At 38.8% G+C, this 57671-nt stretch carries 48 protein-coding genes, 1 tRNA gene and 1 pseudogene (1 of these 50 only partly in view); 29 read left to right on the plus strand and 21 right to left on the minus strand.

Features of this window, described 5'->3' with window-relative positions:
• From KYH19_RS04110 to KYH19_RS04120, 3 genes are all read left to right on the plus strand, one after another.
• Positions 1 to 903, plus strand: coding sequence for a right-handed parallel beta-helix repeat-containing protein (locus KYH19_RS04110; RefSeq protein WP_219077658.1), 903 nt, complete (start codon positions 1 to 3; stop codon positions 901 to 903).
• Between the two features lie 1149 nt (positions 904 to 2052).
• Positions 2053 to 2325, plus strand: a complete 273-nt coding sequence (locus KYH19_RS04115) for a hypothetical protein (protein WP_219077659.1) — start codon at positions 2053 to 2055, stop codon at positions 2323 to 2325.
• 49 nt (positions 2326 to 2374) lie between these two features.
• Complete coding sequence (locus tag KYH19_RS04120; RefSeq protein WP_219077660.1) at positions 2375 to 3139, plus strand: MBL fold metallo-hydrolase; 765 nt, start codon at positions 2375 to 2377, stop codon at positions 3137 to 3139.
• 30 nt (positions 3140 to 3169) lie between these two features.
• On the opposite strand, the gene KYH19_RS04125 is transcribed toward KYH19_RS04120, so the two are convergent.
• Positions 3170 to 3808, minus strand: coding sequence for a DUF6266 family protein (locus KYH19_RS04125; protein ID WP_219077661.1), 639 nt, complete (start codon positions 3806 to 3808; stop codon positions 3170 to 3172).
• Between the two features lie 349 nt (positions 3809 to 4157).
• Here KYH19_RS04125 and KYH19_RS04130 point away from each other — a divergent pair.
• Positions 4158 to 4241: transfer RNA gene (locus KYH19_RS04130), tRNA-Leu, on the plus strand.
• 696 nt (positions 4242 to 4937) lie between these two features.
• Positions 4938 to 7244: a hypothetical protein gene (locus tag KYH19_RS04135; protein WP_219077662.1), complete on the plus strand. Its 2307-nt coding sequence runs from the start codon at positions 4938 to 4940 to the stop codon at positions 7242 to 7244.
• A gap of 1245 nt (positions 7245 to 8489) precedes the next feature.
• On the opposite strand, the gene KYH19_RS04140 is transcribed toward KYH19_RS04135, so the two are convergent.
• From KYH19_RS04140 to KYH19_RS04155, 4 genes are all read right to left on the minus strand, one after another.
• Entirely contained in the window at positions 8490 to 10475 is a 1986-nt protein-coding gene (locus KYH19_RS04140) for a PEP/pyruvate-binding domain-containing protein (protein ID WP_219077663.1), read from the minus strand.
• Positions 10472 to 11701, minus strand: a complete 1230-nt coding sequence (locus KYH19_RS04145) for a phosphomethylpyrimidine synthase ThiC (RefSeq protein WP_219077664.1) — start codon at positions 11699 to 11701, stop codon at positions 10472 to 10474. The genes KYH19_RS04140 and KYH19_RS04145 overlap by 4 nt, the downstream gene beginning before the upstream one ends.
• 1 nt (position 11702) lies before the next feature.
• Positions 11703 to 14897 carry an NB-ARC domain-containing protein gene (locus KYH19_RS04150; protein WP_219077665.1) on the minus strand — a complete coding sequence of 1065 codons (3195 nt, stop codon included), beginning with the start codon at positions 14895 to 14897 and terminating at the stop codon, positions 11703 to 11705.
• A 578-nt stretch (positions 14898 to 15475) separates the two neighbouring features.
• Positions 15476 to 16909 (minus strand): DNA/RNA non-specific endonuclease, encoded by a 1434-nt coding sequence (locus tag KYH19_RS04155; RefSeq protein WP_219077666.1) that lies wholly within the window; start codon positions 16907 to 16909, stop codon positions 15476 to 15478.
• Between the two features lie 492 nt (positions 16910 to 17401).
• On the opposite strand from KYH19_RS04155, the gene KYH19_RS04160 reads away from it, so the two are divergent.
• The 3 genes from KYH19_RS04160 to KYH19_RS04170 all read left to right on the plus strand — a co-directional run bounded on the left by KYH19_RS04160 (position 17402) and on the right by KYH19_RS04170 (position 23807).
• Complete coding sequence (locus KYH19_RS04160; RefSeq protein WP_219077667.1) at positions 17402 to 18871, plus strand: metallophosphoesterase; 1470 nt, start codon at positions 17402 to 17404, stop codon at positions 18869 to 18871.
• A gap of 8 nt (positions 18872 to 18879) precedes the next feature.
• Positions 18880 to 21183 carry an ATP-binding protein gene (locus KYH19_RS04165; RefSeq protein ID WP_219077668.1) on the plus strand — a complete coding sequence of 768 codons (2304 nt, stop codon included), beginning with the start codon at positions 18880 to 18882 and terminating at the stop codon, positions 21181 to 21183.
• A 281-nt stretch (positions 21184 to 21464) separates the two neighbouring features.
• The gene (locus KYH19_RS04170; protein WP_219077669.1) at positions 21465 to 23807 is read left to right on the plus strand and encodes a hypothetical protein; all 2343 of its coding nucleotides are present in this window, start codon (positions 21465 to 21467) and stop codon (positions 23805 to 23807) included.
• 292 nt (positions 23808 to 24099) lie between these two features.
• Here the strand turns inward: KYH19_RS04170 and KYH19_RS04175 are convergent, their stop codons facing one another.
• Positions 24100 to 24831 (minus strand): class I SAM-dependent methyltransferase, encoded by a 732-nt coding sequence (locus KYH19_RS04175; protein WP_219077670.1) that lies wholly within the window; start codon positions 24829 to 24831, stop codon positions 24100 to 24102.
• A 260-nt stretch (positions 24832 to 25091) separates the two neighbouring features.
• On the minus strand, positions 25092 to 25730 hold the full coding sequence (locus tag KYH19_RS04180; RefSeq protein ID WP_219077671.1) for a hypothetical protein: 639 nt from the start codon (positions 25728 to 25730) through the stop codon (positions 25092 to 25094).
• Positions 25731 to 26225: 495 nt separating this feature from the next.
• Between KYH19_RS04180 and KYH19_RS04185 the strand changes: the two genes are divergently transcribed.
• The 9 genes from KYH19_RS04185 to KYH19_RS04225 all read left to right on the plus strand — a co-directional run bounded on the left by KYH19_RS04185 (position 26226) and on the right by KYH19_RS04225 (position 33107).
• Positions 26226 to 26903, plus strand: coding sequence for a response regulator transcription factor (locus KYH19_RS04185; protein WP_219077672.1), 678 nt, complete (start codon positions 26226 to 26228; stop codon positions 26901 to 26903).
• Positions 26900 to 28156 (plus strand): HAMP domain-containing sensor histidine kinase, encoded by a 1257-nt coding sequence (locus KYH19_RS04190; RefSeq protein WP_219077673.1) that lies wholly within the window; start codon positions 26900 to 26902, stop codon positions 28154 to 28156. The genes KYH19_RS04185 and KYH19_RS04190 overlap by 4 nt, the downstream gene beginning before the upstream one ends.
• A gap of 5 nt (positions 28157 to 28161) precedes the next feature.
• Positions 28162 to 28830, plus strand: a complete 669-nt coding sequence (locus tag KYH19_RS04195; protein ID WP_219077674.1) for a cytochrome b/b6 domain-containing protein — start codon at positions 28162 to 28164, stop codon at positions 28828 to 28830.
• Between the two features lie 36 nt (positions 28831 to 28866).
• Entirely contained in the window at positions 28867 to 29559 is a 693-nt protein-coding gene (locus KYH19_RS04200; protein ID WP_219077675.1) for a VIT1/CCC1 transporter family protein, read from the plus strand.
• Between the two features lie 290 nt (positions 29560 to 29849).
• Positions 29850 to 30275 carry a ubiquinol-cytochrome c reductase iron-sulfur subunit gene (locus KYH19_RS04205; protein ID WP_219077676.1) on the plus strand — a complete coding sequence of 142 codons (426 nt, stop codon included), beginning with the start codon at positions 29850 to 29852 and terminating at the stop codon, positions 30273 to 30275.
• A gap of 3 nt (positions 30276 to 30278) precedes the next feature.
• On the plus strand, positions 30279 to 30710 hold the full coding sequence (locus KYH19_RS04210) for a thioredoxin family protein (protein WP_255562544.1): 432 nt from the start codon (positions 30279 to 30281) through the stop codon (positions 30708 to 30710).
• 7 nt (positions 30711 to 30717) lie between these two features.
• On the plus strand, positions 30718 to 31650 hold the full coding sequence (locus KYH19_RS04215) for an FAD:protein FMN transferase (protein WP_219077677.1): 933 nt from the start codon (positions 30718 to 30720) through the stop codon (positions 31648 to 31650).
• Positions 31651 to 31652: 2 nt separating this feature from the next.
• On the plus strand, positions 31653 to 31883 hold the full coding sequence (locus KYH19_RS04220; protein WP_219077678.1) for a DUF4266 domain-containing protein: 231 nt from the start codon (positions 31653 to 31655) through the stop codon (positions 31881 to 31883).
• Between the two features lie 12 nt (positions 31884 to 31895).
• Positions 31896 to 33107 carry a DUF3570 domain-containing protein gene (locus tag KYH19_RS04225; protein ID WP_219077679.1) on the plus strand — a complete coding sequence of 404 codons (1212 nt, stop codon included), beginning with the start codon at positions 31896 to 31898 and terminating at the stop codon, positions 33105 to 33107.
• A gap of 124 nt (positions 33108 to 33231) precedes the next feature.
• Here the strand turns inward: KYH19_RS04225 and KYH19_RS04230 are convergent, their stop codons facing one another.
• Positions 33232 to 34110 carry an SDR family oxidoreductase gene (locus KYH19_RS04230; RefSeq protein WP_219077680.1) on the minus strand — a complete coding sequence of 293 codons (879 nt, stop codon included), beginning with the start codon at positions 34108 to 34110 and terminating at the stop codon, positions 33232 to 33234.
• Positions 34111 to 34132: 22 nt separating this feature from the next.
• Positions 34133 to 34501, minus strand: a complete 369-nt coding sequence (locus KYH19_RS04235) for a DoxX family protein (RefSeq protein ID WP_219077681.1) — start codon at positions 34499 to 34501, stop codon at positions 34133 to 34135.
• Between the two features lie 108 nt (positions 34502 to 34609).
• On the opposite strand from KYH19_RS04235, the gene KYH19_RS04240 reads away from it, so the two are divergent.
• Entirely contained in the window at positions 34610 to 34972 is a 363-nt protein-coding gene (locus tag KYH19_RS04240; RefSeq protein WP_138822958.1) for a helix-turn-helix domain-containing protein, read from the plus strand.
• A 514-nt stretch (positions 34973 to 35486) separates the two neighbouring features.
• On the opposite strand, the gene KYH19_RS04245 is transcribed toward KYH19_RS04240, so the two are convergent.
• Both KYH19_RS04245 and KYH19_RS04250 read right to left on the minus strand, forming a co-directional pair.
• A complete protein-coding gene (locus tag KYH19_RS04245) occupies positions 35487 to 36113 on the minus strand; it encodes a hypothetical protein (RefSeq protein ID WP_219077682.1) in 627 nt (208 codons plus the stop codon).
• Positions 36110 to 36508, minus strand: a complete 399-nt coding sequence (locus tag KYH19_RS04250; RefSeq protein ID WP_219077683.1) for a hypothetical protein — start codon at positions 36506 to 36508, stop codon at positions 36110 to 36112. The genes KYH19_RS04245 and KYH19_RS04250 overlap by 4 nt, the downstream gene beginning before the upstream one ends.
• A 405-nt stretch (positions 36509 to 36913) precedes the next feature.
• On the opposite strand from KYH19_RS04250, the pseudogene KYH19_RS04255 reads away from it, so the two are divergent.
• The 4 genes and pseudogenes from KYH19_RS04255 (at position 36914) to KYH19_RS04270 (ending at position 39414) form a co-directional block, all read left to right on the plus strand.
• Positions 36914 to 37720: pseudogene (locus tag KYH19_RS04255) on the plus strand (SDR family oxidoreductase).
• A gap of 67 nt (positions 37721 to 37787) precedes the next feature.
• Entirely contained in the window at positions 37788 to 38699 is a 912-nt protein-coding gene (locus KYH19_RS04260; protein ID WP_219077684.1) for an AraC family transcriptional regulator, read from the plus strand.
• A gap of 44 nt (positions 38700 to 38743) precedes the next feature.
• The gene (locus tag KYH19_RS04265; RefSeq protein ID WP_219077685.1) at positions 38744 to 39082 is read left to right on the plus strand and encodes a nuclear transport factor 2 family protein; all 339 of its coding nucleotides are present in this window, start codon (positions 38744 to 38746) and stop codon (positions 39080 to 39082) included.
• 11 nt (positions 39083 to 39093) lie between these two features.
• Positions 39094 to 39414: a MazG-like protein gene (locus KYH19_RS04270; RefSeq protein ID WP_219077686.1), complete on the plus strand. Its 321-nt coding sequence runs from the start codon at positions 39094 to 39096 to the stop codon at positions 39412 to 39414.
• Positions 39415 to 40113: 699 nt separating this feature from the next.
• On the opposite strand, the gene KYH19_RS04275 is transcribed toward KYH19_RS04270, so the two are convergent.
• Both KYH19_RS04275 and KYH19_RS04280 read right to left on the minus strand, forming a co-directional pair.
• Positions 40114 to 40437 carry a nuclear transport factor 2 family protein gene (locus KYH19_RS04275; protein WP_219077687.1) on the minus strand — a complete coding sequence of 108 codons (324 nt, stop codon included), beginning with the start codon at positions 40435 to 40437 and terminating at the stop codon, positions 40114 to 40116.
• An 18-nt stretch (positions 40438 to 40455) separates the two neighbouring features.
• Positions 40456 to 41250 carry an SDR family oxidoreductase gene (locus KYH19_RS04280; RefSeq protein WP_219077688.1) on the minus strand — a complete coding sequence of 265 codons (795 nt, stop codon included), beginning with the start codon at positions 41248 to 41250 and terminating at the stop codon, positions 40456 to 40458.
• Positions 41251 to 41469: 219 nt separating this feature from the next.
• On the opposite strand from KYH19_RS04280, the gene KYH19_RS04285 reads away from it, so the two are divergent.
• Positions 41470 to 42372 (plus strand): AraC family transcriptional regulator, encoded by a 903-nt coding sequence (locus tag KYH19_RS04285; RefSeq protein ID WP_219077689.1) that lies wholly within the window; start codon positions 41470 to 41472, stop codon positions 42370 to 42372.
• Between the two features lie 442 nt (positions 42373 to 42814).
• On the opposite strand, the gene KYH19_RS24330 is transcribed toward KYH19_RS04285, so the two are convergent.
• Together KYH19_RS24330 and KYH19_RS24335 are read right to left on the minus strand one after the other, a co-directional pair.
• Positions 42815 to 43003, minus strand: a complete 189-nt coding sequence (locus KYH19_RS24330; protein WP_219077690.1) for a DUF559 domain-containing protein — start codon at positions 43001 to 43003, stop codon at positions 42815 to 42817.
• A 399-nt stretch (positions 43004 to 43402) separates the two neighbouring features.
• Positions 43403 to 43750 (minus strand): DUF559 domain-containing protein, encoded by a 348-nt coding sequence (locus tag KYH19_RS24335; RefSeq protein WP_227256361.1) that lies wholly within the window; start codon positions 43748 to 43750, stop codon positions 43403 to 43405.
• A 441-nt stretch (positions 43751 to 44191) separates the two neighbouring features.
• On the opposite strand from KYH19_RS24335, the gene KYH19_RS04300 reads away from it, so the two are divergent.
• The 3 genes from KYH19_RS04300 to KYH19_RS04310 all read left to right on the plus strand — a co-directional run bounded on the left by KYH19_RS04300 (position 44192) and on the right by KYH19_RS04310 (position 46467).
• Positions 44192 to 44773 (plus strand): Crp/Fnr family transcriptional regulator, encoded by a 582-nt coding sequence (locus KYH19_RS04300; protein WP_132403314.1) that lies wholly within the window; start codon positions 44192 to 44194, stop codon positions 44771 to 44773.
• 345 nt (positions 44774 to 45118) lie between these two features.
• Complete coding sequence (locus tag KYH19_RS04305) at positions 45119 to 46009, plus strand: MBL fold metallo-hydrolase (RefSeq protein WP_219077692.1); 891 nt, start codon at positions 45119 to 45121, stop codon at positions 46007 to 46009.
• 68 nt (positions 46010 to 46077) lie between these two features.
• A complete protein-coding gene (locus KYH19_RS04310) occupies positions 46078 to 46467 on the plus strand; it encodes a nuclear transport factor 2 family protein (protein ID WP_219077693.1) in 390 nt (129 codons plus the stop codon).
• A 195-nt stretch (positions 46468 to 46662) separates the two neighbouring features.
• Here the strand turns inward: KYH19_RS04310 and KYH19_RS04315 are convergent, their stop codons facing one another.
• The 5 genes from KYH19_RS04315 to KYH19_RS24340 form a co-directional block, all read right to left on the minus strand.
• On the minus strand, positions 46663 to 47115 hold the full coding sequence (locus KYH19_RS04315) for a nuclear transport factor 2 family protein (protein ID WP_219077694.1): 453 nt from the start codon (positions 47113 to 47115) through the stop codon (positions 46663 to 46665).
• 71 nt (positions 47116 to 47186) lie between these two features.
• A complete protein-coding gene (locus tag KYH19_RS04320; RefSeq protein WP_219077695.1) occupies positions 47187 to 48809 on the minus strand; it encodes a serine hydrolase in 1623 nt (540 codons plus the stop codon).
• Between the two features lie 82 nt (positions 48810 to 48891).
• Complete coding sequence (locus KYH19_RS04325) at positions 48892 to 49698, minus strand: helix-turn-helix transcriptional regulator (protein WP_219077696.1); 807 nt, start codon at positions 49696 to 49698, stop codon at positions 48892 to 48894.
• A 244-nt stretch (positions 49699 to 49942) separates the two neighbouring features.
• Positions 49943 to 50335, minus strand: coding sequence for an endonuclease domain-containing protein (locus KYH19_RS04330; RefSeq protein ID WP_255562545.1), 393 nt, complete (start codon positions 50333 to 50335; stop codon positions 49943 to 49945).
• 270 nt (positions 50336 to 50605) lie between these two features.
• Entirely contained in the window at positions 50606 to 50794 is a 189-nt protein-coding gene (locus KYH19_RS24340; protein ID WP_219077697.1) for a DUF559 domain-containing protein, read from the minus strand.
• 213 nt (positions 50795 to 51007) lie between these two features.
• Between KYH19_RS24340 and KYH19_RS04340 the strand changes: the two genes are divergently transcribed.
• The 3 genes from KYH19_RS04340 to KYH19_RS04350 all read left to right on the plus strand — a co-directional run bounded on the left by KYH19_RS04340 (position 51008) and on the right by KYH19_RS04350 (position 55309).
• Positions 51008 to 52108, plus strand: coding sequence for a serine hydrolase (locus KYH19_RS04340; protein ID WP_219077698.1), 1101 nt, complete (start codon positions 51008 to 51010; stop codon positions 52106 to 52108).
• 735 nt (positions 52109 to 52843) lie between these two features.
• On the plus strand, positions 52844 to 54229 hold the full coding sequence (locus KYH19_RS04345) for a DUF6055 domain-containing protein (protein ID WP_219077699.1): 1386 nt from the start codon (positions 52844 to 52846) through the stop codon (positions 54227 to 54229).
• Positions 54230 to 54589: 360 nt separating this feature from the next.
• Complete coding sequence (locus KYH19_RS04350) at positions 54590 to 55309, plus strand: hypothetical protein (RefSeq protein WP_219077700.1); 720 nt, start codon at positions 54590 to 54592, stop codon at positions 55307 to 55309.
• Positions 55310 to 56024: 715 nt separating this feature from the next.
• Here the strand turns inward: KYH19_RS04350 and KYH19_RS04355 are convergent.
• On the minus strand, positions 56025 to 57671 hold the 3' portion of the coding sequence (locus tag KYH19_RS04355; RefSeq protein ID WP_255562546.1) for a zinc-dependent metalloprotease. 840 nt of this gene lie beyond the right edge of the window; only the last 1647 of its 2487 coding nucleotides appear in the window; the start codon falls outside the window, past its right edge — the gene reads right to left on this strand; it ends in the stop codon at positions 56025 to 56027.

The raw sequence follows: 57671 nt of genomic DNA on the forward strand, positions 1-57671 counted from the left end.
ATGAAAAAAAAATCAGGTATTCTCGTACTCGGGATGGCTATTGCATTGTTCGGATGCAAGAAAGACAACACTACAATCGCTGATGCTGCAGGTGGTCAATCCATCGTTCAGCCAAACAAACTAGGACTGGTAGCTGCGGCCGTAAGTGCTACTGTAACTACTGAAGCTGCTTTAAAAGCTGCCATATCAAACGCGCAACCAGGTGATGTAATCACCGTGAGCGGTACCATTTACCTCACCAGCACCCTTCAGTTACTTAAAAGCGGTACATCCGGTTCTAAAATTAATTTTACCGGTGGTATATTGGATTGTTCAGGTATTTCTGGCGCCAACTGGGGGGTAAAAGTAAATGGAAGTTACTGGAATATTACCAATATGACCATCAGAAATGCACCCGACTGCGGGATTGTTTTCCAGACAGGTGGCTACAATTATGTGAATAAGGTAACCACGCATGGAAATAAAGACTCCGGACTTCAGATCTATAACGGCGGTCACCACAACAGCATCAATAATTCTACTTCTTATGATAATTATGATGTGGCCAATGGTGGTGAAAATGCGGATGGATATGCCTGTAAATTATCTGCTGGTGCAGGTAATAGTTTTAACTCGTGCAATGCTTACCACAATTCTGATGATGGCTGGGATTTATACGGACAACCTTCTACCGTGGTGATTAACAATTGCACCGCTACCAATAACGGTTATGGTTCAAACGGCGATGGAAATGGTTTCAAACTGGGTAGTGCCGGACAAAATGTTCCGCATACCGTTACCAATTGCAAATCCAATAACAACAAAGGAAGCGGTTACGACGGTAATGGAAACGCCGGCCACATCACTACCACTGGCAGCGGTGGCTCCGGTAATGTAAAAGGGCTTTTTAACCGAATTAATTAAGATTGGTTCTCCCCGTAAAAAGGTTCAGTTGGAAACAGCTGAACCTTTTTTGTTTTTAATGACATCCTATTCATTTTATCAACTAAGGTGTTCTAAGGTGGTTGGAAAAATGAGGATGGTAAAAAATAACCACCTACACTATTTGTTGAAGATAATAGTTAGCTAAGGTGCACTTACATGTCTTAGGTGGTGAAAAATCGGAGTATTATTTTTACCATGTAAGTCACCTAAGGCCATCTAAGTTTTTAGGTGCCCTATTGTGTTAATGATTAACTAATTGCACTTACATGTCTTAGGTTGGTGAAAAATTCGTAGTATTATTTTTACCATGTAAGTCACCTGAGGCCATCTAAGTGTTACGCACCCTATTGTTAATAATTAACTAATTGCCCTTACATGTCTTAGGTGGTGAAAAATTCGGGGTATTATTTTTACCATGTAAGTCACCTAAGGCCATCTAAGTTTTTAGGTGCCCTATTGTGTTAATGATTAACTAATTGCACTTACATGTCTTAGGTGGTGAAAAATTCGGAGTATTATTTTTACCATGTAAGTCACCTAAGGCCATCTAAGTTTTTAGGTGCCCTATTGTGTTAATGATTAACTAATTGCACTTACATGTCTTAGGTTGGTGAAAAATCGGAGTATTATTTTTACCATGTAAGTCACCTAAGGCCATCTAAGTTTTTAGGTGCCCTATTGTGTTAATGATTAACTAATCGCACTTACATGTCTTAGGTGGTGAAAAATTCGGAGTATTATTTTTATCATGTAAGTCACCTAAGGCCATCTAAGTTTTTAGGTGCCCTATTATGTTAATGACTAACTAATTGCACTTACATGTCTTAGGGGGTGAAAAATTCGTAGTATTATTTTTACCATGTAAGTCACCTAAGGCCATCTAAGTTTTTAGGTGCCCTATTGATTAACTAATTGCACTTATATGTCTTAGGTGGTGAAAAAATCAGTGTATTAATCTTACCGCCTTAGCCACTTGAGGTCATTTAAAGTTTATACACCTTGCATTCGATTAAGCTTTATTGATTAGCTAAGATCTTTGTTGCATCTCGGGCGGTGAAAACTATAACACAACATTTTTTTACTGCGGTATTTATGAATGCTGCGCAGATTTATCTAAGTTTGTTTCCAATGTCATTGCCACTAACAAACCATACTTTAGAGAAATTAGAAGCCCTGCTTTTTGCTATGGGTTATAAGGTACGTTATGAGAAAGGGAACTTTAAAACGGGTTCTTGTCTGCTCGAACACAATAAGGTTGTTGTAGTAAATAAGTTTTCAAATCTGGAAGGAAAAATTGCCGCATTAGTTACATTGGTAAAACAGACCAATGCCGACGAAAACCTGTTAGACGAAAAACAAAGACAATTTTATCAATCTTTACAACAAACCGAATTGTTTTAATGGAAATACAAAGCAAGGATTACGTATTTAGAAAGGAAAGTTTAAGCAGATGAAAGTTACTTTTTTAGGTACCGGCACATCACAAGGCGTTCCGGTAATTGCTTGTAATTGCGAAGTTTGCAGGTCTTCAGATCATAGAGACAACCGTTTAAGAACATCTGTTTTAATAGAAACAGATGATAAAACCATTGTGGTAGATAGCGGACCTGATTTCCGTTACCAGCTTTTGCGCGAAAAGGTAAAAGACCTGGATGCCGTACTGTTTACACACGAACACAAAGACCATATTGCAGGTTTAGATGATATCAGGCCGTTTAATTACCTGCTCCATAAGGTAATTGATGTTTATGCTACCGAAAGGGTACAAACAGCATTAAAAAGAGAGTTTTATTATATTTTTGCCGAAACCAAATACCATGGTTTACCGCAGATTAATTTGCATACCGTAACCAATGGCGAAGATTTTAAAATTGGCGAAACTACCATCATTCCATTTGAGGTAATGCACCATTTATTGCCGATTACCGGCTACCGGATTGGCGACTTTACCTACATTACCGATGCCAAAACGATATCAGAGCAAAGTTTTGAAAAAATAAAGGGAACAAAAATATTGGTGCTTAATGCTTTGCAGAAAGAACCACATATTTCGCATTTTACCCTGGGCGAGGCCATTGCCTTTGCCAAAAGGGTAGGGGCTGAAACCACCTATTTTACACACATTAGCCATACTTTGGGTAAACATGCCGATGTTGAAAAAGACTTGCCAGCGAACATCAGGCTGGCTTACGATGGGTTTAGTTTCGAGTGTTAACGTTATTTAACGTAAAAGCTTCATTCGTGATTAAAAAACGAAACTGCCGCAATAGGTACTCGCAGATATCCCCATTCTGTCGTCTGCAATGAAAGCCATCCAGGTATGAAATGTCTTTCCTTTATAAAAGGACGGAATTTCCAGGCTTTCCCTTTCTTTTAACCGCTTAGCACCACTTGTTTCATAGATGGCCGTTTTATTGTCCACATCATAAACCATTAACATCACCTGGTCATGTTGCCTGGTGTAATCGCCGTTAGCATTATCCGTCCAGCTGAAATGTACACCCGCATCATCGTGTTCCAGCTTAACATCCTCCGCACCGCTGAGGTTTCCAAAGCTTAAACGCACAGCGGTATAGTCGATTTCGCCGGCGGCATTTTGGGCATTCAGCATATTATAGGATTTGGCAACATTATGGGCGGTCATCATGCGTTTTTTCGACTCGAGGTTAAAACCAATCCGGATAAAAGCAACAATCGGACTTAAGAAGGTCTGCATTATGGTAAAACGGGATCTGCAGGCCTTTTGATCAGCACTACCGGTTTTGTTTTTTATGGATTTTCTGCGTTTGCTCCTGATGACCCATTTTCCGTTCAGGTAATAACCTGTCACGGTGCCCACCGTTCCGGTGAAGCCGCCGTTAATTCCGTTTTCTATTTTTCCCATGATTGCATTAGTTTAGGTAATACAATATAGTAAATTGTTGATTGATAAACAAATAAGTTGTATTTGCTTCTGACTTAAGTCGGTATTTATTCGGGTATAATTGTCAGAAGTCCGACGAAACCCCGTCTTAAGTGCGTCGAAAGTCCATCGTAACCGTAAGGCTTTTATGCCTGTCTTATAGGAATAAGCTTAACAATACAAAGTGGTGTTTGCTATTTATTTAGATTTGATTTTGGTGTTACTGTCTGGTTTACAATCTTAAGAACTGCTTTCCGGAATTTTAGTTCAAAAAATATTTTGTGAATGTTGCAGTGCACTATGGTTAATTTATATATTTGCAATTCTTCAAACCCAGGTGGCGAAATTGGTAGACGCACCAGCTTGAGGGGCTGGCGCCTGTATGGGTGTGGGAGTTCGAATCTCCTCTTGGGTACAGTTCTAAGTATTCATACTTAGTATAAAACCGGTACTTTGAACAATTCAAAATACCGGTTTTTAGTATTAAATCGGCGTATAAAGCTATTTCAGCTATGTTTAAAATATTCCTGCTAAAGGTTTTTACGATTAAGGGGGATTAGCAGATTATATTTGAACTCTTTTGACCGAAAGGTATATTGTGGAGAATATTGCATTTTAAACATTTTTTTCTTAAATTTTTATAAATCAAAAACTTGTGAAATTCACTATCTGATACTAAGTCAGAAGTCAGTCACGTATTTTAGTAATATTGAGAGAAATGCTTTACTAAAGTTTCGGATCACTTTACATTTCTTTACTTTTTTAATCTATGTGTTCTGACTGGTAATTAAGGCGCTAATAGAAGACAAGCTGGGTAATTTTTCAAAGTTAACCGACCGCTAGCTATCATCCCGATTTGAAGGGATCTGTCAAGACGAATCTCGTTAGCGAGGTGTTGTAATTGATATAGCTGAGCAAATGCAAATTATTGTGTACATGGCTCACAAGGTTTTGAAGCGCTTTGAATTGGGTAGGTTGACGAAGTATTGATGTTTTTTATATAGTTGTATTTAAATGGATTTAATTATATCTTAGAGTGGTAAAGTGCTAATAATCTGATTATAAAATTGATACAGATTGTTCCTTGCAAGAAACTATAACGCTCAAAAAAATGAAAAAATTTCTCGTAATTCTATGCTGCGTCGCCATATCAATCAGCATAAAAGCGCAGCAAATGGTGACCGCATTACCATCAGTAGGTGAAATTCCTATGGGTGATAAGACAGAAATTGTTCTCAAACTACCTTCTGGCGACCTCAAGGTTTTAGAGATGCTAAGGTCAAAAAAATTTGAATTGAGGCTTGACAAGTTCGTCATAGCGGCTTATACTATTACCGAAGTGGTGCCAAATGAAAGCTTCAAGCTAAGCTTTGACTGTCCAAAAGAGCTGGGGCTTGCAGGTAAAGAAAAAAAACTGTTGCTTAGAGACGAGCAGGCAGAGGTGGTCGTTAAACTGAATATCTTTTCTACGGCTCCTGTAATGAAGGAAATGTTTCCTGGACTGGTACAAACTCCTGGTGACAAAGTTGTCTTTACCGATGTACTTGAAGCTCAGGACTTGATTCTAAAGGTCGATAATTATGCAGCTATTGAGCGAATTACTTTTACCGATGAATCAGTAAGGCTGGTAGGAGCTAATTCGAACTCTATAGATTATACTAATAGCGATTTCCGGGTAAACCCTTCCGAGAACTTGATTATACTCAAAGCTCACCTGCTCGGAGTGAAGTCCATGCAGGTGAAACTGTTTTATATCGCACAGGGTACGTTAGTTGAAACTCCAACAGTGGCAATGAACGATCCTTATCTGCGCTTGGACAGGAGGTACTTGGGCGGAACCTTTACCCTTAATCCTAAAAAGCTGTATGTTGATGATTTTTTCGATCAGAGCCTAAAGCCATTGATAAGGGTAGACCTAAAGGAACAAGGGCAAGTTGGTACCGATTATACTTTCTCCCTAGTTGGTACCAATCCACAGGTAACTGGCATCGCCGTGAAGGTAAAAGGTACTACTAATGCTAAGGCAAGATACATTGCGGGTAAGGATATCGAACTTGAACTTCCAAATATTCTCTCGGCAGGGAGTTATGAGTTGACGGCAAATCCTCCAACTGGAGGTGGAAATACACTTTCAGCTGAATTGAACATTTTGCCTGAACCAAAGATAGACAGAGTATGCGTATTGAACAGTACTTCACTGGAGTTGGTAAGAAAGTTTGGCAACAAATATACCATTAATATCAAGGGGGCCAAACTCGAACAGATGACAGACGTCAAGATAGAACTCGTTGGTAAGGATCCAGGAAATTCTAGAAGTTTCACCCTAGCAAGGGATCCAGGTTATCAACGCGACGGTTTAGGTGTGACCCTTGCTTTCGATAGCAAAGATCCCAATCTTATACCGATAGGGGATTTTCAAGTTAGGTTGGTCCGCACAGGAAACGACCCGTTGATGCCAAGAATGTACGACAGCGATAATTATATCAAAATTTCCTATCCAAAATTAATCGATCCAAAACAAATAGAAATGGTCGAGCTCGCAAATGCGCACTTTGTTCCCGATGAGGATCTTCGTGAAAGCCAGCGTTATGACAAGCTAAGAAGGATAAGGGTGATTAGACCAGAAAGTCCCTTGCTGCTCAATATCAAGCCTTCAGGGCAGCTCCAAGAAAAAGGGCCACAGTTTCTTGATGTCCAAGCTGTCTACTATAAGTCCAATGGTAGTGAATCGAAGATACAATGGACCGAAGGTGCGACTAAAAGTATCAGCATCGCAGAGAATGAAGTGGTTTACGACCTGAGGAATGCACTTGAGATCAAAGAGAAACTTGGCATAAACGAGAAGATATTTGTGACCGTTAAACATTCTTCTGAAGCTTATGGTCCGATAAATTCCTCTTTGCCTATTACCTACAAGTACTATCGAGAGGTTGGGTTCTGGGACAGATTTGGGATTACTGCATCCATTCCTCCTTATATGATTACCGGAAGAAAAGTGGCTAGAAAGACCATTACCAAAGATGCAAGTGGGGCAGTTGTCGATGTAAAATATGATGGCGAAAAAATGTTCGAAGTGCAGTCGCTGGTAATCAATGCTGGGCTTGGCTTTAAGTACAGGTTCAAGGATCGGAATTACGAGAACTCAAACTTTGCACTGACAACATACTTGATGGGCATGAACTTTTCGGACTCCAAGAACAGGTCAGAGCAAATAAACCAAGAAGGTAATTATGACATTATTGGTAATGGTAGTTTCAATATGCTGGTAATGGGAGAATTTTCGATCGCAAACTTAGATTCTATCAATACTAGGATTCCAATATATTTTGGTTCTGCGATTGTTTTCAAACCTCTTGATAAAGGGCAGAACATGGCTTGGATGTTAGGGCTCGGAATCGAAATCAAGATTGGGCACTAATGATACAGGGAAAATTTTACCCTCAAAGAACTGAAGAATTTAAAAATTCAAAGAAAAAGAAAGCGAGTTCTACACCTCATTAATTACTGTAGAAAAAGAAATTGAAGAGTTTCGTTTATACATTCGTTAGATAAGAATTCCGTTAAATAGCTAATGTGCCCAAGCGGTAGGATTTTTTGTTAAAAGATAAAAGTATCTAAATTATTTTAATCAATACATCTATTAATTCTTAATTCTAACTCAGCCAAAACTCAGCCAGTAGACTTGCAAACTTGGCAAGAAACTCTGCTTTAGAAATTGCAATAAGGAAGTGAAAATGTACGTTTTTTGCTAAAAAAAAGAATTTTTTCCGTAAATTTTTTTTGTGGACTATAACGTAATCTTCACGTTATAGATTTAAAATATGCCTTTAAATCGGTTATAATGATGTTTTTGTCTATATTTATTTTAAGTTATTGAAAAAAAACTCTGCCAAATCACCCAAAATGACAAATAAAAAACCGCTTTTGGAGCATCAAAAGCAGCGTTTAGATCGGAATTGATGAAATATCCATTCCGATAATCTCCACTAACCACAATAAATAATTTAATACAAAACAGTTAAAGTTAACCACCAATACTGCATCTGATTCCAGCCTCAATAATTAACTTTCACATTTGCCAAATTTTTTGTTCTATTATAATCTGGTCAAGGTGATCTAATATAAAATCACCTTGATTTTTGATACCTGATTAAATGAATTTTTTTTCTTTCCAAATCCTCAATTATTGGCTCATAAGCAATAAAAATTGATTTAAATATTCAATTATTCCTGCTGATCGGAACACTTTTTAAAACTCAAAAATCTGATTTTTAGATTTTTGTGTTTTTAAATTACTCCTGTTTTAAGTATTTTTGACGCGATTTATAAAATTCTGATTTCGCAATTTTTTGATTTTCAAACACTTCAAAATCGCAGATTTTGGAGATATATTTTACCGGTTTTGCATCATTTTGACTACCAATTCATTAAGATTATCGTGTTTTTTATCAAAATAAATTGAGCTCTGATACCATGAGCAGATTAGCTTAGAACATTTTTTCCAGTTTTGTTCCCACTTTTTACAATTTCGGCTATGATTTGAGTTATGGATTTAATCTACATTGATTTTATTAATACTTTTAATAACCGATGAAATAGGAATTTACCCTTAACAAAATTGAAGATTAGTTCTTTACTTCCGATAAAGGTTTAATTTAATGATTTAAACTCTTACAATAGTTACTTTTTCATTTTCAGAAACCCACTCTGGAATATCGTTTATTGGGTGAATAGGTAAGTCAGCTTCTAATGCAGACATACTAAAATGTGACATCATGCTTCCAAAATAAAGGAAAGGGTTGCCTAACATTTCAAGTCGTCTGATGCTTTTCATTAACCAAAGGTGATCCCGGAGATTTTCGGTTCTGAAATCTAAAAGCAAAATTTTGTCTTTTACATCTATATTCTGAAGTTCTATTAAGTCTTTCTTAGAATGTATGATCTTAAGTGATCCGCTAAGGTTCTCGCCAGAAAGGCTATCGAACCGGCTGATTTTATAATAAGGAAATGATCTGACATATTCGTCCATTTGCCAAACGATTATCTTGAAGTCATCAGTGACTAGAAATTCTGCTCGAAAATTATCAAAGTCTCGTGATAATTTAGTCCCAATACTTCCAATTTGATGAATTAAGTCGTTTGAAAGCACTTGTTCATTAGAATTTTGTAACGGTAGAGGTGTTGGGTTTGATTTTGGGTGAGCAATGTAAAACTCCTTCTCTGCTATTTGAATTCCAATTACCTCGCTCGAAGCTATTGAATACACATACTTATCATGCGCATTCTGTTCTAAGCCCTCTGGATATCCGAAAATAGCTTCAATATTAAGTTCGTCCGATTTTATTCCTAGCCTATGCACTACCGCTGTAGAATGTACGTTAAGCCAACTGGAAACCATTAATGCAGGTTGACTGGTATAATCATCTAGTTTATTTTCAAATATGAATTTCCACACTGATTCAATTGCACTTATAAAATCCTCTAGATTATTGATAAATCCTGATTGGGGATGATTATTGCTTGAATTTATTGATGAATAATAAACACTTCTAATTGAAATCGAACCTGCATTTGAAAAAGACAGAAAAGTACTTGTCAAATGCGCTAAGAGTTCATCGGTTATTTTGCAATTATTTAAAATGTAATTTTCATATGCGAGGGGACTGATAATTAATGGAGAATAATCAGCCTGAAGTCCTAACTCAAATTGCCACCTCAATGGAACCAATTTAGAACTTTTATATTTTTTGTTATGAGGAACATCTATAAAATTATCCCAAGTGTTTTTAATATACTGCATTGTTTTTAATTGTAAAAAATAGATTTCACCAGTTTCAGTAGCAGTCCATTCGATGAAAATAGGATGATTTTCTTTCGCTTCTATTTTTAAAAGTTCTTTAAAAAGCAACTTCCAAATCAAATGGTGTTTAGAAAAAATACATTCTTTAAAAGGATCTTTTTTATTGAGAAAAACTGAACTAGTTAGATCAGACTTTGATAGTAAACCTTCTGCATCATTATACGAATATTCGATAATGACCTCTGATGAATCGAAAGTACTTGGATTGTAGGTGGCGCCAATCCCACCAAAAACGCCTGGCACAAATTCCTGACAAATAACTGCCATGCCTAAATCAACTATCGGTAACTTTCTTGAAATTCGATATTCAATTGCGTTGGCTGAATAATTAGATACCCAGATTTCTTTTATTGTATTTAAAGTCTGACTGATACCGATAATTTTTTTGCTTTCATATTGGCCTGATGAAACCGAGTCTACTTCATCTTCAGAGATATGTGACGATCGAAATATAAATTGCGAAGTTTGAAGATCAAGATGGCCGGCAAGTTCTTTTATACTTTCAAAAATTATCAATTCGAGTTTTGAAGAAAAAGTACCAGCACAAATTTGCTGTTGTATCTGTGAACAAGTCATGATAAGATCATCATAATTGAGCATTGAATCAAGAGGCACAACAATCCCATTATCCTCAATAAATTGGATTAAGAAAGTTGTTGTAAGACAAAAAGATTTAGGTATCCTTTCATAAAATTGGTTTAGTCTTCCAAGACCCTTTGCTTTACCACCAATGATGTTTTTATCTGCAAGGTAATAATCCGATTCGAAAATAATGAGTTGGTCTATCATACATTATGTTTAACATATTTGCAATTAGGATTTACTTCAAGTATTTTGTTAATTCGCTTTTCTACAATTTTTGTTCTTACTAGTGGACATTGCTTGTCGCATAAATTACACCCTTGACCTATTTTATATCCTAATCTGTTGAATTTTTCAGAAGATTCTTCTGGGAAAATACTGTATTTAGCGATTTGTTGCCAGTTGTTAAGATTACGATTTTTAGATAATTTGAAGTCTTGTTCGATATTATTATAACGTGAAATATTCCCGACATGAAACGCGATCTGGTAATATTTTAGTGCTCGTTCTAAATCTTGAATTACGGGGAAGTAGGAATGTTCGGCTGATGTAACTAAATTGATCCATGAAATCCCCATTCCGACTACTTGGGCTGCTGCTATTGCCCCAGCTACATCATCGTAGTCAACAGCAATGTCAGTCGGTGTAGGACCCAATGCTCCGTAAGGAAGTCCGCCAAATACCTCATGAGATAACTTGCAATATTTTTCTAGTTGGTTGAGCGGTACATGATTGATCAGTTCAATCATAACCTGAACATTTTTTGCTGCTGCTCTTTGAGCAAGCTCCATTTGAAAATTTAGCTCTTCAAGATGCAATTCATTAAATGAATCTGCGATAGTTCCTGGTCGTAAACTACCTACTAGGCTCAAAGTAATGTTATAGCTTGAGCAAATGTCTAATATAGTATCGTAAGCACTTAACAGTGGATTTTCTATATTAAACCTAGTCATCAATTCTGCCATCATTGCGCCGCCACGACTTGTAATAGGAATTACCCTATTGGAGTCGTTTAACTTATTAAGAATAGCAGAGCTTAATGATGCTTGGATGCTAAAAAAGTCTACTCCCTCTAATGCTTGTTTTTCAAAAATCTTGATTAATTGTTCGCTTATACTATTTTGTTCTCGTTCGGATTTATTCCAATAATAATAAAATTCGTATACGGGAACGGTTCCAATTGCTTGGCTCGCATTATTTATGAGGTGAAGCCTGAAATCATTTGTTCCGTCAGTAGATAAATCAGTAATTGTGCTAACACCATACTTTTCACAAAGTGTTGCTTTTTCAATTTCTTTTTCAAGGCTTGTTTGGCCCTGAGTTATGCCAAGTAGGACACCCAGGGCTGTAGGATGATCTCCACCGAGGTTAACACTCGCTTTGGTCCTTAACTTATTTTTGAGTTGAATTGTTCTTAGTGAAGAATATTCCATGTCATAATTTTTTAAACTCGTTTCTGGATTTTTTGGCTTCTGATGAAAGCCCGATTGTATGGTAAAGTTTTTCTGCATTTTGAAATGATGCTTTAGCTGCGGATACGTCTGTTTTTTTGTAAAAAATTCCGAGTTCATGTAAAAAATGACCCTTGTTATGAATTTCGGAATATACCTCAGTTAGCTTTTCCATCACACTAATCTCATACTTCAACTCCTTGGGATCTAAGTCGAGTAGATTAAAGGATCTTAAATAAATTGGATACAGAAAGGTTAAACTTCTTGAGAGGTCATGTTTAATAGAAATTTGGATGGCTGCTTCGGCAATGGCCAAAGATTTTACATAATTTTTTCTTTTACAAGCCAAAATCGCTTGCCATCCCATGAATCCAACCGCAGTCCAGTGTTTTTCATTTTCTACTTCATATCTCAATGATCGATCAAGTACATCCATTGCATTTTCAGTGTCACGATTTACAGCCCTAATTGATTCAACAAAATGTAAAAGATTAATCTCTTCGTAGCTAAAATTTAGATCATTTAAAGCCCCTTTATTTAGCTTTTTGTATAAATAATCACTTAATTCAATGTTACCGGCATGTTCTGCAATAGATATAGCTCTCAATAAAATTTTTTGGCTATCAATTTCATTTGACTTGAACAGGTCAATACGGTTTTGACATAAATTGAGGTACCAGCTCCATCTACCATAAACAAAAATGTAAGGATATAGGTTGATTGCGCTTTCAACTAGCTGTTCTTGCTGATTTTTTTCGGAGTACGAATCTATAGTTTCTATTATGTTATCAGAGTCGCTATCCCATATATTCAATTCTAAACCCTTTTCCAATAGAAGGGTAGTGTGATCGACTAAAAACTTATTAACGACGTTATGAACTCGTAATTTACACGCCTCGTAATAAGATTGAAAGTTGCTGAGTTCGGTTATTATTAATCTTTTGGTAAGTGGTAATATGTCATATCGATTGTTTGAGTAATCGATTAACGACATTCTTTTGATTTGCCTAATAGCACTTTCAAAAGAAACATTTTCGCTGGTCATATTACTGACAAACTCCAATTGATCACTAGTAGCTCCCCCAGGAAATAAGGAGGCTGCAATAAGAACGTCAAAAAAGCCCTGATTTTTTAATTTTTTAACATTTTCTTCAAAACAGAATTTTAGCAGGTCGTTTACTTCTTTTGGTAGTAAGTTGATCGATTTGTCAAGATTGTCAACGTCAGAAAGATGTACCATACACCATTCAATCGCTAACGGCAATCCCCCGGTAATCTTATATACATCAAGAACTTGCTCTTGAGTAATAATTATATTTCTAAGCGAGGCGTACTTGTTTATAAGCTTAACACTCGTTGATTCATCTAAACTCTCAAGAGGTATATGTTTTGATATTGAATCTATTTTATCTCGTGAAGTAATAATTATAAAAGTTTCTTGGGCTAAAGAATGTATAAAGTTTAATATCTTATGATCCTTTACTACTTCAAAGTTGTCAAAAATCAAGAGCGTTTTTTCTGTTTTTAAACGTTCGATAATTGTCGTCTCCTGCTCATATGAAGATTGTTTGGTTAGATCTTGAATTTTGAAAACACTAGCAATCTTCGCATATATATCATCGATTGTAATATAACTGTATTCAGATTGGATAGAATCCAAAGTGATAATTGTAGTTCTTATTGGTAACCATATGATGGAATTGAACTTTCTTTTATAAGAATTACCTGCTTTTACAAGCCTTGCACATTGTAGCGCTATACTTGTTTTCCCTACACCTCCAATTCCCCATATCACTAGTTTATTGCTTGAACTTAAATTATTAAAAGTCTCCTCTATTTTCGCTATGTCAGCTTCACGACCTAGCAAATCATCAAACAAAGTGGCTATAACATTTTCATATCTGATTTGAGTAGTTTCATTTTCTGTTACTACTTTTTGCGGTTTTTCTGCGAGATTTAATTTAGGAATTATTTCAACATCCAGTAATTTGAAAAAGTTACTTGCTGTATTTTCCCAACGAAAATCAGCTAAGAGTTTTTGTTTAAGTTTCCGAATGCCGATTCTGAATTCTTTTATATTTGTCCAAATTTCTTTTATAGCTTGATTTGTTTCTTGAACATCCGTATCATCTATCGAATTGCCATTGCTCCCTCTTACATCAATCGTGATTATTCCATACTCTCTAAAATCACCATCAATCTTAGCTTGAAGAAAAAGATATAAGCCTGTGTTTTTTGATAAAATCAGAGGTGTGCCAGCAGCAATACTTTCAAACCCTACTAATCCAAACCCCTCGTGAACAGAAAGCATCAGGCACATTGTGGCTTTACTGATTTTAGAATATAACGCGTTTCTATCAGTTGAATAAGGAGTAGCGATTACATTTACATACCGGGAGTCTTTTTTCAACCCAAGCTTTTTGAATTCTTCAAATTGATTTAAGTCGTCAATTCCTACAACCTCAAAACTTGCATCATATCCCGCTTCGGTATTATCCTGGATTATATACTTTGCGAAGCCATTTAGTGCAAGCTTCATTTGTTTCAGATTGTCTGTTCTATGGTCATATCTTCCAAATACAAGACAGTGCAATACATTAGATTCATTAGGCCAATTTTCTATTATCTGCATGCCAGGAATTAATCCTTTTACAGTTTTAGATGTTTTGTTCCTAGCCGAATTTTCTAATTTAGGTCCAACTCCTATAACTAAATCGGCACTTTCCAAAATGCTGTCCTGTTCATCTGTTTTGTCGCGCAACATCTGAGGATCAGGCTTTCCCTTGATTGCATAGTAAGACCTGTAATCCATATGGTGAAAGACAACTGATTTGCTACCAGGGAACTCGGCAGACAAATCGTTTGCTATCTGGCCAGAAAAGACATCATGTCCAACTAAAATTAATTGCCCTGATAACTTTAGGTCTTTTATTTTTCGATTTATTAGCAAAGAAATCTCGTTAAAATTTTTTCTAGAGTTAAGAGTGATGAGTTTAACGTTATTAGCTGCAGCAATTTCCGCAGTTGAAAAATCTGTATCTTGCAGTGAGATACAAAAAATGTAGGAATGCTTTTTGTTGGAGAACTTGCCGATAGCCGAGCAAAAGTCAACATTAAAAGCGTTTACTCCACCATCGGTATAACCCCATCTTGGAATGAGAGAAATAATGTTTAACATTAATTTTTGATTGTTAATTTCATGAACAATATATATATAATTCAAGAATATAAACTAAATTATTAAATGAATTTTTTTAGAAAATTGGTTTTTTAGCTCTGAATACAAAAGTAGTAATATCGGTTTTTGCCAACTTTTTTTTTAATATAATCTGGTCAAGGTGTCCTTGATGAAAATCTGAAAAATTTTTATACTCTTTTTATATGAATCCTTTTCTCTCCAAATCCTCGATTATTGGCTCATAAGCAATAAAAATTGATTTAAATGTTCAATTATTCCTGCTGATCGGTACTTCACCGGAGTTCAGGTTTTTTTAATCCTGGCTCCGGGTTTTTTTATTTCCTATTAATTTGCGCTTTATTAAAAATGATTAATTTTTTAAGTTTTGAAAGCACAAGTCAGCCACAACAGCTTCCCAACCACTAAGACTTGAGCCAGGAAAGCAATCTGGTGATTTGATTAATAGTGCTTTCTGGATTAAATAGAAAAGCCGTATCAATTTTTGATACGGCTTGTTTATGGGATGCAAATTTCGCCTCTGTAGGGGAATAGCTATATCCTTAAGTTAATAATTGGTTTTAGTTACCAGGATCTTTCACTTTCTCCACCACGTCCTGTATGTTCTGCGGTAAATTTGAAAGTAAATTATAACCCGTTGCACTTTCTATATCGCGTACAGACACAATATAGTTCTTCCAGCTTGGATTTGTGCTGTTGATGTTGGGTGTGTTGATGGCAATTACCCGTGTCGAACTACTCACTCGGCTGATATCTTGATCTCCCGTTTTTAGCAGTACTGCCACTTTCCATACGTTTGCCGGAACGGTAACTTTGCCATTGTTGATGGTATTCACTACCGATGCGCTTGCCGAACCGATGCCGCCTGTGCCATAACTTCCCATGATCACATAAACCTCGTATCCGTTCAATGCCTGGGCGCGGAGATAGCTTTCAAAAGATTCCCATGTTTTCTGGTTGTTGTTCGGCGCCTGAGGGATCATGTTGGTCATCAGGAAAGTTGCTGAATTGGCCGTATTTGAGCTTGTACGGTCACCGCTTGGACAGTTATGCCCCCTGTCAAAACCAGAACCTGAATAGCTGTTGCTCTGTACCTGGTACCAATTTGCCGGTAGGCCAGTAAATGAAGCGAAATCGTCTTTTCTGCTTGCTGCACCAGTAAAGTTGTTCGGATCCAGGTGCCAGCTTACCCAGTTTGGTGTCCCGCGGGTCATGCTGTAACTCTCGGTATAATATTTTTGATCGATCAGGTAATTTTCTGCTGAAACCAGGTTGGCCGTGGCGCCTGATGGGTTACCAAAAAGTAGGTTAGAATTATCACCTCCGGCCGGCGGTGCATCCGCACCTGCATCCGGTGTGCCTCTTCCAGGGCTTGCTGAGGAGCCGCCGTTATCCACAGGATCCGTATCCGCTCCACCTACGGTAATGCCCGGATCACCTGTACCTTTAAAGATGATATCGTCGATGTTGATCCTGGTTGTACCGGCTTTTTTGATCTGAAAGCGTATTTTGCCTGTTGTATTAACCTTAAAGGAATCGGTAACCAGTGTGGTGCTGGTTTCTGTAATATCCGTACCTAACTGCGTGAAGGTTTTACCGCCATCGGTGGAAGCCAGAAGCTGCCAGGTTGAACTGGCGTCTGTTCCATATTTGGCATGGGAAACGTAAATCATTTGAGTGCCTGCGATATCAAAGTTCATAGACAGGTAACCTGTTCTTAACCGGACAGACTTCGTGCCGTCCTTAGCATCAGCTGCGAGATTGCCCAGCAGCGCATCGCTCAATGTCCATTTGCCGGTGAGTAGCTGAACACTGTCTAATGCATAAGAGCCTTTGCTACCAGATTCGAAAGTCTCCGTTATGGCATAAGCCGTTGGCGCTTTTGGTGGTGGTGTGGTTGGTGTTTCATCTCCGATGCTTGTTTTTTTTGAACAGGAGGATAGGATCAGGATGCCGATAAATCCTGAATAGGTAAGGATGTTTTTTAATTTCATGCTTTGATTTTAATGTCTGGTTGTTCGCGTTAACATAGATCATTTTTCAATGCGGCACGAAGATATGGAGAAAAGATGTTTGTTGTGTTAAGTTAATATTAACAAAGTGCAGGGTAATTGCAATTGGGTAGAATGCTGGTGTTTAATGCTCGTTTCGCCACGGTAACTACCTGTTTCACCACGTTAATGATTGGTTTTGATTTCTTTACCTAATTTATTTGGCTGAATTGATAGGGGAAGCCTCTGTTAATCGGTACTTCACCGGAGTTCAAGTCTATTAACCTTGACTTCGGTTTTTTATTCTATATTGATTTGTGCTTTGATAAAATGATTATTATGAATAATTAATTTATTGAGTTTTTGGAAAGCACAAGTCAGCGATAACAGTTCCCTAGCCGCTAAGACTTGCGCTAGGAAAGGTAATCTCCAAGAGAGATTTGGTTAGTAAAAAAAGTTATAAATGTGGGGTGATAATATTAACTTAGCATTATAATGAATAACGCACTCTCTATATTGCACATCTCGGATTTGCACCGGTCCTCTACTGACCCGATTTCCAATGATGAATTGATTTCCTCTTTGTTAATGGACAGAGATCGCTATAAATCAGAAAACAAGTCAATTGCATCTCCTGATGCGATCATTGTTAGCGGTGATATTATACAAGGTGTTTCGTTGGATTATCCTGATTTTGAAACTGCTCTTGCCGAACAATATAAAACCGCGGCAGAGTTCTTAAATCGGCTTGTTGATGAGTTCTTGGACGGAGACAAGTCTAAAATTATAATCATTCCCGGAAATCATGATGTTGATTGGAACACTGCCTTCAAAGCAATGGAAATAATCCCAGAATCTGATATTCCAAAAAACTTTCAACAGCTTTTGGGACAGGAAGATTCAATTTTAAGATGGAGCTGGAAGGAAAGAGCTGCTTTTAAGATCATTAAACCTGATCTATATGAAAAAAGGCTTGACGCCTTCTGGAAATTTTTTGAGGATTTTTACAGAGGGACCACTAATCTATTCAAAGTACAAGCAAAACAGGATGTCAACCTTTTTACTCTTTTTGATGGTAGAATCGGTATTGCAGCATTCAATTCCTGTCATGGTAATGATTGTTTTGCCTACCATGGAAGGATAAAGAAAGAAGCAATCGCCAGAAGTCACCTTGATTTCAGGAACTGCAAGACAATTCAGCTCCTGATTGCAGTATGGCACCACAATATCGATGGACCTCCATATTCTACAGATTACATGGACGTCGAAATAGTCAAAGATATGATTGGGAGAAACTTTAAGCTAGGGATTTATGGTCATCAGCACAAGGCTCAGATTACGCCCTATGAGATCAACCTGCCAGATCAGCAGCAGCGTATGACTTTTGTTAGTGCAGGTTCGCTCTGTGCCGGGAGATATGATCTTCCATCGGGCTACAGACGTCAGTACAATATTCTTGAGATAGCAGATAATTTTCAGGGTGTAACCGTTCACGTTCGGGAGATGACTTTTGGGAATATGTTTACCGCTGCTGCACTCGTAGAAAACGCGGGCAGGAGCTTCATCGAATTATCCTTACCAATTGGGGCAATAGATAAACATACTATTCAAGTAGACCAGGCGAGGCAAGTTAGGCAATTGACAAGTTATGCAGAAGCGTTAATCAAATCAGGGAAATTCGAAGAGGCTCTTGCAATTCTGGAAGGAATGGAAATTGAACCTGCTTCCTATCAGAAGGAATTACTGCTTGAGGCATGGGAAAAATTAGGCAAGTGGATCAATATCATCACTTCAATGGATAATATCCAATCAATAAGCGACCTAATGCTAAGAGTTAATGCTCAGATTCAACTGGATGATTTTGCTGGAGCAGAGGTAACAGTTGAGCAATATGCCGCAGCAGTTGAACTTCCCGCAATTGCCAAAACAGATTTGTTAAAAAAGATTAAATACAAACTCAAATAGATAAAAAAATGAGTGACCAGAATAAAATTCCTTTCTCGATAGAAATAAGTCGGATAATTGAGCTGCTTGCTAGCCAAATTTATCCAACCCCATTTGCATTCCTGCGTGAAAATGTTCAGAATTCTTATGACGCCATTCTCCAGCGTATACATAAGGGAGATGATTTTAACCCTAAAATTAATATTAACATCACAAGCAGCACCATTACTGTCAGCGATAACGGACTTGGGATGACACGCTCGGATTTGACCAAGCACTACTGGCGTGCAGGTTCGAGCAGTAAAAATACCCCGGAAGCACAAGCAGCAGGCGTAGTCGGTACATTTGGAATTGGCGCGATGGCTAATTTTGGTATTGCGGAAACTTTAGATGTTGAGACCGAAAGTGCTATCGATGGCAGCAGAACCAAATCAGGTGCAAGCCGCTCAACCTTATCGGTTACAAAAGATTGTATCACACTTGATTCCCTTGCGCCACTCGGCCAACCGGGAACTACTGTTAGTGCCATAATGCAACAAAATAAGTCTGTTGACATTATACAAGCAGAAATATATATTATAGAATTTGTAAAGTACCTCCCCATTGAGGTAAATGTCAATGGAAAATCTGTCAGTAAAACTCCAATACAATCAGCAATATCAGAAATTCAGGAATCTTGGTCCTATAAGGAAAAAGCAGTTAATTTAGGCGATAGTATTGTCGCAAATATCCGAATATCGGGCGCCATCAGTGGTGATTTGCGGGTTGAAGTATCTGAAATCAAACTTGGATTGCAGGCCCTACCGGGTGAAATAGTACTCAAACAAGGTTTAGCCTCCCTTCAAACTTTACGAAGTGGATTTGGACTGGCTACAGCCAGTGTATCCTCATTTTACAATTTTGGAGGAGTAGCAAACTTTCTTTTCTTGCAACCTACTGCTGGGCGGGAAGCCCTGACCATTGAAAGCATAGGTCTACTACAAAGATTGTTCAGGGTCATTGATACATTAGTCTCCCTCAAAATCGCGGAACGCCCAGAGAGCAATTCAAATCAATACTTTGTCAATTGGGCATCCAGAACAGGGCGATATGATTTATGTTCATTTTTACGCGTGAAATTGACTCCTGGCGACTCGGCAGCCTTAAAAGACCTAAAAACCATGGCAAATTTAAAACCCTTGCTGGTGTACCACGGGAATGACGGTTCAATCATGGAGCATGCTTCAGAAGACAGGCCACTAATTATGATCACAAAATCCAGCCCGCGCAGAGAATGTGAACTGGGATATTTAAAATTATATTGTACTGTCGAAGAATTGTCGGACAACCCTCGGGTAATTAAATCACTTACAAACGCAGAAGTCGGGCTTGGAGCATCTGCACTGGCTTATAAGATAGAGTCCATTCTGGAGGTAGATTATTTTCTGAAAGTGAAAGTAAGATTTGGCAGCATTACCCATGACCTGCCGATACTGGTGGACAGGATTAGCCAGCCTATTGAAATCTGTCTGGATCCGAAGGGCTCAACCGTGCGGATGATGCTGGATGTCTATGAGAATGAATACGGCGCATTTCCGCATATGGTAAAAGATGCGGTCCGAAATATCATTTTTCAGAAAGTCGCTGACCTTGTGCCTAGCAGCACTCGTCAAGGGGCTGAAGCATTCCTAAAAATGATCAACCGTTCCAGAGAAATTTTTGAATACGATAATGAGGATATTGATGATTTGAGATTAATATGGGATGAGCATTTGAAAGGAAATATTTCTTTTCAGCAGGCATCTGAAAAGGCCCGTAACCTAATTGTAAAAAGCTTTCAGACTGTTGATGTAAACGCAACTGCCCAGGTCCGCGATATTGTCCCCGATGTGTTGGAAAATGCAAAAAGCATTCAGCAGCCCGAAATGGCAACAGGGCCCTTGCCCGCTATCGAAAGACTTGATGTATCAACCAATAAAAAAATTCTCATCATCCCGGATGACCAACCTGCCCTCAAAGGATACCGGTGCTTTCTAGCCATCACTGAAAAGATAAAAAATGAACGCGGAGAGTTTTTCCTCCAACCACATAAAACTTCCATTGTCTGGGGTGGACAAAAAGCATTATTTATTTTTGAACACCATTCTGGGGAGTTTGGGCTTTATTATGATCTGCAAACCATGGGACTTATTAGTGAAACTTCTGGCGGCGGAACTTTCGAAACCTGTACTATATTCATGAAGAACAGAATTTTTATACCCGTTCCCATCGAGATTGAAAAAAGTTTCATTCCCGATGCAAATGAGAAAAAGAGATTTGAAGTCAAATGTGATATCCTATATATCGATAAGTAGAAATCACAGCCCACATCCTATTTTAAGAAAAGCTTAGCTTGCATAAAAAACATCTAAGCTTTTCTTAAATTACAAATTTTTGTGCAATCGATTAGGGATTTTTGTAGCGGACTGACCCTTAGGTAAAAAAAAGAGAGTTTTTCGGATTCGTTGATTATTAATCTTGTGAAATTGTCATGTGCTCCGAAACATAACTCTTACTTACACAAAAATATCTGTGTCCGAAGCGACACCTACAAACCAATATTGATTTAATTATTACTCACTACTCTATATTAACAATGAATAGCCCTCAAGAAGTAACTTTCAAAAAAATTGCCTTTGGTATCAACCCAGAATGGGACCTTAAAAACTGGATTCAATGGCCACCAGATATGTTCGCCCTTTGCGCAACAATTATCAATCGAACAGGTGCATACAAGTTGCTCCTAATGGATCCTCTTATATGGAACAACCCTTCTTGGACAAATGACATAAAAACAATCGCACGAGCTTGGGTTAGATATTCTAATTCTTTACTATTGAAAAACGCCCCAGCCAAATCATTCCTTAATCACCCAGTCTTTTCAAAACATTTTGAAGTTTTACTAAACGATTGGATAAGTGAAGACAGTGTTAAGTTAGATCATGTAAGGGTCTTGGGTAACATTTACAAAGTGAATGCGTTACCTTCCTGGAAAAAAGTAGAGGCATTTACCCAATCACTTCTATTTATGTATATACTAGCCGATTCGTGCTGCGAAGGCCTAGGATTTCTTGGCCAACCCTTGGCCAAGCAAAATCTTTCTCATCGAAATTTTTTCTGCGTAGCTAATTTATTACTGATCAATACTGGGTCACTTAGTACTATACCTAAATTTCATGGTGTAGTCCTGCCAAAAATGAGAACGCCTCAAGCTGGAATGGTACCAAGATCGGTCACGCATTATCTAACTTTTCATGCTACAGAAGTTGAAGTTTTCTGGCGTACTTTTCCTTGGTTGGAGCAGAGAAACAAGAGCTTGAATATCTTAGCAGTTCCATATCCATATGAGGTTAAGTCAAGTGATTTTGAACTCATAGGTGATAATTATCAATCAGTTAGGTACTTTAAAGCCAATGTTAGTGGCCGCGAAGTTCAACAAGCCTTTTTACAAAATTTGGTTGAAAAAGTTTTGGAGCTCAGTAAAGAAAATAAGCAGGTGGATATATTGGTTTTTCCAGAAATGTCGCTGTCGGATAATGAATACAAATTCTTGCTCAAAGAATTACATCATCGATTTTTAGATGCCAAATGTCTGGCCAGGCTTCCTATAATTGTGGCAGGAGTGATGAGTAATTATGTGGAAAAAACGATTAATGAAGCTATTAATGACACTTTTCTAAACGAAGTTCGTTTAGCAATTCACTTTTCGGGTAAGTGGCACAGTAATACTCAGCGAAAACATCATCGGTGGCAACTTGACAGAAATCAAATCAGACAATATGAGTTAGAGGGGCATTTTACCGCTGATAGTCTATGGTTTGAATACTGTACCGTTTCTCAACGCCGACTAACCATCCTTGCACCGAATGATTGGCTTGCCCTCACCGCATTGATTTGTGAGGATCTTGCAAGACAGGAACCTGTGGGAGAGGTTATTCGTGGGATTGGACCAACGTTACTCATGGCTTTATTAAGTGATGGACCACAATTAAAGGGGCGCTGGTCAGCTAGGTACGCAAGTGTGCTAGCAGATGATCCAGGCACGGCGGTACTTTCGCTTACCTCCAAAGGAATGATGGAACGATCGAAATCAGAAGATCCAAAAGTTAATGAAGCAGCAAAACCCATCATTGGACTTTGGAAAGATATGGTTAATAGCTGGAGCGAGTTTGAGCTTAAAGAAAAGGGTAAGGCACTTTTATTTACTATCTCTTCCAAATATCGTGAGGAATATACCCTAGATGGACGATCTGATCGCAAATTTGCTTCAGTATTCCAGCTCGACAGCCAATTTCCGGAAAGTATAGAAATTGAAACTGAAAATAATAAAGCGAAAGTGTCACCTGCTTTAGATGATATCATATCTTCTAATAATCTTCGAGAACTTTCTGCGATTCAATTTGTAATTGATGCTTTGATAGATATATTAAGTTCCGAAACCAGAGAAGATATTGATAAAGGCAGAGGAAATATTGAACTAAGCAAAGATTTTCTGCTCACTTTATTACAGGGTAAAAAGCTTTCTCAATCAGATAATAACAATTTGAGGTCCCGCATAGCAGATATTATTTCAAGGGCCTGGAAAGAACCACATTCAGTAGGAATTTCGGCTAGTGCAGCAACTCAGTCAGAGGAGGAAATGAAAGTTACTGCGGGCATAATTCAAAAAATTATACAAGGAATGTCCGCCACCGCTCCAGATGAAACTGCGCAATTTTATGAAGAATTGATTCACCTTTGCAAAGACGAACTTTCTGTTGAGAAGCTAAAATTTGAACACAAACAGGTTTATATGAGTATACTCTATAACCTTTTCAATCGAATGGTTAACTGGCAACCGAAAAGCTCCAAAAATTCCACAAATGCCATAAGCGGAATGAACGTATCGAAAGCGATAAAGTTGAAAGCTGACATTTTGGAAATTGTATTAAATAATTAATAGTTGCCTGGTGGATAGACCAAAATATTTGAACCCATCTCGTCAATTTATTAATCTCATTAATTTTCTGGATGTGAATAGATTGTAGCTTTTATGATTTTGGTGAGATGGGGTCAATCAAAGCTGTTTTGTCCAATATATAATTTGATCAACTGGTATCTAGATAATCGGCATACTTTCATTATACACTATGAAGTGAAAAATCAGTTTATAAAAATCATGTTATTTTTTCTTGCCAAGTTGATAGGTTGTGGGAATATATTTTTCTTATAATTCCTTCAATATTATTGTGCTATGATAGTCTGTAAATACACATTATATCGGCCTCGGGATGATTTATCAATTCTTCGTTCATGATTGATTTTCGTTCACTTTTATCGAAGATATTCATGTGATCGAGAATTTTTTCAAGCCATTTTTCCTGAGTCTGCATCTCCTTTTTTGAGGACAAGCGTTCTGTTTCCGAAAATAATAGTCTTTCAAAGCCTGATGGAATGAATAAACTATCTAGATTTGCTAACGTAAAATAATGCTTGAAATATTCATTATTTTCTGGGTTACTTGGGTCATTACTATAATATTTGTCTGAATGAACCCATACGCATATCAATGAACCTGAAATTAAATTTAACTTCAATTGGCTTATTATATCCTGACATTGTGCCAAATTAAAAAAGTGGAGGATATTAGCCAGAAAAACTACAGAATAGGTTTCTGATGGCAAAGGATCACTAAGCAAAGTGAGATTGAACAATTCGATATTTTCGTCTGTAATGGGTAGGGCATCTAACCTGTTTTTTAGTTGGTCAAGTTGAAATTGTTCGTTGTCAATCCCTATTAATTTTCTGTTTGTACTGATATAATCAAAGAGAAAACTTGTTTGACCACAACCTATATCAACTATGGCACCATTAACAAATTCATCTTCATAATCCCTTAAAGGATTATGCATTACCCTGATTAAATCATCAGTTGTAAAAGTTTCGGAATAAGCCTCCCAATATAGGCGCATTTGAGTATCCATAAGCATTAATTTCAGAAATCAAATTACAAATTCTTAATGTTCAAACCAATTTTCTGAAATAAATTGATAAGATGATTTGCAGTAAGTAAAAATATTAAATTATTTGCTTCCAGATCTGCCAAATTCTTTGTTCTATTATAATCTTTGGTCAAGGTAATCCAAAGAAAAATCACCTAGTTCAAAATAGCAGCCTTTTTTATCACATAAAAGCCCCCACAATAGTAGGGGCTAAATTTGCATTACCTTTTTACTTCCTTAGCTCACTCAAAACTTCCTTTCCCATCAGCAAGATAACTGTAAATCACCATATATTCGGTTCCGTTCTTTTGGAAATGCCCGATAGGAATATCGCCTTTTTCGAAATAGGCTGATTTACTTTCGAATGGAATACCGCAAAGCACTATATTCGGTTCTATTTGATGATAAACAACATCATTTCTGGTGCCCGCAATAGCCATCAACGCTGATAAATTTTTGCTCGATCCTTTTTGGTTATACTTAGGATGGTGCGGGTGTTGATTGGCCGATACCCAGGAACCGGGCGCCATTGGTTTATAAAATTTGCCCAGTGGGATATCGAACCTGCGTGGTAAAAAGCAAGAGGTTATTGTTCCATTAGCGGTGATGGTTCCGGTTTCTATAAAGAAATGGGTAATTCGAATCCAATGCCGGGTGAGCTGATACACATATTCCCGAATGGAATTTTGTCCATCTTCTAAAAATTCTGCCCAACCGGTGTAGCGTGGCAAAGTCATCATGATTTCAGAAACATGGCCATCAATATGATGTAAGGTAGCCTTTACCGCGCAAATGGCAGGTAATACATTCATGTTGGCTGATTCAGCTACAACCTGAGCAGGGAGCTGTGTGTTTTTGTTTTTACTTTTGGTAGTTCGCATAACCGTAAAATAAAGTATCCTGGTCGCTGCGAACTACCAAATAACTCTTCACAGAGAAATTGAAAATGTGGGGCTACCACTCGACCAGGAATATTGTTAAAGAAATTTAATTGATTTTAGCTCTGTGTTTAAGTGAATGATGATATTAATTAGTAATTCGCATAGGCAATTTAGAAACAATATCTCAAAACACAAAGAAAAATCTCTAATAAATTTGGTTTATCATCAGCGTTCAAAGTAGCTTTGTTTAACCTCTTTTCTTGCTGTAATTTCTTAAACTAAGTGATTTTAACAGGCTCTAGAGTATTCCCTTAGAAGTTTCGATAAAGAAATTTTATACAGTGTTTTCGGAAGCTTATCGCGTGTATAAGCTCTTCAAGTTTCTAAAGGATGATTTTACCATTATTTCGGCAGGATGTGCGATTAAGATAGTTTTCTTCATTTTGTTCCAAAACTTCAATATGTCTTCAGTATCTTATACCATATTTGTTCATCATGAAGATCCTGATTATTGAAGACGAGTTAGGCCTGCAGCGTAGTATAGCACAATACCTTACCTGTGAGGGTAATCTTTGTAGCATGGCCTCCAACTATGCTGAGGCACTTGATCGGCTGAACAGTTATGACTATGATTGTATCTTGCTTGACCTGACCCTTCCGGATGGAGAAGGTCTTCAGCTACTGAATTATCTTAAAAGGATGAACAGACCGGAAGGGGTGATCATTATATCAGCGAGAAACTCTCTTGATCAAAAGATAGAAGGTTTGAGCCTTGGTGCCGATGATTACCTGATTAAGCCTTTTCATCTATCTGAACTGAATGCAAGAATACTTGCTGTTGTACGCCGGAAAAGCGCGAATGGAGACCGCCATATCGAATTCAATGAAATACGAATTGATTTGGATGCAAAAGAGGTTTTGGTAAGTGGTAACTCAGTTTATATGACCAAAAAAGAATTTGATCTCCTGCTTTATTTCGTTGCAAATAAAGGTAAGGTGATTTCTAAGTCTGCGGCGGTTGAGCACATCTGGGGTGATGATGCTGATATGGCCGATAGTTTTGATTTCATTTATACTCATATTAAGAACATCCGTAAAAAGCTTACTGATGCGGGCAGCAGGGATTACTTTCATTCCGTATATGGCATTGGTTATAAATTCACAGAAGTATGAAGCTATTTACCAGATACAACAGGATACTGATTATCATTAGTCTTTTCGGACTGCTGCTGATCGGATTTCTTTTTTACCGGATGCTTGTCTATTATCTTGATCAGCAAATTGACCATGACCTGGTGGAAGAGGTAATGGAGGTAAAGGAGTACTCAGCAAAAGGTAATTTTTATCAGCCGCATGAATTTGAGGACCTTGTTGTTCAATATAAAAAAATAGAAAAGGCCAATCCTTCCAGTAGCTATGGTGATACGCTATTCTATAATCCCCTTAAGCACCGCAAAGAAACCGCAAGGTATCTTAAAACCGAACTCGAACTGGTTGGGCAACCTTACTGTGTTCTGGTTATCGCCTCTAAATTTGAACGGCAGGAGCAAATCAGGAACATCTGCCTCATTATTCTCATTCCAGTGATGCTGCTTTTTGCCCTTGTATTATTGGTAAACAGGATTTTGCTCAAAAAAATCTGGACGCCTTTTGAGCAGCTCTTAAAAAATATTACGGCCTTCAATATTAATCATGAACGGCCGTACGAGCCTGTAGAAATGCCCGTGGCAGAATTCAGGCAATTAAACAAAGTTTTGGTGGAACTTTCGGGGAAGGTGAAATCTGATTATAACGAGATTAAGCTGTTTACCGAAAATGCATCCCATGAAATGATGACGCCCCTGGCGGTGATCAATTCGAAGCTCGATAACATGCTCCAGTCTAATGTACTTGGGAAAGAAGATGGCGAAACACTGGTTGAACTGTACAAGGCCACCTCCCGTTTAACCAAGCTTAACCAATCACTACTACTCCTGGTTAAAATTGATAACAATTTATTGCAGGACGAAGAACAGATTAACCTGAAATCGCTTATTGAAGAAAAGCAAGTTTACTTCCAGGAACTTATCTCGGAGCGCAATATCACTGTAGAAAGTACATTAGCTGATGTGAGCATTTCTGCAAGCCGTAGCTTACTTGAAATACTGATTAATAATCTTTTCAGCAACGTAATCAGACATAATTACGATGGAGGTAAAATTGAGATAAGTCTGGAAACTGATAAAATCGTATTTGCCAATACCGGACACAATAAAGCGCTTGATCCCGAAAAAATATTCGACCGTTTTTATAAAGATAATGCCTCAGAAGGTACAGGGCTGGGGCTTGCCATACTGAAACAGATCTGCAACCGGCAACGTTACCAGCTTGATTATTCCTATCATCAGGACCTGCACACCTTCACCATTACATTTAACCATCAATAAAATACATGTCCATTATCGAACCCAACAATCAGGAAATCGGAGCGATCAAAAAAGGAAAGAGATATGCCCCTGCCACTCGTTTATGGCACTGGGTAAATTTCATCATCATTTCCGGTTCACTATTCACCGTGCTGATCAACTCCACGCTCTTTGATGGATCGCAACGTAGCTTTGTGAAAAATGAACTGATAAATGCAGGAGTTTCAATAAGCGATAAACAGGCCGGTGCAGTTACACATGGCCTGGAAGATCAGGTATGGGGCATACATATTTATTTTGGCTATGCCTTAGCCGCGCTTTTTCTGTTCAGGTTAATTGCAGCGTTTTTTATGCCTCCCTCGCAAAAACTCTTTCCCAAACTCAAAAAAGCTTATCAGGCATATTTTATCTTAAAAAAAGAACGTGAAACAGCAAAGCACGAACTGGTGGTAAAAGGACTTTACATCATTTTTTACCTCCTGCTTCTTATTATGGTGGTTACCGGCCTGCTGCTTGCTTTTGAAGATTATACCGGCATCCCGCAAAACATGAACCACAGCATTAAGGAATTTCATGGTTTCTGCATGTACCTGATACTGGCTTTTATTGTTCTTCACCTGGCAGGCGTGTTCCTGGCCGAGCGGAAGGATGGAAAGGGAATTGTTTCGGACATGATCAACGGTGGAGAAAATTAAGATGACGGATATTTAATTTAACATAAGGCTAAACATATGAGTAAGTTTCATAATGAACAGCATTTAAAAAGCTCAGCTTTCATTTCTGATATCGTGATCGGAATGAGTGATGGGCTCACCGTGCCCTTTGCGCTTGCTGCCGGGCTGAGTGCTGCGGTTAGCAGCAATTCAATTATCATTACTGCGGGTATTGCGGAGATCATTGCTGGCTGCATTGCTATGGGACTTGGCGGTTACCTGGCGGGAAAAACAGAGCAGGAGCACTATGAAAGTGAGCTGAAAAGGGAATACCTGGAAGTTGAAAATGTACCCGAAAAGGAAAAAGAAGAGGTAAAAGAGATTTTTGCCGAATACGGACTGGATAATAACGCGCAGCAACTTATTGTAGATCAGATGAGTAAGAATAAAGACCACTGGGTAGATTTTATGATGAAATTTGAGCTGGGTCTGGAAAAACCAGATGTGAACAGGGCGAGAAACAGTGCGCTTACCATAGGGTTTTCTTATTGTGTTGGTGGCATGCTACCCTTATCAGCTTATTTTTTTACTTCGATGCCGCAGAATGGACTTATCCTCTCCGCTGTGCTGACCACCATTTGTTTGTTTGTATTTGGCTATTTCAAAAGCAAGGTAACCGGCCAGCCGCCAATAAAAGGCGCTTTAAAAGTGACTGCAATAGGTTTGATTGCTGCCGGGGCGGCATTTCTAATTGCAAGATTAATTACTTAAGCCGTGTTTCGATTTTGCTCCCCAGATTCATCATTAACAAATATTTAACAGATTTTAATTTAAAACTTCAGAATGTCTTCAGATTTTGTCTATAGTTTTGTTACATGCAATTGGCTTTTTATCTATATTTCCTGATAAGCAAGCGCCAGCATGCACGGAACCCTAAAAGCTTTTTATAGATATAATTTTACACAGCTTTATTCAGTTTATACCTGTCGATAAAGAAGGCTATCCATCAGGCTATCAACTGAATATTTTATTGCATTGCTCATTTTAACTATAAAAAGAACATGGACAGAAAAGATTTTCTTAATAGCATCGCGATGAGTGCTGCGGCCTTTGCACTGCTCAACTGTATCGGTTGTAAAAAGACTGATGGCAATAGTTCCACAGACACCACAGGCCCTGCTGGTATAAACTTTACAATGGATTTAAGCCTTGCAGCCAATGTGGCCTTGTTAAGCAATGGTGGTTCATTAGTATCAAATGGGGTTATCGTGGCAAAAACAAAAGCAGGAACATATATTGCCGTGCAACGATCGTGTACCCATGAAAGTTATACCCTAACTTATCAATCTGCAAACAACCGCTTTTATTGCCCCAACCATGGTGCAACCTTTTCTGAAAACGGCGCCGTAACCAATGGTCCGGCTTCACGTTCTTTAACCTTTTATAATACCCAGCTTACGGATACGATTTTAAAAATTTATTCTTAAAAAATGATGAAACTACTTTTTGTTGCCCTATTGGGACTATTTTCCATTCCCTTATCGTGGATGGGGAACTTTACTGAAGCACAGAAACAGGCAAAGATTACACATAAGCAAATCCTGATTAATTTTTCAGGTTCAGACTGGTGCGGTCCATGCATTCGCCTCCGAAAAGAGATTTTGGAATCAGAAAGCTTTGAAAAATACGCAGCCAGCAATTTATTATTGGTAAGGGCTGATTTTCCGAGGCAGAAGAAAAACCAGCTTTCTAAAGAACAAATTAAACTCAACGAATCACTGGCAGAAGTCTATAATAAAGATGGTAAGTTCCCTTTTACTGTTTTGGTTGATGAAAATGGAAAAGTGCTTAAAAGCTGGGATGGCTTTCCTGATGAAAGTCCGCAGGCATTTGTCTCTGAGATAGATAAACTAAGAAAATAATTAAAAAATGGCTAAACCTGTTTCTGTAAACCGGGTACTCAAACTCATGGGAAACCGCTTTGAGTTTACCGTAATCGCCGAAGATGGGCAGGAGGGAAATGCAGCAATAGATGCTGCAATAGAAGAAGTAAAGCGGATAGAATACCTGCTCACTACTTTCAGCGACCTCAGCCAGACGAATCTTATAAACGAAAATGCAGGTTTGAAGCCCGTAAAAGTTGAGGATGAAGTGATTAGCCTTATCGAGCGTTCGATAAGAATATCAGAAATTACCGATGGTGCTTTCGATATTACCTACGGATCGATAGATAAACAACTTTGGAACTTTGATCCGAATATGACGAGCTTACCCGATGAGCAGACGGCATTGGCATCTGTTGAACTGATTGATTATCGGAATGTAATCGTGGATAAAGAACGTTCAACTGTTCTGCTTAAAAATAAAGGCATGCGTATTGGTTTTGGCGGAATTGGAAAGGGCTATGCAGCCGATAAGGCAAAGTTGGTGCTGCAAAAAATCGGCATCAAAAGCGGGATTGTGAATGCAGCTGGAGACCTGGTTACCTGGGGTGCTCAGATTGATGGTCGTCCATGGACAGTAGGTATTGCAGATCCCGAACAAACCGACAGGCCATTCTCTGCGCTAAATATCAGCGATATGGCAATTGCTACTTCAGGCAGTTATGAAAAATATGTAACCATTGATGGCAAGCGTTATTCGCATACCATAGATCCCAAAACCGGGCTCCCGGTAAGTGGCGTTAAAAGCGTAAGCATTATATGCCCAAGTGCAGAACTTGCTGATGCACTTGCCACACCCGTTGTGGTAATGGGTGTAAAAGTAGGGCTGGAGCTGATTAACCAGATTAAACAAGTGGCTTGTATCGTGATTGACGATTATGATCGGGTTTTTACTTCAAACAATATTAATGTGATATAAATATGAAAATTTCAAAAACATTTTTTCTTTCCCTGATTACTGTAATTTTCTTCAGCTGTATGCTTACTTCCTGCAGTAGTGTAAAGCCCTATCAAAAAAGCAAAATTAACGATGCGGACATGATTCTTTCTGCCCGGAAGGCTCAAAAATTTGAGCAGAGTTTCCAGCTGTATCGTGAAGGTGCATCGGGCGCCAATGGCGGCAAAAGTGGTGGTGGTTGTGGTTGTAATTAATCAGCGTCGGAAATGAGAAAAATATATCTTCATGTGTTGTTTATGTACTTCGGTATCTTAAGCACCTATGCACAAACCAAACCAGCACCCGCAAAAGTAGATAGCAGCAGGTATCAGTCCCGAAAACTCAAAATCGATGAAATTAACCTGGTTTCAGCCTATTATCATCAGAACGGGAATAATTCTGCCGTTACAGGTGGTATTGGTACCGAGAAACTGAGCGATTTTGCAAATACGATTGACTTGCAGATGTCCAAATTTAACAAGAATGGAAAGAAAAATACTTTCCTGTTCGAATTGGGGGTAGATCACTATACTTCGGCATCATCTGATAAGATAGATCCAAGCACCATTTCTTCCGCCTCTTCGGCAGATACCCGAATTTATCCTTCTTTAAACTGGACGCAATCCAATGAGGAAACCGGGAATTCATTTGGCTTTACAGGCTCTTATTCAACAGAGTTTGATTATCAATCGATGGGCGCAGCTTTCAATCTAACCCGTTTATCAAAAGATAAAAATACCCAGTTTGATTTTAAACTTCAGGCATTTTTAGACCAGTGGACCGTTATCCTTCCGATAGAATTACGAACCGGAAACACCGGAAGGGGCGGTGAGCAGTATGATACTGCACCACGAAATTCCTTTAGTGCATCTTTCTCTCTGGCCCAGGTGATCAACCAGAAGTTTCAGGCTTCGCTGATTTTAGAACCTTCCTATCAGAAAGGCTTGCTTGCCACAAAATACCAGCGTGATTACTTTACGGACGGTTCGCTACGCTCGGAAACTTTACCGGATAAGCGTTATAAACTTCCTATAGGATTGCGCATGAACTACTTTTTGGACGACCGTTTTGTCATTCGCACCTTTTATCGGTACTATATGGATAATTGGGGCATCAGGGCACACACAGCTGAACTTGAAATACCAGTTAAAATCAATTCATTCTTTTCTATCAGTCCTTTTTATCGGTATAACAACCAGGTGGGGACCAAGTATTTTGCACCTTATGGCCAGCATTCGCCGTCAGAACAATATTTTACCAGCGATTATGACCTGTCCACATTGACCAGTGATTTTTATGGCGCAGGGATCCGCTTCTCCCCACCTAAAGGTGTATTTGGCTGGCAGAGACTGAACATGCTTGAGTTGAGGTATGGCCACTATTCTCGTTCAACAAGTCTGGTATCCAATATTGTATCGTTAAACCTTAAATTTAAATAACTTTTATATACTAAATTTTTGTTCCAATATAATCTGTTCAAGGCGATTTAATAATAAATCGCCTTGATTTTTGGTCTGGATTTAAATAAATCCTTTCTTATTGAAGGTATCAAAGTTATATCCACTATTTTCTAAAATAATTTTCCAGATATTGGCGTACAGAAGTTGGCTCTCTCCTCAAAAAACCGGCTAAAGTATCATCTTCCTTATCCATTGCCTGCTGTTTCAATGCAGTACCCCACATGGTTAACATATTAATGTACATTTCCGGGACATTTGCCTTTTGCAGAATCGCATTAAATTCGTTGATGCCAGGAGATTTGTATTCAATTTCTTTGCCGAGTATGTCAGATATATGCTGTGCGACGAATTCGAAACCTACAGCTTCGGAATTAGTCAACGTATAGATTTTATTTTTATGGCCTTCGGTGATTAAAACATGAGCAGCAGCTTCTGCCAATTCCTCACGAAGCACCCAGCTCGCTTTACCTTCGCCTGCCGGAAACAAAATGCTTTTAGTTCCGGCAACCTTATCACCTGAAAAAGCCATTATCATTTCTGCATAGATCCCATTTTGAAGTATCGTATAATCCAGCCCGCTGTTGACCAGGTGTTTTTCCGTCTCGAGGTGAGAATTTTGAAAATCAGCAATCGCTGATTCCTCAGATCCTGGTTTTCTCACAAAAGAAGTGTACACAATATGTTTTACACCAGCTTCTTTGGCCGCATTTATTGCGTTTTTATGCTGCTGAGTCCGGTTTTCAATCGCTTCTCTGTTGTTGCTTGATACCAGCAATAATTTATCTACACCAGTAAAAGCCTTTACCATCGAACTATGATCGGTATAATCACCTTTCCTAATCGCTATTCCTTTTTCCAGATCCTTTGCTTTGTTGCTGTCTCTTACCAAAACAGCAATCGCTGATGATTCAACGCCTTTCTTTAACAAATGTTCAACTGCTTTAGAACCAAACGGACCTGTTGCTCCTGTAACTAAAATCATAAATTTATTTTTTAAATTTTTATTAATCTCTGTTTGTTTTTTGAAGTTTTGCACCACATACATACGACACAATTAAGATCGCCAGGAAAACCAATCCTGTTATCACTTTGCCAACAGGATCGCCTACCGCCGCATGTGATAGGGAAGCTGAGGCAAACATGATAGCGAAACCGATGTATGCAGTTTCCCTCAGCAAGCGGGCAGGCAACCAGATTAAAACTGCACCTATAATTTTTGCAATTCCCAATTCAATCCGGAAATAATCTGGGAAACCTAAATGTGCCATTGATATTTTGACTTCGGGCTTCGTGAGGGTTTCAAAAGCAATAAACAGCATCATTGCTGAAATAATTCCGGTGGTTGCGTAATAGGCAATTTTTAATTTGTTCATTTCTTTGTTTTTTGTGCGTTACAAAGTTATGTATATTAGCTAACCAAATTATAGTAGTATACTAAAGGTAAGTACTTACCTTTAGGTTAGTTGAATCAAATAGAAACTATGGCAACAAGTAAATTAGAATACACACCAGTACAGTGTACAAACCGTATATCGGCAACTGAGGATGCCCTTTATGTTCTTGGCGGCAGGTGGACCATTAGGGTGATGATCGGGGTTTTAGGTGGCAATACCAGATTTAATGAACTGCAACGAACGGTAAAAGGAATTTCTGCAAAAATGCTGTCGGTAGAATTAAAGAAATTAGAAATAAATCAACTGGTGGAGAGAAAAGTGCTGGCCGACCAGTTTCCGGTTATAGTGGAATACCTGCCCACTGAATATAGTGAATCTTTAAAGGATATCATCACTGCCCTGGCGCAATGGGGTACAAACCATAAAAAGAGAATTACAACTGATAATTAGGAGAAATGGATCCGTTTATCAAAAAAGGTGGATTAATGTCTTTTGCCATACACCACGATCTTGCCTCGGCTCGCCGCCGCCGAAGGGCTCTTTCTTTTTGGTGTCAAAAAGAAACAAAAAACACCGGCTGAAAATTTTTCTTTCGAAGCCAGTGGGATGGCTTTGTCAGTGGAGCCCGAAAAATTTGTTAGGCCGGATTTAAGTAGAACGGGGATACCGTGCTATGGCCTAGCTGGATGGAAATGCGAAAGTAGTTAAAATACTGATTAATAATTATTTGTAAAATAACGTCAATGGTAGTAGTCGAAGACCATTTCAACGCATTAAAAAAGCAATCGACTCCGCTACCATTGATAGACTCCCAAAAAAGGTCGTCATCTCGACCGGAGCAACGCGAAGTGGAGAGATCTTTGTACTATTTATTGAAATCAAATTTAAAAGATTTCTCCACTGCGGTCGAAATGACGATAATGTTTCGCGGACGTATTTGACTTCAAATATCATTGTTATCCCGTCAGTCCGTTAGGCTAAGGTTGGAAATAGGGATATACCCGGCTGTTTCTTTGCCATCCTTACCCACAAAATATACAAACAGCCAATTTTGCGTGCTGGCGCCAATTCTATCGATATCTAACCTAACTTTATCGCCTTTTAGTACGTAGGTTTTAAGTTTGCTTCCTGCATCTGGTTTTCGGTAAAAATAGGCCTTAGGTACTTTTACGATGTATTCACCAGCTACGGCATTGGTAATTTTATTGTAGAGGCCATCAAAGTCTGTAGTAAGGTGATCGGTATTGCAGTTATTAAACGAAGCCTTAATTTTGCCCTGAATAAGATTTAGTGTAACAACACAGCCTGGATCGTTTTCTTCACTGTGTAAAACAACCCTGTTCTGCTGTAATGTTCCTTTGCCACTATAGCTACCCATCTGTGCCGATTTAGTATTCCACCAGCTGAAAATTTCTGCTGTTACCTTATCGCCATTTTTTTGAAAAGAAATGATCCCATAAGCCCCGTTTGCAGCTTTTTTTTCATAAGTGCCATTTTGAGCCTGTGTTGTTAAAGATGAACACAGGATGAGTAAGCCCAATGCGATTTTCACTTTAGATTGCTGTAATTTATTTATGATTGATAATTTCATGATTGTAGCTTTAAGATCAGATTTATTTGCGAACCCTTGTATCCGGAGGCGACCAGGCTTTGTGCTAAATATTCTTTTTGCGGCTCTGCATTTCCGCCAGGCAGGGAATTGTTGACTATCGGAGCGGATTTGGATAACAGACCAGCCAAAATAGAAATTGCTAGGATAACAAACACAATTGCGGCTATGGCAATGACAAGCTTCGTTTTTTGAGCGCCCAAAGCAAGATTGGCGTTTGCATAGCTGTAGTTATGGTTATAATTTACAGTGATATCATCATCGTCCAGGTAATACTCCGTTTGGCGGTTTATGTAAGGGTAAACGTCGGGCTTGATTTCAGTTTTGGCAGTGCTACTGCATTGAGGATACTTGATCGCTTTAATTTCTTTCGCCATGAGCGCGTTTATTCATTTGGGCTGCGAACATATTGTTGCAGTTCGTAAAAAATAATGTGTTCTGAACCGATATGAAGATACAACAATATTGTTAAGCAAAGGTTTTAGTGCCGGAATGTTGTTTGTAAGATCTACAGAAAATTGGACGAAATGCACCTGATTTCGGGCAGCAAAACCCGGAAGAAATTTGATTAAATTATCAGATTTAAAGGGGAAATATGTACTTATAGACTTTGTAATTTGGCTTAATTTTCAGTTTGGTAAAGTGGGAATAGCAGATTAGTTTGAACACCCGTTACAGCTTTAAATCTAAAACGTCATTTTGACTTACAATAATTCGTTTTAGACTAATTTCAGTGTTTATGCAATGCCCACTTTTGTATAGTTCAATCTAAACAAAGAATTATGCAAAAGACAATTTTCATTACCGGAGCCTCATCCGGGCTGGGCAAATCAACAGCCAAATTATTTCATGCAAATGGCTGGCAGGTAATCGCAACAATGCGCGATCCCGAAAAGGAAAATGAATTGAAGGAACTTCCAAATGTAACCATAGTTCAATTGGATGTTACTGATTCGGAAAAAATAAAGAATACGATAGCAGAGGTTTTGAAGTCCCATGCTGTTGATGTAGTATTAAACAACGCAGGTTATGGGTTAATTGGTCCGCTGGAAGCCTTTACAGATGAGCAAATCCAGACTCAGGTACAGACGAATTTATTTGGCGTGATCAATGTTACAAGAGCATTTATCCCATATTTTAGAGAAAGAAAGAGTGGAACGTTCATCAATATTACGAGTACATTTGGCCTGCTGGGATAGCCAACCTGTTCCATTTATAATGCTACCAAATTCGCTGTTGATGGTTTTTCAGAAGGTCTGGCTTATGAATTGGCACAATTTGGAATTTCGGTGAAAGTAGTGGCCCCGGGTGGAATGCAAACTAACTTTGCAGGAAGATCTTTGCAGGGCGGAATGCATGAAGCTTACAGTCAACTGGTGACTAAGGTTAGTGAAGGTTATAGCGAAGAGCAGATTGCCAGTTACACAAAAGCAGAAGACGTAGCCAAAATCATTTATGATGCAGCTAGAGACAATAAAGAACAACTGAGATATATTGCCGGTAATGATGCTAAAGGTTTATATCAAGAGCGCCTTGAATTAACTCCGGAAGGACAATTCGAAAAAATCCGTTCCCAGTTCATATTTTAATAGATATAGCCATTCTATAATGGATTGATATGGGAGTGGCTTCTGATGAATTAACTAAATTTGTACAATGAGAAAACATCCTGTCTTATTCGATTCGCTTTCCCAGTTGCATAAGGCGATGGGGCAGGCGGCTCCGTCCCATCCGCTGATCAGCGTTATGAATTATGGAGATGCAAAGTTTGATCCAATGGATTTTGAGCATGGCATCATCCTGAATTTTTACAAAATCTCTTTCAAGACGGGTTTTTCAGGGAAACTGAAATATGGTCAGGGGTACTACGATTTTGAAGAAGGCGGAATGTCGTTCATCGCCCCCGGACAGCTTTTGAAAATGCAGGATGAGGAAGCGGACTATAGTGGGATGACGCTCCATATCCACCCGGATTTCTTAAGATCCTATCCGCTAAATTCCGGGATTAAACAATATGGTTTTTTTAGTTATTCTGCCGCAGAGGCGTTATATCTTTCGGAAAAAGAAAAAGCAACCATCCTGAGCATTTACAGGTTTATACAGGATGAGCTGAATGAGCGTATTGATAAATTCAGCCAGGATGTGATCATTTCGCAAATCGAGTTGCTGCTCAATTATGCCAATCGATTTTATGACCGGCAGTTTCTCACCAGGAAGACTGTGAGCAACGACCTTCTTGCCGGATTGGAACAGCAATTGGATGACTATTTCAGAGAAGAACGTTCTTTAATCAAAGGGCTTCCTGATGTGAACACTTTGGCCGAAAATCTAAAGGTAACGCCAAGATATTTGAGCGATCTGTTGCGAAATCTTGTCGGATTAAATACCCAGCAATTCATTCACGAAAAGGTGGTAGAAAAAGCAAAGGAATATCTTGCGAAAAATGAACTTAGCATTGCCGAGATCGCATATCATTTAGGCTTTGAGCACCCGCAGTCATTCAATAAGTTATTTAAAAATAAGACCTCCTTTTCTCCGTCAGATTATAAAAAGAGTTTGCTGAATTAGATTGAAAGAGTAAACAACCATAGTAATATGGTAAAAAAGAAAAAATGGACATACAAACTTTTATCACGGAATGGATTGCAGCCAGCAATACATTCAACACAGAAAAATATTTAAGTTTTTATTTACCTGCTGCTATTTTAGACGATCCATCGGTAGGTAGAAAGTTTAAAGGGCATAAAGGAATTCAGCAATATTTTGATGACTACTTTATAGGGTACAATACCCATACAGATCAGGTAGCGCTCATTATAATAGATCAACAAAATGCACATTTGGAAGTTCAATTTTCTGGTGATTTTGCGGAAGGTAAAATTGGAGGAACATTTGAATTCAAATTTGAAAACGGTAAAATCTCTTTTGTTAGCGCCAATTTAATTCACTAAATGATATGTTAATGAGTAAAGAAAATTTTGACGAGATTATCCACAGATCGCTGGAAATAAGAAAAAAGTACCATGAACTAGAGCTGCTGCATCACGGAAGTGAGTGGACAGTGGAAGAAGATGCTTTGGCCTACCTTACTGATGCCGGACTGGTTGGACGCAATATTATGTCGCAACAGCAGCGCTGGCCCAAAGCCGGTTCTGAGACAGAACTGGAACATAAACTTGCTGAAAATATTTGGTGGTTAATTGTGCTGGCAGAGAGGTCTGGAATTGACATAAAAGAGGCGGTTGATAAATTTTTGACAAAAATGGATGTTGCGTTAAAGTAGAAACCGTGAGAAAATGAGGATAGCATAATCTAAGGGCTGTTGCAATTAAGGGAGGATTAGCAGATTGTTTGAACACTTTTGACCAGAAGATATATTGCGGAGACTATAGTACTTCGCTCGATACAGATAAGTATACTCGACGGTAGTGCTAAACCTTTATTTAAATATCTAAGAGCCTGTTTAAAATTAAATAAAATTTAATTCGTATGTCAGTCTGAGCGTAGTCGATGACTATTTCAACGCATTAATAAAACACTTCGACTACGCTACAATTGACAGAATCCATTAGCACGGCCGTCATTCCCGCGCAGGCGGGAATCTTAAAGCACTTGCATTACTATTATTCATGAGTTTACCTCGTTTCAAAGGCATTCATGATCACTCCGTGGTTCCCAATCAGGTTGGGAATGACGATTCCTCGCAGCCTATAATTCACTAAAAATCTGTCATTTATATTGATTTTATACAATAAATTATCCCTCAGTGTGACAGCAAAAGGCTATTTATATTTGTTATAGAAATTTAAACAGGCTCTAAATCATCCAAAAGCCTGCCTCTTTCATATTTTGTTAAAAATAATTTGGATAGTTAATCATTACAACATTACCCTATAACAGCATAGTGAAAGAAAACCGCCGCATCTAAGATGGGCGGTTTTCTGATGTTGTGTGTCATCGTGCCATATATATGCCCAAAATATTATTCAGTCACATTTAGGGAATCGATAAGGTTATCCTTAAAGCCAAAATTGAAATTCAGCTTTACCGGACTTCCCGGAAAGGTGCCAGAAATATTTGCGGTAAGTACACCGCTTGACCCGGTCTGCTCATAGTTGAGTGGTTCCAGCTCAGATTTGTACGCATCCATTGCATGCTGAATCCATTGATGAATTTCTTGTTTGCCATTATGGGTTTTCCCTTCGTCATGAACGGTGGCAGATTCGGTGAAACAATCCGCGAAAGCCTTGCTATCGCAATTGTGCTGCGTTTCTATGAAACGCGATACTACCTGTGGTAATTCCATGATGATATGTTTAAGTGGTTAAATAGTTGGTACCGTTCCGCCATCGATGACGAAGTTTGTTCCTGTTAGGTAATTGGCTCTTGGCGAGACCAGAAAGCCGACCAATTCGGCCACTTCCTCTGGTTGGGCCGGCCTGCCGAAAGGTATTCCTCCCAATGCATCCATAACACTTTGCTGAGCCTGCTCTATAGTGCTATTGGAATTTCTGGCAATCTCACCCAGCCAGGCTTCCGATGCTGTAGTATTTATCCATCCTGGCGAAACGGTTAGCACACGTACACCTTTTGGCGTAACCTCATTTGATAAACTTTTACTGTAATTGATCAGGGCTGCTTTTGAAGCTGCATAGGGCAATGTGGAATCGTATAGCGGCAATTTGCCCTGGATGGAAGCGATGTGAATGATAACACCATCTTTACGATCGATCATCTGTGGTAAAAATCCCTTGTCAAGTCTCACTGGCGCAAGTAGATTAGCTTGCAAGGTCGATATCCAATCTTCATTACTCAATGCTGAAAATCCACCGGCTGGTGTTGTTGAACTGCCAAGGTTGTTTACCAGGATATCCAGCCTGCCATAGGTTGACAGTACCTCGCTGATTACTTTTTCCGCATCTTTTGATCTGCTCAGGTCAGCAGAAACAAAATAAAGTTCAGGATCTGGTTGTTCGGCTTTGTTCCTCGCCGTAATGATCACTGTGGCACCAGCGGCCTTTAAACGTTCTGCAATTGCTTTGCCGGCACCTTTGGTGCCACCTGTTACAAGGGCGATCTTTCCGGAAAGTTCATTGCTGTAATTGATTTGCTGTGTCATAATTTTAATTGTTATTTTTGACTAAATGGCTTTTGTTTTTGTTTACGATACAAATCTAGGGACTGTGAATGCTTAGAAACATGGCCAGATACGGCCGAAATATGTTCAGATTTCCCTCCCATATTGATATCGTATTTCAGGTGGTATAATAAATTATTGTTATCTATGTCAACCTGCAGCAAACAGGAAAAACGCCTGGGATCTAGGCTTATCGGTATTATGAAAAATAAGAAAAAACGTATTGAGGAACTGACGGTTGATTTTCTAAAGTCCCGGCTGGATATCAATACCAAATTTAAGGGCCTGTACGTTTTTGATACCGATTCGCAGGAAATGGATACATCCTTTATGTCGCCATATCGTGCCGATCATAATTCGATTCACCTGATCACTGATGGAGAGGTAAATGTAAAGATCAATCTGCTGGAATACACGCTGAGAAAAAATGATCTTGTATTGTTTACCACCAATACCATCCGTCACTTTGGTACGGTTACCCCAGATTGTAAAGCGACCAATCTACTATTCTCAAATGACTATTTATTAAACTCAGCCATCCCGTCGAAGACCGCAGAGGCTTATGATTACCTGACCGGTATCATTAGCCCGGTGTCCAGGCTCAGCGAAGATCAGGTCGACTTGTTCAAGGCTCAACTCTCCGTACTGGCGCTAAAGATGAAGGACACACGAGCGAATAGGTTTTATGCGGAGGATATCTTGCGGCACCTTTTTTCAGCGCTTATTTTCGAGGTTGGTGCATTGTATCAATCAGAAGTCCAGCCATACGTAGTACCTGGCAGCCGGAAGGAATATGTGGTTCATCAATTCCTTAAGCTTGTTATGAAGAAATTTAAAGTGGAAAGAAGTGTACAGGCTTATGCTGATATGCTAAATATCACCCCAAAATATCTAACCACTGCTACACGAGGGCTTACAGGTAAAACCGCGGGAGAACTGATCGATGAAATGCTCATTTTAGAGGCAAAGGTATTATTAAATGAGTCCGGGTTGCCAATTGCACATATTGCTGAATCATTGAACTTCAGTGACCAGTTCGTATTCAGTAAATTTTTTAAGAAACATAGTGGCCAAAGTCCAAGCAGCTATCGTCGTAATGCCTGAGCGCATTCAATCGATCAGATGGGCGATGGGCACAAAAATTTATTAGCGGGTTCAAGAATTATCTTTAACTACAGCCCTACCTGGGATGGTGTACGGTAAATCATCAAATAACTTACTCTTGCACTTGTACATAGGGTTTTTTGGGTACGATTTACTTCATTGGAGTTCAGGTTTTTTTAATCTTGACTCCGGGTTTTTTATTTCCTATTGATTTGCGCTTTAGTAAAAATGATTATTTCGATAATTAATTTATTGAGTTTTTGGAAAGGACAAGTCAGCCACAACAGCTCCCTAACCGCTAAGACTTGCGCCAGGAAAGGGTGGTTTTTTGAAATATGTTCTAATCGCCTCGCACATCAATTCTTCTGATTCAAAAATTTCAGCATTCTCAAATCTGATTACATGTATTATCTTATCTTACTAGGTAAATCAGCTCCCCTCCTTATTGCAAGGAGGGGCTGGGGGTGGTTTTTTGAAATATATAATTTCCAACACTGTGTTGGCGTCTGAATTTTTTGCCATCAAGTTTTGAATTTTGCAGGTACATCCACATGGTAGCTTCAGCAGGAGTGAGGTTGTTTCTCAGCTCCTTTCTTTTCTCTTTTAGCTGTTTAAGATTATGGATTGCCACGCCTCAATGTAATCATTTTTTAAATTAATTTTGCTCAGTTACCACCCCCTTGCCCCTCCTAAACCAGGAGGGGAGTAGGAACTGCCGCGGCATGATTAGTTCCTGTTATTAATTGCGTTTATATTTGAACCCTTTGGGCTATACATTTTACAAGATAAAATAGCGTTACTCTTTATTATAAGGATGTGCTGAGTAAAGGTTAGTTTCTGGTAATAAGATTTATAGTTCGAATCTTTTGTTGTATTATCTTACTAGGTAAATCAGCTCCCCTCCTTATTGCAAGGAGGGGCTGGGGGTGGTTTTTTGAAATATGTTCTAATCGCCTCGCACATCAATTCTTCTGATTCAAAAACTTCAGCATTCTCAAATCTGATTACATGTATTATCTTATTAGGTAAATCAGCTCCCCTCCTTATTGCAAGGAGGGGCTGGGGGTGGTTTTTTGAAATATGTTTTAATCGCCTCGCATATCAATTCTTCTGATTCAAAAACTTCAGCATTCTCAAATCTGATTACCCTAATTCCTTTACTGTTTAAAAAATCAGTTCGTTCTTTATCGTATATTTCTGCTGAATAATCATCATGACTACTGCCATCAACTTCAATAGCTAATTTTTCTGATGGACAGTAAAAATCTAAAATATAATTTCCAACACTGTGTTGGCGTCTGAATTTTTTGCCATCAAGTCTGGAATTTTGCAGGTACATCCACATGGTAGCTTCAGCAGGAGTGAGGTTGTTTCTCAGCCCTTTTCTTTTCTCTTTTTAGCTATTTAAGATTATGGATTGCCATGATTCAATATAATCATTTTTAAATTAATTTTGTTCAGTTACCACCCCCTTGCCCCTCCTAAATTAGGAGGGGAGTAGGAACTGCCGGGGCAAGATTAGTTTCTGTTAATTGCGTTTGCATTTTGAACCCTTTGGGCTATACATTTTACAAGATAAATAGCGCTACTCTTTATTATAAGGATGTGCTGAATAAAAGTTAGTTTCTGGTAATAAGATTTGTAGTTCGAATCTTTTGCCGGATACTTAACTAGAGATCAAGTAACCCTCAGTACCTATTCAGGATAAGCTAAATGTTTATGGAGAAAACAAAGCAGACTTTTTATTAGTTTAGCGTTAGTAAAATCAAATCTCCGCAGATATCTTTACAACTGCTATTTATCTGATGGTACAGACTTTATGAAAGAGCTTCTCAAACAAAATATCTCCAGTCACATATCCATTTCAGAAGATGAAAGAGATCTGTTCTGTGACCTCTTTGAGCATAAACTGATCAAAAAAAAGAGTTTTCTACTGGCAGCGGGTGAAATCTGCAAATTTGAAGGATTTGTGGTGAAAGGACTTTTTCGTGTATATCACTTAGATAAAAATGGTTTTGAAAATGTACTGTATTTTGCCATGGAGAATTGGTGGATCACCGATATTGATAGTTTTACGAATGAGAAACCTTCCCAGCTTTATATAGAAGCACTTGAAGATAGCGAAGTACAGCTCATTTCTAAAAAGGACAAGGAATTTGCCTATACCAATCTTCCGAAAATAGAAAAACTATTCAGGATCATGACCCAAAAAACCCATGTTGCCCTGCAGAGGAGAATGATCGATAATCTAAGCAAAACTGCCGACCAGCGCTACCTGGATTTTATTGAGAAATATCCTCAGTTATTGCAACGACTGACCAATCTTCAGATTGCTGCATATTTGGGCATCAGCCATGAATTTTTGAGCAAAATCAGAAAGAAAATAGTCAATGCCGGTTAGGTGCCGCTATTTATTCGAAGAGCATACCTTGAGGCTTTCCTCGGGATAAAAGCAGAAAGTTTGAAAACGAAGAGTTTTCATAAAACAAAAAAATAAACGCTGTTCCACCGATACTTCAGGACTCAATGTCGTTATTTAAGCCATTGGCACAGGTGAAAATAATTTAACCACAGATAAAAAGGATGCACACAGCTATAAAAATCCGTGTTTATCTGTGTACATCCGTGGTTAAAAACCTTAAATAATAACATTGCCCCGGGGCTTGCGCGGGGTTATTTATTGAACTTGTTCAATCTTTTTGACTTGTTAAGAGACGCATCTTTGTATGATCAATTAAACAAAGGTATGAAATCAATTATCACAACATTATTCTTAACAATTTTAATCTCATCCAATATGGAAGCAAATGCACAAAGTTTCAAAACTGTTGAAACCACTAATTTAAAACTGGAAGTTTATAACGCATCAGAAAATGCTTTTGGTGTGGCATCGGTAATCGTTTCTGGCAAAACAGATGCCGTGTTGATCGACGCACAGTTTACCCTGGCAGATGCCGAAAAGGTAGCTTCGGAAATCAAAAAATCTGGAAAGAAATTAACCATTATTTATGTTTCTCACGCCGATCCGGATTACTATTTCGGACTGGAAGTATTTAAAAAATATTTCCCGGAAGTTACTGCTTATGCATCACCTGCAACAGTAGAGGCGATCAAAGCCACTTCGCAAAAAAAACTGGACGTTTGGGGTGAGCGGTTGGGTAAAGCCATTACTTCTAATGTGATATTGCCTCAGGTTTTAAAAGGAAATAGCATCGACTTAGAGGGGCAGAAACTTGAAATATTTGGATTGGATGAATTTCCAGCCAAAACTTTCGTTTGGGTTCCTTCTATCAAGGCTGTAATAGGTGGCATTAATGTTTTTGGAACTACTTTTAACCTTTGGATGGCCGATGCGCAGACAGCAGATGCCCGCAAAAACTGGATTACTGTTTTAGATAAAATCGAAGCTTTACACCCTTCAATCGTTATTCCTGCACATGCCAACAATGTAAGCCCATTTGATGTTAGCGCAGTAAAACATACTAAAAGCTATATCCAGTTCTATGAAGAAGCATTAAAAACCAACAAAACATCTGAAGAATTGATCAAAGCGATTAAGGCGAAATATCCGGCGCTTACTTTTGAAACTGCATTGCAAATTGGCGCCAAAGTAAATACTGGCGAAATGAAATGGTAAAACTTAAAATCATATTCAGCCTGATGGTGCTTTTTGCAGCGTCAGGCTGTTTATCAAATCAAAAGAAAATGACAAATCTTGAAATTGTAAAAAGTACTTACGAAGGTAAAACTTCGGAAGAAAATGGTAAAAATCTTGCTAAATATGTAGCGGATGATATCTCTTGGACCGAAGCTAAGGGTTTTCCCTATGCAGGCACCTACATCGGATTGGCGGAAGTAACCAAAAACGTTTTTAGCAGATTAGGAAGTGAATGGACCGATTATAAATTCACGCCCGAAGATTATGTAGCCAACGCAGACAATGTAGTGGCCTATGGAACCTATACCGGAACCTATAAAATTACCGGTAAGCCATTTAAAGCAAGAGTGGCCCACGTTTGGAAACTGAAGGACGGAAAAATAATCAGTTTCGAGCAGTTTGTAGATAGCCAGCCTGTAAACGATGCAATGAAATAAGCTCAAAGTAATGGGCATTGTTCAATTATTCCTGCTTATGGTTAAGTCTGGTAAAGGGCAAATAGCAAATTAGTTTAGAACAACTTAGTTATTGTTGTAACTGAAGCTTATAGTTAAGCTATACGAAAGCTATAAAATTGGAATTAATACTAATTAAGGATAACAATTAACCTTTGGGTTAGGGCTGTTAATCATTTAATGTTGGCTGATGTCTTTAAACTGCCATAACACATTGATGATTTTCCAGCTTCCATTTAGTTTGACGATGTGCAGGTAGTCTATCCATTGATCAGCAATTAATTTTACAGATGCAGTCCGTTCTGAAATATCCAGCAATTTTACTTCTTTCTTTGGGGAAGGCGGAAATTTATCATTGTTTTTATTATAGCTTTCGGCCAGCAAAACCATAGATTCTGTGCTTGTCTCCCGAATATAGTCTTTTCCTGTTGGCTTATCTTTCCAAAATGTTCTCTTTACCATTCCTGGATGCAAGGCACCTTCCATTTGTGCAGGGTTTGGTTTGTGCTGTGATTCGATATAATCGAGGGCTGTTTGCCTTATTTCTATGCTGTCTTGCCTGGTTTGCGAAAAGATAGCGTTACTTAATAAAATAAGCGCAATGGTAAATAATAGGGATTTTAGAGTCATTTATTTTGGATTTTTGTTTAACAAACGGTTTTCATCAATTCTGGCCTGTTGGTCAGCATTCATCTTTAAATTTAATTTGTTGCAGTTGGTTGCAATACTGCTGGAAGAATATATTTTTCCAAAATCTGATCTGCCTGTTGATGGGCAAAAGAAGTTCCATACGCCGATGCATTAACCACTACCACTAGCCCAATCTGTTTAATGATGTAAATTTTATTTCCACCATTTCCGGAGCTGTACCAGACTTCCAGATTTTTGCCGTCGATTTTAATGGTCCTATTCCAGAAAAGAAACCCATAAAAGCCCGGCCTATCCGCAGGGAGGGTTTGCAAATGGCGGAACGACTTATTTATCCACGATTTGGGAACCATTTGTTTACCATTCCAAACACCGGCATTGCAGTAAAGTTGCCCGAACTTCGCAAAATCTAATGCTTTTAGGCGTAATCCTCCACCGGTGAATGGTTTGCCCATTGGCGTACGTGCCCATTCGAGCGAGTCGATCCCCAGCGGATCAAATAATTTCTTTTTCGCATAAGGCTCCAAACCACCTGGTATCACTTTATCTATGATATCTCCGAGAAGCATCGTGCCAACGGTGAAATAAGACCATTGTTTACCATTCTGCTTGTTTAATGCCATGGGCAGATCCAGCGCAAATTTAACGTAATCGGCAGTAGGATACATATTCTCTTCATTGCCGGGAGATTCCATCACTTCGTCATTTCCATCAAAAGCAGCGCTCATTGTTAACAGATCAACAAGTTTTACACTATCCTTTTTCGCAGATGGATGTCCGAATTGCTTTAAATTGTAAAACTCATCCAATTTCTGCTGCTCGGATTTAAGATACCCGTCTCTAATGGCCAAACCAAGTAAAGTTCCCGTAAAAGACTTGCCAACGGAGCGTGCATCGTGGAGGCTTGCTCTGGAAGATCCGTTAAAATACTCTTCCAAGAATAAGGACCCTTTTTTAATCACAACAATTGAATTGATCTTTTTGTAAGACTGATCGAGTATTTTGGTATTGAGCTGTTCAATCAGCTCCTGATTATATTTTCCCTCATATAATGGCCAACCACTTCCTGGCTTAATCGGTTGAGGCTTTATTAATTTTGCATCAATGGGAGGGAGGATTCTGGTCATGTTAATATCTTCTGCCAGCAAAACCGGAGAATAGATTCTATGGCCTGCATCGATATAGACCCTAATTTGGATGCTCAGTTTTTTTGGTACCTGTCCGAATAAGCTTATACCCGAATTAATCATAAATCGATCCCACATATACAGGCTCCACAGCCCGGATCTGCTCCCGCTAATCAAGACTACCGGGAGTGGTTTTCTAACGATTTTATCCTGTAAAAGAATGGCGCCGGGATGTAAATCTTCCTTGTAAACTGGTTTGCCCTCTATCAAAAAGGAAAACTGAAAATTTCCGGTTTTCAAGGCAGAATCGACGGGTAGGCCGGGTGCCAGCTTTTCGAGCTCCTCAGCAAGTGATTTTCCGGTGTTGATCTTCAGGTAGAGGTCTTGACTACTTCCAATATTATAACTGGTAATAGTGGATTCTTTTGATACAGAATCAGTTGGATTAGGCCGGTGATCGAGAAACTCCAGGTTTTTTAATTGAGCACTTGCGGTAAAGCAAAGGCCAATAGATGCGGCAAATACGGTTAAAAATAAAAATTGCTTCATAGGAAAATATTACCCGACAAGGTTAGCTTTTTTTGATTCTAAAAAATAGTACAGAATTAACATGCAACAACTTATTCCATTTTTACTTTAAATAATGCTGATACTGATGCGGGGTAAACCGAAACTCTTCTTTAAAACACCGGATGAGATGGGTCTGGTCGTAAAAACCACATTCAAAAGCAATCTGGATGGCAGATTTTTTTCCGGCATTGAGTTCTGCCGCCGCCCGGCAAAGTCTGATGCTTCGGATGTATGCTCCAAGGTTACATCCAAAATACTTTGGAAAGTATCTGGATAGATGGACGGGGTGTATGCCTAGGTTACCGGACATAGATTCGAGAGAATGACTTTGATCAGGACTATCATGAAGCATTTGGGTGAGTTTGTCAACCCATTCCGGAGGTTGTTTATATCTGCGATAGTTCGAACTGCTGGAAAGCCTGTCTACTGCATTGAAAGCTAGCGTATGGAGCGATAGCGGCGTGGTATCATCGGGATTTTTAGTAGAAATTAAGATTTGATGGAAGAGTGATTTTACCAGGGGATTGATTACTTCAAGGCTGCCTTCGGCCATATTTTTGCCAGCAAATTCCAAAAGCCATTTAGCAGACAATTCCAGGTGCATTCCCCTGGTGTAGCCCTTAGGCTTTACATTGTAATGCGGTTCCTGGCAATTATGGAAAAGTAAAGTGCCCGGAACACATTTATGGTGATCTTTTTTATTTATTTCAGAAACCTTGCCAGCGATTAGGAAAGTAAAGTAAGCATTGTCATGATAGTGCCAATCAACGAATTCGTGAGTATATTCCGTGTTGGTGATGATGAGCCCGTCCAATTTGATGGTTTGATCAGTATTGCCAAAAAAAATTCCCGATGTGAGGTTTTTCATGAATGATTTTAGCTTTAAGACACAAAAAACAGGTGGGAGTTACAAGTGATTTCTGTATGTCATTTCCTAATGCCCAGGAAGCTATGCCGTTCGAGAGTGATCTAAATGAAGATCACCTTGACAAGTCGTCGTTTTTTAAATGAACATTTTTCTCTCCAAATCTTCAATCACAGGCTTTATAAGCAATAAAAAGCGATTTAAATGTTCAATTATCCTGCTGGCCGGTATAATCTTATCAGGTAAATCAGCTCCCCTCCTTATTGCAAGGAGGGGCTGGGGGTGGTTTTTTGAAATATGTTCTAATCGCCTCGCATATCAATTCTTCAGATTCAAAAACTTCAGCATTCTCAAATCTGATTACCCTAATTCCTTTACTGTTTAAAAAATCAGTTCGTTCCTTATCGTATATTTCTGCTGAATAATCATCATGACTACTGCCATCAACTTCAATAGCTAATTTTTCTGATGGACAGTAAAAATCTAAAATATAATTTCCAACACTATGCTGGCGTCTGAATTTTTTACCATCAAGTCTTGAATTTTGCAGATACATCCACATGGTAGCCTCAGCAGGGGTAAGGTTGTTTCTCAGCTCCTTTCTTTTCTCTTTTAGATATTTAAGATTATGGATTGCCACATCACAATATAATCATTTTTTAAATTAATTTTGTTCATTTACCACCCCCTTGCCCCTCCTAAAACAGGAGGGGAGTAGGAACTGCCGGGGCAAGATTAGTTTCTGTTAATTGCGTTTGTATTTTGAACCCTTTGGCTATACATTTTACAAGATGAAATAGCGCTACTCTTTATTATAAGGATGTGCTGAATAAAGGTTAGTTTCTGGTAATAAGATTTATAGTTCGAATCTTTTGCTGTATTATCTTATTAGGTAAATCCGCTCCCCTCCTTATTGCAAGGAGGGGTTGGGGGTGGTTTTTTGAAATATATAATTCCAAACACTGTGTTGGCGTCTGAATTTTTTGCCATCAAGTCTGGAATTTTGCAGGTACATCCACATGGTAGCCTCAGCAGGAGTGAGGTTGTTTCTCAGCTCCTTTCTTTTCTCTTTTAGCTGTTTAAGATTATGGATTGCCATGATTCAATATCATCATTTTTAAATTAATTTTGCTTAGTTAGCCCCCCCTTGCCCCTCCTAAAACAGGAGGGGAGTAGCAACTACTGGGGGGCATATGCTAAACTGACCTTTTTTTGTGCTGCTATCGAAATTTGTATATTTACTGAACTAAGGTATCAAATCCCGCCCTCTGGCGATAACTGGCCCATTACCGGCAATTTTAAAGAACATGTTATGAGAAGAACATTTTTTCTGATTACAATTGGACTGTTGTTATTTAATCTCACTTTTGGTCAATCTAATCATTATAAGCAACTTGACAGCTTATTTGGCACGCTCTATAAGCAGCAAATGTTTAATGGGAATGTGCTGATTGCAGATAAAGGGAAAATCGTATTTGAAAAAAGTTATGGCCTTGCCAATGAGCAAACCGGACAAAAAATTAATAACCAAACCATATTTGAGCTGGCATCTGTTTCCAAACAATTTACTGCTATGGGAATTGTTTTGTTGGAAAAACAGGGAAAACTGAACTATGACGACAAAATTTCAAAATATATTCCCGAACTAGCTTTCTACGGGAACATCAGCATCAGAAATTTACTTAATCACACTGGAGGGCTTCCCGACTATATAGAATTTTTTGAACAAAAGTGGGGTAAAACAAAAATTGCTACCAATCAGGATATTGTAAATGTCTTCGCGAAATACAGACCAAAAGCTATCTTTCAACCCGGCGAAAAATACGAGTACAGTGATACAGGGTATACTTTATTAGCGTTGATCATAGAAAGAGTATCAGGTAGGGCATTTGGACAATTTTTGAGTGAAAACATCTTTCAACCATTAAAAATGAAAAATACGTTTATCTACAGAAGTAGATTTGAACCAAAAAAAATAGATAATTATGCTCTTGGTTATGTTACAGATAGCTTAGGACATAAAGTGCTTCCCAATAGTTTTGGGAAAGAATTTTACACTTATTATCTGGATGGAATTGTGGGCGATGGAACAGTAAATTCTACAACAGCAGATCTGTTAAAATGGGACAGAGCACTTTATACCGATAAATTGATAGATTCAAAAGATAAAGAACTCCTATTTAATTCGGTAAAAACCAAGGATGGAAAAGAGAGTAATTATGGATTTGGGTGGTTTGTAGGGAATTCGAAAAAATATGGCAAAATCGTCTATCATTCCGGAGGTTGGCCAGGGTATTCCACTTATATAGAAAGGCATTTAGATAATGATAAAACGATAATAATCCTGCAAAATCATTCGGAAGCAAAAATAAATTCATTTTTGCAAAAAGTAAGAACGATATTATATAATTAATCTTAAAACAAGAAAATGTATGCTTTTTAAGGAACGACTAAGATCGTTGATTGATCTGAATTTTAGTTTTTAGCTTTTTCAAAGATGCAGCTCCTTTTTTTGTTCGATATTCATCAGCCATAATCTTTTACCCCTGGTTGTGTCCTGTAAGATACCTAAGCTTTTTTCGTCGTTATCTTATCAATTCCGATGTCATATTTCTGCATTATACGGTGGTATAAGGGTGATTTTACCAGATCTTCCATAAACTAAAGGTTCGATCTAATCTTCTTTACATCTAGTGCATGTGTTATTATCATGCCTATATTGGCCATGGAATTAAGGTAGCTGTCTGAACCAATTTCATTCTTATCACCTCAGTACTCCTCCCCGGAGCCGTGTTTTTCTCTGGCAACAGTAAACCGCTGGGAAGCTTAACTAGCAATATATCAATATTTTGCCGCTTTTAGTTAATATACGATCAGTATGGCCGCCTTTTGTGGTGTATATTTAAATATTACAAATTTTTTATACAATACTGTAATAAATACCGGAATGAAGTGGGCCCGCGCCTTACCACTTTATGCTGAATGCGGAGGTGTATTGTAAAATCTTTTATTTTAAGTATTAACCCATCATAAAAATATTTTTCACGAACAGCCTGTTGATCTTCTGAGGTAATCAACCCCTATAGAGATGAGTACACTGTGTGATAAAATTTAATCAATCTATAAACCTAATCAACTAAAAACCAAAATGAAAAAACAAATTTTATTCTTCCTGGTCATTGTATTATTATCAGGCTGTAAAGAGGAATTCAACTCCATTAAGCCCACTCCGCTAATTAAGCCGCAAAAGCAGGCCAACACAGCAGCGCTTGCAGCTGCTGCTCCCGAAGTCTATATTCCGCAGGAATTAAGCTCGAATGATTTTAATAATTCGGCCAGCACATGGAGTTGGTCAAGATCCCGCTCTTCCGATCACTTTATTGTTTTCTGGGCTAAACCCTATGGCACTAACGATCCAAATTCAACCGCTGTACCAGCAGCATATCGGGTGAACATTACCGACCTGCTGAGCAAAGCGGAAGGCTTTTTTCAATTAAATGTAACTCAATTAGGTTTTGCTAATTTAGCTACATCTAAGCTGAATAGATATAAGATGATGATCTTTATCAAATATCAAACAGAATGGCTGGCTACTGGTTCTGGCTATGATAACGTAATTGGTGCCCTGTGGGTTAGCCCAGCTACCATGCAGCCGGTTGGTCATGTCATCGGTCATGAGATTGGGCATAGTTTCCAATATCAGGTTTTTGCTGACCAGGGTGTTGGCGGGTTCCGCTATGGGTTTGGCGGCAATGGCGGTAACGGCTTTTGGGAGCAAACAGCTAATTTCCAGGGATTCCAGAGCTATCCGTCGACGGTTTTTACCGCCTATGATTTCACCGTCTACAAGGATAATTACCACCGCCATGTTCACCATGAATGGTATCGTTATGCCAGTTACTTTATACTCTACTATTGGGAATTTAAAAGGGGGCGCGATTTTGTCGGAAAATTATGGCGCGAGTCTCGCCAACCGGAAGATCCTATCCAGGCATATATGAGGCTTAATGGTATTAATGTGGCTACTTTTAATGGAGAAATCTACGATCAGGCTGTAAGATTTGTGACCTGGGATATTCCTTCACTCCGGACTTACGGTACAAATTACCATGGCGCTCAAACGTGGAATTACACCGTGCTGAGTGACGGAAGCTACCAGGTAGCCTATAATCGTGCACCGGGTACTACTGGTTACAATGTTATCCCTTTAACTGTTCCTGCCGCAGGTACGGCTGTATCAACCGTGTTTACCGGTATGGTTAATGCGCCCGGATATAATCAGGTGGCAAATCCGGCAAGAGCAGGTTGGCGCCATGGGTATGTTGCACTTTTAAATACAGGAGAACGCAGGTATAGCGGCATGTGGACCAACAACGCAACAAGTAGCTTTACTGTGCCGGCTGGTACTGTAAAATTATGGTATGTAGTAACTGGAGCGCCGACTACCTATGCACCACATCCATGGGATGAAAACGAAGCCAATGATGACCAATGGCCTTACAAGGTAAAATTCACGAATAGTTCCGTGTTGTAAGGCATCGCTAAATAATAGGTTTTATGTAAATTAAGATCAGGCCGTCTCAAATTTATTGAGGCGGCTTTTTTTACGTATTGAGTTCCTTCTTGTTCCGTCAATGATATTACGGTAGCCGAAATGGACCTTAATGAAGATTATACTTTGACCAAAGTTGTGTAGGGCGGTAGCGCTATTGGCTTTATGCTGGTACACCTGGCAGGCCACCTTGCCTGTCACCCTTGGCAGATCAATTACCACAGGAGATTACCGGAATTTAATATTGAAAATCTCATTTTAATTCATCATCTGGTCGATTCCTTTGTTTGCTTTTCCCGTTAGTAATACTTACTATTGATTACACACAAAAACAATATACAGATGAAACGTTTACAAGTAAAGAAGGGGTATTTTCTGATGCCCTTTGTAAGGGGGATGATGTGCTTACTACTCACCAGCTGGCTAGTGCCGGCAAATGCACAATTTTCGGGAGATCGAAATGAAAAGGAGTATTATAACAGGATCTTTTCTATACTTAATGGAAGAATGGGGCTTATTGGTAACACTGATGTCACCTATTACACAGGAGATTTTTACCCGGAAATTAAAGGTAAGATAAAATCTATTGGCAATACTGATATCACGTATTACACCGGAGATTTTTATCCGGAAATTAAAGGTAATGTAAAATCTTTTGGAAAAACTAATATTACCTATTACACCGGAGACTTTTACCCGGAAATTAAAGGTAGGATAAAATCAATAGGTGCAATAGATTTGATTTATTACACTGGAGATTTTTATCCTGAGCTTAAGGGAAAGCTAAGATCAGTGGGTAAAACTGAGGTGACGTATTACACCGGAGACTTCTATCCAGAAATTAAAGGTAAACTTAAGGCTGTTGGCGATACGAATATTACTTATTATACAGGAGACTTTTACCCGGAGCTTAAAGGTAAACTAAAAGCTGTTGGCGATGCCGAGATCATTTATTATACCGGAGATTTTTATCCGGAGCTTAAAGGTAAAGTAAAATCAGTGAATGGGAGTTTTCCTGAAAGCATTTTGTTCCTTTTTCCCGAACTGGGCATAACCAATTAGGATGCTGAACAAGTCGGACAATAAAGGATGGTACCGGTAGTAGGGTTAAGCTTAGTAACCTGAGTTCGATTAATAATGTGCTTTAATTTGGGTTATTTGGCGCCTTGTATGAACGGTCGTCACCCTGAACTTGTTTCAGGGTCTTTAAAGCAAGGCGGTTTAACAGGAAAGATACTGACTACGATTAGCTATCAGGTCTTTAAAACAATAAAACTGCTAATAAAATAAATCCGATAGCTATTGGATGCGAGAAGACTTTTTTAGCTGATAGCCTGTCCCGAAATTTCAAGGAAGCAACCTTACAACGATAGCTAACAGCATGCGCTTTAAGATTCCCGCCTGCGCGGGAATGACGACCGTGCTAATGGATTCTGTCAATGGTAGGGGTAATTAATCGTTTAAAATCAATATGAAGGACAGATGATTTAACGAATTAATAGGCCGTGAAGAATCGTCATTGCGAGAAGGCTTTTTCAGCGACGAAGCAATCTTACAACGATCGCTAACAGCGTGCGCTTTAAGATTGCTTCGTGCCTCGCAATGACGACCTTTCTTTATAAGATCTGTCATTGATGGCTTGTAGAAGGGTCTGTTTTAAACGTCTTACAAGGCGTTTCGATACTTCGTCAAGCTCAGTACAGGCTGAGCTCAACATGACAAATTCAAATGAATTACAATTTATGATACAGCCCCTTTTTACTTTCCAAATCGCTGTTTATTTTTCTGGATCCAGCACCTGGTTTATCGTTCGTACAATATCCTGCAGGTGGTATTTCTCCAAACCTTCACGTTTCGGAAGCACGGCTTCAATATCGCCTTTGAGTTCTGTCAAATGCATTTTTACTAGCGTAGAAATGTCATTTGCCTGCACATCAACGATATTGTATTGCTGCATTTGTTGTGGGGTGTAGCCTCCTGCAGCTGTTGCTGTCAGCATTTTTTTCAGGTTATCTACATAAGCTTTCTGGAGGTTACGCCGGTAAAGATCAATTTGCTGACCATCATAAAGCTCAGACCACACGCCTTTTTTCATATCAGAAAAAAGTTCGTCTATGGTATAGGTTGGGGTTTTGCTTAGCGTGGCATTGAGCAATTTATTTAATGAGCTTACTCCCATAACACTGCCCAGCATATCTTTTTGATAATTTAATATCAGCCGGGTCGGATCGGTAGCGATTTTGCCCGATAAGGAGCCTTCAATTAACCAGGTTGGTGTGCGGAACAACTGCTGGTTCAAAAAGGAAACGGCCTGCTTTTGAATCTGGGCCGGTACATTTTTATACACCAAACCTGGCTCATCAACAGTCTTTAAATCCGTATAAACCCCGGCGATGTTTTTTGCCACGTGCCCCAGGTAACGTCTGTACTGGTTGGCGACTTCGGCATACATTTCTTTTGCATTTCCATAACCTTCATTTTCCTCTTTTGTCCATTCTATCAAATTGGGCAAAATGCGTTTCAGGTTTCTGATGCCATATTCACTGGCCAGCATGGCATTGTCGCCCAGATCTTCGTTCTGGCTACGCGGATCGGCGGGGTCTGCCTCTGTTCCAAACCATAATCTCGGATTTGCAGCCACACGTTTACTGATCATTTTACTCAACGGCCCGTGTTCATCTTCAGCTCTGTTATACTGGGGCATCCATTTGTAGCCCCATTCAATTGCCCACTTGTCGTAATCTCCAATCCTCGGATAAATCCCTGCTTTCCCAATGTGATCTTCGGGTTGTGCTACGTAATTAAAACGTGCATAATCCATAATTGATGGCGTATGTCCGTTGGCTTCTACCCATTTCTTGTTGCGCAACAGCTCAACCGGTACAGTAGAGGAAGAACCGTAGTTGTGCATCAAGCCCAAAGTATGGCCAACTTCATGCGAGGAAACAAAACGAATAAGATCACCCATCAGCTGATCGTCAAACTTCTTTCTAGCCCTTGGATCTACTGCTGCGGCCTGGATAAAATACCATTTACTAAGAATGCTCATAACGTTATGGTACCAGTTTACATGGGTTTCCAGGATCTCGCCACTACGCGGATCATGCACACTAGGTCCGCTGGCATTTGCGATTACCGAAGGTTTATAAACGATGGCACTATGGCGCGCATCATCAATGCTCCAGGTAGAATCTTTCGGCGCTTCCTTTGCAAGGATGGCATTTTTGAAACCTGCTTTTTCAAAGGCAACCTGCCAATCGTTCACACCTGCAATCAAATAAGGGACCCACTTTTTAGGGGTGGCAGGATCAATGTAGAAAATAATCTGTTTTTTAGGTTCTACCAGTTCTCCTCTTTTGTATTTTTCTACATCTGCATCTTTAGGCTCCATGCGCCAGCGTGTAATCATCACCTCACGTTTGAT

Source organism: Pedobacter sp. D749, from assembly GCF_019317285.1.
Lineage (GTDB): Bacteria > Bacteroidota > Bacteroidia > Sphingobacteriales > Sphingobacteriaceae > Pedobacter.

Excerpts from the sequence above, each read along its gene's own strand:
- KYH19_RS04345 (WP_219077699.1), top strand. The coding sequence starts at position 52,844 with ATGAAAAAACAAATTTTATTCTTCCTGGTCATTGTATTATTATCAGGC.
- KYH19_RS04220 (WP_219077678.1), top strand. The coding sequence starts at position 31,653 with ATGAAAATTTCAAAAACATTTTTTCTTTCCCTGATTACTGTAATTTTC.
- KYH19_RS04280 (WP_219077688.1), bottom strand. The coding sequence starts at position 41,250 with ATGACACAGCAAATCAATTACAGCAATGAACTTTCCGGAAAGATCGCC.
- KYH19_RS04275 (WP_219077687.1), bottom strand. The coding sequence starts at position 40,437 with ATGGAATTACCACAGGTAGTATCGCGTTTCATAGAAACGCAGCACAAT.
- KYH19_RS04110 (WP_219077658.1), top strand. The coding sequence starts at position 1 with ATGAAAAAAAAATCAGGTATTCTCGTACTCGGGATGGCTATTGCATTG.
- KYH19_RS04115 (WP_219077659.1), top strand. The coding sequence starts at position 2,053 with ATGTCATTGCCACTAACAAACCATACTTTAGAGAAATTAGAAGCCCTG.
- KYH19_RS04195 (WP_219077674.1), top strand. The coding sequence starts at position 28,162 with ATGTCCATTATCGAACCCAACAATCAGGAAATCGGAGCGATCAAAAAA.
- KYH19_RS04305 (WP_219077692.1), top strand. The coding sequence starts at position 45,119 with ATGAAATCAATTATCACAACATTATTCTTAACAATTTTAATCTCATCC.
- KYH19_RS04225 (WP_219077679.1), top strand. The coding sequence starts at position 31,896 with ATGAGAAAAATATATCTTCATGTGTTGTTTATGTACTTCGGTATCTTA.
- KYH19_RS04270 (WP_219077686.1), top strand. The coding sequence starts at position 39,094 with ATGAGTAAAGAAAATTTTGACGAGATTATCCACAGATCGCTGGAAATA.
- KYH19_RS04180 (WP_219077671.1), bottom strand. The coding sequence starts at position 25,730 with ATGCGAACTACCAAAAGTAAAAACAAAAACACACAGCTCCCTGCTCAG.
- KYH19_RS04125 (WP_219077661.1), bottom strand. The coding sequence starts at position 3,808 with ATGGGAAAAATAGAAAACGGAATTAACGGCGGCTTCACCGGAACGGTG.
- KYH19_RS04205 (WP_219077676.1), top strand. The coding sequence starts at position 29,850 with ATGGACAGAAAAGATTTTCTTAATAGCATCGCGATGAGTGCTGCGGCC.
- KYH19_RS04235 (WP_219077681.1), bottom strand. The coding sequence starts at position 34,501 with ATGAACAAATTAAAAATTGCCTATTACGCAACCACCGGAATTATTTCA.
- KYH19_RS04200 (WP_219077675.1), top strand. The coding sequence starts at position 28,867 with ATGAGTAAGTTTCATAATGAACAGCATTTAAAAAGCTCAGCTTTCATT.
- KYH19_RS04120 (WP_219077660.1), top strand. The coding sequence starts at position 2,375 with ATGAAAGTTACTTTTTTAGGTACCGGCACATCACAAGGCGTTCCGGTA.
- KYH19_RS04145 (WP_219077664.1), bottom strand. The coding sequence starts at position 11,701 with ATGGAATATTCTTCACTAAGAACAATTCAACTCAAAAATAAGTTAAGG.
- KYH19_RS04165 (WP_219077668.1), top strand. The coding sequence starts at position 18,880 with ATGAGTGACCAGAATAAAATTCCTTTCTCGATAGAAATAAGTCGGATA.
- KYH19_RS04300 (WP_132403314.1), top strand. The coding sequence starts at position 44,192 with ATGAAAGAGCTTCTCAAACAAAATATCTCCAGTCACATATCCATTTCA.
- KYH19_RS04185 (WP_219077672.1), top strand. The coding sequence starts at position 26,226 with ATGAAGATCCTGATTATTGAAGACGAGTTAGGCCTGCAGCGTAGTATA.
- KYH19_RS04350 (WP_219077700.1), top strand. The coding sequence starts at position 54,590 with ATGAAACGTTTACAAGTAAAGAAGGGGTATTTTCTGATGCCCTTTGTA.
- KYH19_RS04210 (WP_255562544.1), top strand. The coding sequence starts at position 30,279 with ATGATGAAACTACTTTTTGTTGCCCTATTGGGACTATTTTCCATTCCC.
- KYH19_RS04260 (WP_219077684.1), top strand. The coding sequence starts at position 37,788 with ATGAGAAAACATCCTGTCTTATTCGATTCGCTTTCCCAGTTGCATAAG.
- KYH19_RS04140 (WP_219077663.1), bottom strand. The coding sequence starts at position 10,475 with ATGATAGACCAACTCATTATTTTCGAATCGGATTATTACCTTGCAGAT.
- KYH19_RS04340 (WP_219077698.1), top strand. The coding sequence starts at position 51,008 with ATGAGAAGAACATTTTTTCTGATTACAATTGGACTGTTGTTATTTAAT.
- KYH19_RS04230 (WP_219077680.1), bottom strand. The coding sequence starts at position 34,110 with ATGATTTTAGTTACAGGAGCAACAGGTCCGTTTGGTTCTAAAGCAGTT.
- KYH19_RS04265 (WP_219077685.1), top strand. The coding sequence starts at position 38,744 with ATGGACATACAAACTTTTATCACGGAATGGATTGCAGCCAGCAATACA.
- KYH19_RS04285 (WP_219077689.1), top strand. The coding sequence starts at position 41,470 with ATGAAAAATAAGAAAAAACGTATTGAGGAACTGACGGTTGATTTTCTA.
- KYH19_RS04240 (WP_138822958.1), top strand. The coding sequence starts at position 34,610 with ATGGCAACAAGTAAATTAGAATACACACCAGTACAGTGTACAAACCGT.
- KYH19_RS04325 (WP_219077696.1), bottom strand. The coding sequence starts at position 49,698 with ATGAAAAACCTCACATCGGGAATTTTTTTTGGCAATACTGATCAAACC.
- KYH19_RS04175 (WP_219077670.1), bottom strand. The coding sequence starts at position 24,831 with ATGGATACTCAAATGCGCCTATATTGGGAGGCTTATTCCGAAACTTTT.
- KYH19_RS04170 (WP_219077669.1), top strand. The coding sequence starts at position 21,465 with ATGAATAGCCCTCAAGAAGTAACTTTCAAAAAAATTGCCTTTGGTATC.
- KYH19_RS04250 (WP_219077683.1), bottom strand. The coding sequence starts at position 36,508 with ATGGCGAAAGAAATTAAAGCGATCAAGTATCCTCAATGCAGTAGCACT.
- KYH19_RS04150 (WP_219077665.1), bottom strand. The coding sequence starts at position 14,897 with ATGTTAAACATTATTTCTCTCATTCCAAGATGGGGTTATACCGATGGT.
- KYH19_RS04160 (WP_219077667.1), top strand. The coding sequence starts at position 17,402 with ATGAATAACGCACTCTCTATATTGCACATCTCGGATTTGCACCGGTCC.
- KYH19_RS04215 (WP_219077677.1), top strand. The coding sequence starts at position 30,718 with ATGGCTAAACCTGTTTCTGTAAACCGGGTACTCAAACTCATGGGAAAC.
- KYH19_RS04245 (WP_219077682.1), bottom strand. The coding sequence starts at position 36,113 with ATGAAATTATCAATCATAAATAAATTACAGCAATCTAAAGTGAAAATC.
- KYH19_RS04315 (WP_219077694.1), bottom strand. The coding sequence starts at position 47,115 with ATGACTCTAAAATCCCTATTATTTACCATTGCGCTTATTTTATTAAGT.
- KYH19_RS04190 (WP_219077673.1), top strand. The coding sequence starts at position 26,900 with ATGAAGCTATTTACCAGATACAACAGGATACTGATTATCATTAGTCTT.
- KYH19_RS04310 (WP_219077693.1), top strand. The coding sequence starts at position 46,078 with ATGACAAATCTTGAAATTGTAAAAAGTACTTACGAAGGTAAAACTTCG.
- KYH19_RS04320 (WP_219077695.1), bottom strand. The coding sequence starts at position 48,809 with ATGAAGCAATTTTTATTTTTAACCGTATTTGCCGCATCTATTGGCCTT.
- KYH19_RS24340 (WP_219077697.1), bottom strand. The coding sequence starts at position 50,794 with ATGGCAATCCATAATCTTAAACAGCTAAAAGAGAAAAGAAAGGAGCTG.
- KYH19_RS04135 (WP_219077662.1), top strand. The coding sequence starts at position 4,938 with ATGAAAAAATTTCTCGTAATTCTATGCTGCGTCGCCATATCAATCAGC.
- KYH19_RS04155 (WP_219077666.1), bottom strand. The coding sequence starts at position 16,909 with ATGAAATTAAAAAACATCCTTACCTATTCAGGATTTATCGGCATCCTG.